Annotated in this window: 52 protein-coding genes and 1 pseudogene (1 of these 53 running past the window's edge); 29 read left to right on the forward strand and 24 right to left on the reverse strand. The window is 60.9% G+C overall.

Translation table 11 applies throughout. The features are described 5' to 3' along the window. Both M5B43_RS21900 and M5B43_RS21905 read right to left on the reverse strand, forming a co-directional pair. Window positions 1-1,086, reverse strand: a pseudogene (locus tag M5B43_RS21900) (type IV secretion protein Rhs); the annotation flags it as partial. Window positions 1,087-1,285: 199 nt separating this feature from the next. Beyond that, complete coding sequence (locus M5B43_RS21905; protein WP_248752035.1) at window positions 1,286-1,900, reverse strand: LysE family translocator; 615 nt, start codon at window positions 1,898-1,900, stop codon at window positions 1,286-1,288. Between the two features lie 141 nt (window positions 1,901-2,041). Between M5B43_RS21905 and M5B43_RS21910 the strand changes: the two genes are divergently transcribed. Beyond that, window positions 2,042-3,127, forward strand: a complete 1,086-nt coding sequence (locus M5B43_RS21910) for a DUF1615 domain-containing protein (RefSeq protein ID WP_248752036.1) — start codon at window positions 2,042-2,044, stop codon at window positions 3,125-3,127. Here the strand turns inward: M5B43_RS21910 and M5B43_RS21915 are convergent, their stop codons facing one another. Next, on the reverse strand, window positions 3,128-3,922 hold the full coding sequence (locus M5B43_RS21915) for a DUF4349 domain-containing protein (protein WP_248752037.1): 795 nt from the start codon (window positions 3,920-3,922) through the stop codon (window positions 3,128-3,130). Between the two features lie 157 nt (window positions 3,923-4,079). Here M5B43_RS21915 and M5B43_RS21920 point away from each other — a divergent pair, with 157 nt between their 5' ends. Beyond that, window positions 4,080-4,496, forward strand: coding sequence for a PaaI family thioesterase (locus M5B43_RS21920; protein ID WP_248752038.1), 417 nt, complete (start codon window positions 4,080-4,082; stop codon window positions 4,494-4,496). A 62-nt stretch (window positions 4,497-4,558) separates the two neighbouring features. On the opposite strand, the gene M5B43_RS21925 is transcribed toward M5B43_RS21920, so the two are convergent. The 3 genes from M5B43_RS21925 to M5B43_RS21935 are packed head-to-tail and all read right to left on the reverse strand — an operon-like array spanning window position 4,559 to window position 7,144. Then, a complete protein-coding gene (locus M5B43_RS21925; RefSeq protein ID WP_248752039.1) occupies window positions 4,559-5,740 on the reverse strand; it encodes an acetyl-CoA C-acetyltransferase in 1,182 nt (393 codons plus the stop codon). A gap of 11 nt (window positions 5,741-5,751) precedes the next feature. Then, complete coding sequence (locus M5B43_RS21930) at window positions 5,752-6,411, reverse strand: CoA transferase subunit B (protein WP_248752040.1); 660 nt, start codon at window positions 6,409-6,411, stop codon at window positions 5,752-5,754. Window positions 6,412-6,445: 34 nt separating this feature from the next. Further along, window positions 6,446-7,144 carry a CoA transferase subunit A gene (locus M5B43_RS21935; protein ID WP_010211319.1) on the reverse strand — a complete coding sequence of 233 codons (699 nt, stop codon included), beginning with the start codon at window positions 7,142-7,144 and terminating at the stop codon, window positions 6,446-6,448. 133 nt (window positions 7,145-7,277) lie between these two features. On the opposite strand from M5B43_RS21935, the gene M5B43_RS21940 reads away from it, so the two are divergent. Then, on the forward strand, window positions 7,278-8,183 hold the full coding sequence (locus tag M5B43_RS21940) for a LysR family transcriptional regulator (RefSeq protein ID WP_248752041.1): 906 nt from the start codon (window positions 7,278-7,280) through the stop codon (window positions 8,181-8,183). 62 nt (window positions 8,184-8,245) lie between these two features. On the opposite strand, the gene M5B43_RS21945 is transcribed toward M5B43_RS21940, so the two are convergent. The 6 genes from M5B43_RS21945 to M5B43_RS21970 all read right to left on the reverse strand — a co-directional run bounded on the left by M5B43_RS21945 (window position 8,246) and on the right by M5B43_RS21970 (window position 15,946). Further along, window positions 8,246-8,575 (reverse strand): hypothetical protein, encoded by a 330-nt coding sequence (locus M5B43_RS21945; protein ID WP_248752042.1) that lies wholly within the window; start codon window positions 8,573-8,575, stop codon window positions 8,246-8,248. 499 nt (window positions 8,576-9,074) lie between these two features. Further along, window positions 9,075-9,920: an NAD-dependent protein deacetylase gene (locus M5B43_RS21950; protein WP_248752043.1), complete on the reverse strand. Its 846-nt coding sequence runs from the start codon at window positions 9,918-9,920 to the stop codon at window positions 9,075-9,077. Between the two features lie 8 nt (window positions 9,921-9,928). Then, entirely contained in the window at window positions 9,929-10,369 is a 441-nt protein-coding gene (locus M5B43_RS21955; RefSeq protein WP_248752044.1) for a CBS domain-containing protein, read from the reverse strand. Window positions 10,370-10,499: 130 nt separating this feature from the next. After that, a complete protein-coding gene (locus M5B43_RS21960; protein ID WP_248752045.1) occupies window positions 10,500-12,449 on the reverse strand; it encodes a DNA topoisomerase III in 1,950 nt (649 codons plus the stop codon). A gap of 162 nt (window positions 12,450-12,611) precedes the next feature. Further along, window positions 12,612-14,234, reverse strand: a complete 1,623-nt coding sequence (locus M5B43_RS21965; protein WP_248752046.1) for an MFS transporter — start codon at window positions 14,232-14,234, stop codon at window positions 12,612-12,614. Between the two features lie 65 nt (window positions 14,235-14,299). Next, window positions 14,300-15,946 carry a GMC family oxidoreductase N-terminal domain-containing protein gene (locus M5B43_RS21970; RefSeq protein WP_248752047.1) on the reverse strand — a complete coding sequence of 549 codons (1,647 nt, stop codon included), beginning with the start codon at window positions 15,944-15,946 and terminating at the stop codon, window positions 14,300-14,302. Between the two features lie 129 nt (window positions 15,947-16,075). On the opposite strand from M5B43_RS21970, the gene M5B43_RS21975 reads away from it, so the two are divergent. Next, window positions 16,076-16,966, forward strand: coding sequence for a LysR family transcriptional regulator (locus M5B43_RS21975; protein WP_248752048.1), 891 nt, complete (start codon window positions 16,076-16,078; stop codon window positions 16,964-16,966). Window positions 16,967-17,575: 609 nt separating this feature from the next. On the opposite strand, the gene M5B43_RS21980 is transcribed toward M5B43_RS21975, so the two are convergent. The 4 genes from M5B43_RS21980 to M5B43_RS21995 form a co-directional block, all read right to left on the reverse strand. Beyond that, entirely contained in the window at window positions 17,576-19,435 is a 1,860-nt protein-coding gene (locus M5B43_RS21980) for a DUF3857 domain-containing transglutaminase family protein (protein WP_248752049.1), read from the reverse strand. Between the two features lie 147 nt (window positions 19,436-19,582). Next, on the reverse strand, window positions 19,583-20,683 hold the full coding sequence (locus tag M5B43_RS21985; RefSeq protein ID WP_248752050.1) for a DNA alkylation repair protein: 1,101 nt from the start codon (window positions 20,681-20,683) through the stop codon (window positions 19,583-19,585). Window positions 20,684-20,704: 21 nt separating this feature from the next. After that, entirely contained in the window at window positions 20,705-22,051 is a 1,347-nt protein-coding gene (locus tag M5B43_RS21990) for a glutamine synthetase family protein (RefSeq protein WP_248752051.1), read from the reverse strand. 11 nt (window positions 22,052-22,062) lie between these two features. Further along, on the reverse strand, window positions 22,063-22,620 hold the full coding sequence (locus tag M5B43_RS21995; protein ID WP_248752052.1) for an XRE family transcriptional regulator: 558 nt from the start codon (window positions 22,618-22,620) through the stop codon (window positions 22,063-22,065). 243 nt (window positions 22,621-22,863) lie between these two features. On the opposite strand from M5B43_RS21995, the gene M5B43_RS22000 reads away from it, so the two are divergent. After that, a complete protein-coding gene (locus M5B43_RS22000; protein ID WP_248752053.1) occupies window positions 22,864-23,172 on the forward strand; it encodes an RcnB family protein in 309 nt (102 codons plus the stop codon). A gap of 87 nt (window positions 23,173-23,259) precedes the next feature. Beyond that, a complete protein-coding gene (locus tag M5B43_RS22005) occupies window positions 23,260-24,453 on the forward strand; it encodes an MFS transporter (RefSeq protein WP_248752054.1) in 1,194 nt (397 codons plus the stop codon). A gap of 11 nt (window positions 24,454-24,464) precedes the next feature. Here M5B43_RS22005 and M5B43_RS22010 read toward each other — a convergent pair whose 3' ends face one another. From M5B43_RS22010 to M5B43_RS22020, 3 genes are all read right to left on the reverse strand, one after another. Further along, a complete protein-coding gene (locus M5B43_RS22010) occupies window positions 24,465-24,740 on the reverse strand; it encodes a DUF1652 domain-containing protein (RefSeq protein WP_248752055.1) in 276 nt (91 codons plus the stop codon). Window positions 24,741-24,754: 14 nt separating this feature from the next. Further along, a complete protein-coding gene (locus M5B43_RS22015; protein WP_248752056.1) occupies window positions 24,755-25,006 on the reverse strand; it encodes a CsbD family protein in 252 nt (83 codons plus the stop codon). A gap of 131 nt (window positions 25,007-25,137) precedes the next feature. Continuing rightward, window positions 25,138-26,634, reverse strand: a complete 1,497-nt coding sequence (locus tag M5B43_RS22020; protein WP_248752057.1) for a helix-turn-helix transcriptional regulator — start codon at window positions 26,632-26,634, stop codon at window positions 25,138-25,140. A gap of 266 nt (window positions 26,635-26,900) precedes the next feature. Here M5B43_RS22020 and M5B43_RS22025 point away from each other — a divergent pair, with 266 nt between their 5' ends. From M5B43_RS22025 to M5B43_RS22055, 7 genes are all read left to right on the forward strand, one after another. Then, window positions 26,901-27,521: a transglycosylase SLT domain-containing protein gene (locus M5B43_RS22025; RefSeq protein WP_248752058.1), complete on the forward strand. Its 621-nt coding sequence runs from the start codon at window positions 26,901-26,903 to the stop codon at window positions 27,519-27,521. Between the two features lie 100 nt (window positions 27,522-27,621). Next, a complete protein-coding gene (locus tag M5B43_RS22030; RefSeq protein WP_248752059.1) occupies window positions 27,622-27,966 on the forward strand; it encodes an FKBP-type peptidyl-prolyl cis-trans isomerase in 345 nt (114 codons plus the stop codon). Between the two features lie 11 nt (window positions 27,967-27,977). Further along, on the forward strand, window positions 27,978-28,577 hold the full coding sequence (locus tag M5B43_RS22035; protein WP_248752060.1) for a GNAT family N-acetyltransferase: 600 nt from the start codon (window positions 27,978-27,980) through the stop codon (window positions 28,575-28,577). 488 nt (window positions 28,578-29,065) lie between these two features. Next, window positions 29,066-29,782, forward strand: coding sequence for an MgtC/SapB family protein (locus tag M5B43_RS22040; RefSeq protein WP_056858056.1), 717 nt, complete (start codon window positions 29,066-29,068; stop codon window positions 29,780-29,782). Window positions 29,783-30,074: 292 nt separating this feature from the next. Then, window positions 30,075-30,701, forward strand: coding sequence for a response regulator transcription factor (locus tag M5B43_RS22045; RefSeq protein ID WP_248752061.1), 627 nt, complete (start codon window positions 30,075-30,077; stop codon window positions 30,699-30,701). Window position 30,702: 1 nt separating this feature from the next. After that, entirely contained in the window at window positions 30,703-34,317 is a 3,615-nt protein-coding gene (locus M5B43_RS22050) for a transporter substrate-binding domain-containing protein (RefSeq protein ID WP_248752062.1), read from the forward strand. 133 nt (window positions 34,318-34,450) lie between these two features. Beyond that, window positions 34,451-34,870 (forward strand): chemotaxis protein CheY, encoded by a 420-nt coding sequence (locus tag M5B43_RS22055; protein WP_248752063.1) that lies wholly within the window; start codon window positions 34,451-34,453, stop codon window positions 34,868-34,870. Here the strand turns inward: M5B43_RS22055 and dkgB are convergent. From dkgB to M5B43_RS22070, 3 genes are all read right to left on the reverse strand, one after another. Beyond that, entirely contained in the window at window positions 34,867-35,685 is an 819-nt protein-coding gene (gene dkgB / locus M5B43_RS22060; protein ID WP_248752064.1) for a 2,5-didehydrogluconate reductase DkgB, read from the reverse strand. The two genes, M5B43_RS22055 and dkgB, sit on opposite strands and share 4 nt — an antisense overlap. 168 nt (window positions 35,686-35,853) lie before the next feature. Beyond that, complete coding sequence (locus M5B43_RS22065; protein ID WP_248752065.1) at window positions 35,854-36,432, reverse strand: cupin domain-containing protein; 579 nt, start codon at window positions 36,430-36,432, stop codon at window positions 35,854-35,856. Then, window positions 36,420-38,375, reverse strand: coding sequence for an FAD-dependent oxidoreductase (locus M5B43_RS22070; protein WP_248752066.1), 1,956 nt, complete (start codon window positions 38,373-38,375; stop codon window positions 36,420-36,422). The genes M5B43_RS22065 and M5B43_RS22070 overlap by 13 nt, the downstream gene beginning before the upstream one ends. 130 nt (window positions 38,376-38,505) lie before the next feature. Between M5B43_RS22070 and M5B43_RS22075 the strand changes: the two genes are divergently transcribed. The 11 genes from M5B43_RS22075 to M5B43_RS22125 all read left to right on the forward strand — a co-directional run bounded on the left by M5B43_RS22075 (window position 38,506) and on the right by M5B43_RS22125 (window position 51,532). After that, on the forward strand, window positions 38,506-39,264 hold the full coding sequence (locus M5B43_RS22075) for a class II aldolase/adducin family protein (protein WP_248752067.1): 759 nt from the start codon (window positions 38,506-38,508) through the stop codon (window positions 39,262-39,264). 41 nt (window positions 39,265-39,305) lie between these two features. Then, window positions 39,306-39,944: a TetR family transcriptional regulator C-terminal domain-containing protein gene (locus M5B43_RS22080; RefSeq protein ID WP_248752068.1), complete on the forward strand. Its 639-nt coding sequence runs from the start codon at window positions 39,306-39,308 to the stop codon at window positions 39,942-39,944. A gap of 149 nt (window positions 39,945-40,093) precedes the next feature. Then, window positions 40,094-40,885: an enoyl-CoA hydratase-related protein gene (locus M5B43_RS22085; protein ID WP_248752069.1), complete on the forward strand. Its 792-nt coding sequence runs from the start codon at window positions 40,094-40,096 to the stop codon at window positions 40,883-40,885. Between the two features lie 21 nt (window positions 40,886-40,906). After that, window positions 40,907-42,067, forward strand: coding sequence for an acyl-CoA dehydrogenase family protein (locus M5B43_RS22090; protein WP_248752070.1), 1,161 nt, complete (start codon window positions 40,907-40,909; stop codon window positions 42,065-42,067). 18 nt (window positions 42,068-42,085) lie between these two features. Then, entirely contained in the window at window positions 42,086-44,194 is a 2,109-nt protein-coding gene (locus M5B43_RS22095; RefSeq protein WP_248752071.1) for an acetate--CoA ligase family protein, read from the forward strand. Next, complete coding sequence (locus M5B43_RS22100; protein ID WP_248752072.1) at window positions 44,184-45,791, forward strand: 5-guanidino-2-oxopentanoate decarboxylase; 1,608 nt, start codon at window positions 44,184-44,186, stop codon at window positions 45,789-45,791. Before M5B43_RS22095 ends, M5B43_RS22100 begins: the two co-directional genes overlap by 11 nt. Window positions 45,792-45,810: 19 nt before the next feature. Next, window positions 45,811-47,397, forward strand: a complete 1,587-nt coding sequence (locus tag M5B43_RS22105) for an ABC transporter substrate-binding protein (protein ID WP_248752073.1) — start codon at window positions 45,811-45,813, stop codon at window positions 47,395-47,397. A gap of 11 nt (window positions 47,398-47,408) precedes the next feature. Beyond that, entirely contained in the window at window positions 47,409-48,368 is a 960-nt protein-coding gene (locus M5B43_RS22110) for an ABC transporter permease (RefSeq protein ID WP_248752074.1), read from the forward strand. A 3-nt stretch (window positions 48,369-48,371) separates the two neighbouring features. Further along, the gene (locus M5B43_RS22115) at window positions 48,372-49,199 is read left to right on the forward strand and encodes an ABC transporter permease (protein WP_248752075.1); all 828 of its coding nucleotides are present in this window, start codon (window positions 48,372-48,374) and stop codon (window positions 49,197-49,199) included. Between the two features lie 2 nt (window positions 49,200-49,201). Then, window positions 49,202-50,821 carry an ABC transporter ATP-binding protein gene (locus M5B43_RS22120; protein WP_248752076.1) on the forward strand — a complete coding sequence of 540 codons (1,620 nt, stop codon included), beginning with the start codon at window positions 49,202-49,204 and terminating at the stop codon, window positions 50,819-50,821. 9 nt (window positions 50,822-50,830) lie between these two features. Next, window positions 50,831-51,532 carry an NAD(P)H-dependent oxidoreductase gene (locus M5B43_RS22125; RefSeq protein WP_248752077.1) on the forward strand — a complete coding sequence of 234 codons (702 nt, stop codon included), beginning with the start codon at window positions 50,831-50,833 and terminating at the stop codon, window positions 51,530-51,532. Window positions 51,533-51,593: 61 nt separating this feature from the next. Here M5B43_RS22125 and M5B43_RS22130 read toward each other — a convergent pair whose 3' ends face one another. Next, complete coding sequence (locus M5B43_RS22130; RefSeq protein WP_248752078.1) at window positions 51,594-52,673, reverse strand: 3-deoxy-7-phosphoheptulonate synthase; 1,080 nt, start codon at window positions 52,671-52,673, stop codon at window positions 51,594-51,596. 619 nt (window positions 52,674-53,292) lie between these two features. On the opposite strand from M5B43_RS22130, the gene M5B43_RS22135 reads away from it, so the two are divergent. Continuing rightward, window positions 53,293-54,042: a carbon-nitrogen hydrolase family protein gene (locus M5B43_RS22135; protein ID WP_248752079.1), complete on the forward strand. Its 750-nt coding sequence runs from the start codon at window positions 53,293-53,295 to the stop codon at window positions 54,040-54,042. Between the two features lie 19 nt (window positions 54,043-54,061). After that, entirely contained in the window at window positions 54,062-54,493 is a 432-nt protein-coding gene (locus M5B43_RS22140) for a GNAT family N-acetyltransferase (protein ID WP_248752080.1), read from the forward strand. A 34-nt stretch (window positions 54,494-54,527) separates the two neighbouring features. Here the strand turns inward: M5B43_RS22140 and M5B43_RS22145 are convergent, their stop codons facing one another. Continuing rightward, window positions 54,528-54,767, reverse strand: coding sequence for a DNA-binding protein (locus M5B43_RS22145; RefSeq protein ID WP_248752081.1), 240 nt, complete (start codon window positions 54,765-54,767; stop codon window positions 54,528-54,530). 82 nt (window positions 54,768-54,849) lie between these two features. On the opposite strand from M5B43_RS22145, the gene M5B43_RS22150 reads away from it, so the two are divergent. The 3 genes from M5B43_RS22150 to uvrC all read left to right on the forward strand — a co-directional run. Further along, on the forward strand, window positions 54,850-55,215 hold the full coding sequence (locus tag M5B43_RS22150) for a helix-turn-helix transcriptional regulator (protein ID WP_248752082.1): 366 nt from the start codon (window positions 54,850-54,852) through the stop codon (window positions 55,213-55,215). A gap of 151 nt (window positions 55,216-55,366) precedes the next feature. Continuing rightward, window positions 55,367-56,008: a UvrY/SirA/GacA family response regulator transcription factor gene (gene uvrY, locus M5B43_RS22155; protein ID WP_017530522.1), complete on the forward strand. Its 642-nt coding sequence runs from the start codon at window positions 55,367-55,369 to the stop codon at window positions 56,006-56,008. Between the two features lies 1 nt (window position 56,009). Then, window positions 56,010-56,780, forward strand: partial view of an excinuclease ABC subunit UvrC gene (gene uvrC, locus M5B43_RS22160; protein ID WP_248752083.1) — the 5' end (the start) only. 1,053 nt of this gene lie beyond the right edge of the window; the window shows 771 of its 1,824 coding nt (coding positions 1-771); the start codon lies at window positions 56,010-56,012; its stop codon lies off the right edge, out of view.

Consider the following 56,780-nt stretch of genomic DNA (forward strand, 5'->3'; position numbering starts at 1 on the left):
GGCTTTCAACGGCACGTCCGGCACCGTTCGGATCGGTGTCGCCTGGCTGCTGAGCAACATCGGTTTGGCGGCTTCGGCGTGCTCATTCAAGCGGGCTTTACCGAATTGCGTGGCAAGCCGCTCCAGCCAGTCGCGGGCGCGATGAGACTTGATGCCGCCCAGCACGTTCGTGCTCATGCGCACCACAACACCCATACCGCCGGTCGCCAGCCCCAACAGCAGGTTGATCAGCACCTCAGCGCTGATTTCACCCACGAGTTCGATCATGTACGGCGGGGGTAACAGGCGCATCCAACTGACGACGGTCGCCAGATAGATGAACAGCAAGGGTTCATCGCTGAGCACCAGCAAACCCTTGGCGAGGGTCTCGGCGCTTAACGCCAGTAACTTTTCAAGCTCGTCCTGGGAGAGGTAATGCAGGAGCTGTTCAGCGTTGGCCAGTGGATCTGCAAGCCACTGGAACAGCTGCTGGATGTTGTCCCATAGTGAGTACAACGCCTCGCCAAACCCCTGTGCGTAGGCTTGGTGCAGCGAGCGATAGCGTTTGAGTAAGCTGGCCTCGGCGTAGTCCTTCCACAGGGGTTCACAGACCTCGCGCCACTCACTGCGCAGCCAGCCTTCCAGTGGCGCGATGACCGCCTGATAGGACGCGTACAGCGCCTTGAAATGCGCTTTGGAAACGTTGGGGTAAAAACTGACCCGGTACTTGTGGTTACGGTCGCACTCGGTGACTTCCAGTATGCCGCTGGGGCCGATCGTTCTATGGATGGGCTCACCCAGCGGGCCACCGTCTGGGTCGATGCGCTGCACCATCACTGGCGTATTGCCAATGGGCACGAACCGTGAACTCTGGAACATATGCACCAGCGTCAACGTGCCATTGGCCTGGCACGTGGCGACAGTGCTGCTGGGCAGGATCGAACGGTTGATCGGCGCGACGAGTGCCACTTCATCCCCGACCTTGAATACCTGTTCGATATCCAGTGCCGAAAAGCTGAAAAAGCTTTCTGCCCAGGCATCGTAGGGGTTGAGGCAACGGCGGAAATCGCTGAGTACAGACTCGACGTCTCGCGTCTTTGAGTCCATGGCGGCCAGCACCAGAAAGCCAATGCTTTGGCTGATCGATGCAGTCACGAGACAGCCCCCTCAATCAGGGGCCTTACTAAAAAAACCATCTGCAATCCCTCGCACTGTTTGATCAGGCGAGGGACTTTGCAGCGGTTTTCAGGGGCGGGGAGTAGAGCTTATCTGGCCGTTACGTGGGAAGTTTCAACAGCTTTGGTCTTCAGCGCTGCGCAAGCGCCAGGTTCAACCCCAGCCCTGCAAACGCCGCTGCAAAACTGCGGCGCAACCAGTTCTGCACCCGTGGCGACTCGATCACTGCGCGGCGAAACACATTGGCCAGCAGGCCATACAACACAAATACCGCAAATGTCATCGCCATGAACACGCCGCTCAACACCAGCATTTGCACGGCGGGCGCCGTGCTGCCTGGCGTCACGAACTGGGGCAGGAAGGCCAGGAAGAAGATAGTCAGCTTGGGGTTGAGGATGTTCAGCAAGAAACCGCGAATGATCAGGCTACGGGCTGTGGTGACCGTCGGCGTGTCGTTCATGGCGAAGGCCGAGCGGTCCCGCCAGGTGGCGTACGCCAGGTACAGCAGGTAGGCGGCACCGGCGAATTTCAGCGCTTCGAACGCCAATGCACTGGTGTGCAGCAGGGCGGAAAGGCCGAGGATGGACGCCAGCAAATGTGGGATGATCCCGGCAGTACAGCCCAAGGCCGCGAACACGCTGGCGCGCTTGCCGGCGGTCAGGCCCGTGGAAAGGGTAAAGATCACCCCGGTGCCGGGAATCAGCACGACGATCAGGCAAGTAACGAGGAAGTTTACGCTGAGCATGGCAGTCAAACTCCTTGTGTGAACGGGAAAGCCAGATCCTGTCATGTTCGTCCCAGGCTGGCGAGGGGCATTTGGCGAACCCGCGTTAGACTTACCGGTCGTATCTGCTATGCCTGGCCTATCACCCTTCAAGGAAGCCCAATGTACCTACGCCGCCTGATCCTGTGTCTCACGCCCATGTTGGTGCTGGCTGGCTGCTCGACTTCCCGTGGCCCGCAGCAACCGCCGCGCAGTGAGTCTGAGGTGAAAGCGCAGATCGTGCGCCTGTTGCCTGCCAATGTCGCAGACGGTAAGGGGTGGGCCCAGGACATCTACACGGCGTTCGATACCCAGAAAATCTACCCCAGTACCGAAAACATCTGTGCCGTGCTGGCAGTGACCGAGCAGGAGTCTACCTTTCAGGTCGACCCACCGGTACCGAACATGGGCAAGATCGCCCAGGATGAGATCCTGCGCCGAGCGGCCAAGGTCTACGTGCCCGCAGTGGTCGTGCGTACCACCCTGCAATTGCGCTCACCCACCGGCAAGTCTTACGCCGAGCGCCTGAGTGCCGCGCGTACGGAGAAGGACCTGAGTGGTATCTTCGATGACTTCATCAGCATGGTGCCCCTGGGCAATTCGCTGTTCGGCGGTTTCAACCCGGTGCACACCGCAGGCCCCATGCAGGTCAGCATCGACTTTGCGCAACAGCACGCCCGAGGTTATCCCTACACCGTGGACGGTACGATCCGCCGCGAGGTCTTTACCCGTCGTGGTGGCATGTATTTCGGCATCACCCATCTGCTCGGCTACCCGGTCAATTATGACCAGCCGCTGTACCGCTTCGCCGACTTCAACGCGGGTTGGTACGCCAGTCGCAATGCCGCATTTCAGGCCGCTGTCAGCCGCATCACGGGGACCGAACTGGCGTTGGATGGCGACTTGATTCGGTATGGTTCGTTGCTGCCCGGCACCACCGAGCTGGCGGTGCGTTCACTGGGCGCCAAGTTGGGCATGCGCAACCCCAGCATCCGCAGTCAGTTGGAGCAGGGCGAGCAGTTGGACTTTGAGCAGACCACGCTCTACACGCGTGTCTTTGCCCTGGCCGACGCGGCTGCCGGCAAGCCGCTGCCGCGGGCTATCCTGCCGGGCATTGTGCTCAAGAGCCCGAAGATCACCCGCAATTTGACGACCGCCTGGTTTGCCAAGCGCGTGGATGAGCGGTACCAGCGCTGCATGAAGCGCTGATCACGTGCGGCGTTTGACGAACCGGCGCCACAGCCAAACCCACAACCACACCACCGGGAACGCCAGGATCACAAACGGCAGCACATAGCTGGCGCGCTCCAGGGCGTCCGCCGTTCCGTTCACAAGGTTGTCCCCCAGGTTGCTGAACATCCGGCTGAACCGTGACGGTTGGTTCGCGCCGTCGGAGGAGCGGAAATTCAGGGTGACCCGGTTGGTGTCGAGCCGGCGTTGCTGGCCGGCCGCGGCCTGGGCCAGTGCCTGCAGCTCGTTTTCGATACCGGCCTGTTCCTTGCTCAGGGCGATCAGGTCACTGACGGTGATGTCCTTGCGTTTGGCCAGTTCATCAAGGCGTTGTTGCTGGGCTTGCAGGCGCTCCTGGCGGCGGTGTACATCCGCAACGGCATCGGCCAGGTCCTCGGCGGTGGTGATGCGTTGGCCGAGTTTCCCGCCTTCGGCCGCCATGGCGACCATCGGTTCTACGCCGGAGGGGGCGATACGCAGGATGATCTCGCCGCTGCTGCCGTCTTGCGTAATGCCCAAAATATTGCAGGCGCCAAAACGCGCTGTTTCACACGCCTCTCGGGTGGCTTGCATGCGTGGCGCCAGCAAGGCTCCGGGCAGGGCCAGGGTCAATTCATGCTCATAGGCCAACTGCGCCCCGGCCTTACCCTGTTCGCCGTTAATCACGGTGGCGCGGGTGTGGTCCTTGGGTGAACAGCCGGCCAAGGCCAGGCCGGCGAGCAAGATCAGCAGCGAGGCGCGAAGCGGGTGGGGCTTGCCGTCCAGGTGGCGCATTGCGATTCCTTGAAGTGTGCAGGAGAAATTGACGGCGATTAAAGCGGGTCTGGCGCATTAACGCAAAACATCGCGCAGGATTTGCGCGGTGGATGGTGATGGCGGCCGCAGGACCGCTGGCGTACACCTCAAGGCTTATTCCAAGGGAGCACTCGCCATGATCGCTTACGCCGTGCCGGAAGGTTTTGTGCCATTGCCCCGCAGCAGTCCGCTGCTGGATCTGCTCGGCCCGGTGTATTGCCGAGGTGACGGTTTGCAGCTGGAGGTGGGCCTGCGCGCCGACAACCGCCATGCCAATGGGCGCGGTACGGTGCACGGTGGGGTGCTGGCAACCCTGGCGGATATCGGCATGGGCTATGCCATGGCGTTTTCCAGCGACCCGCCGTTGCCGTTGATTACCGCGAGCATGACCTTGGATTACCTGGGGGCGGTGCAGGTAGGCGAGTGGATGCGGGTGCGTTTGGACAGCCACAAGCGCGGGCGGCAGATGGCGTTTGCCACGCTGAGTGTGTACGTCGAGGAGAGGGTTGTACTACGCGCGAGTGCGGTGTTTGCCGTGCCTCAAGCTCATTGAGGCGGGTAGAGAAAAGGCCCGGCTTTTCGTGGAGCTGGGCCTTTTCTGTGTTGCTCGTTGAATCAGCGGCGTTCGAGCGCCAGTGCGACGCCTTGGCCACCACCGATGCAGAGTGTCGCCAGACCTTTCTTGGCGTCACGCTTGATCATTTCATGCAGCAGGGTCACCAATACGCGGCAACCTGAGGCGCCAATCGGATGGCCGATGGCGATGGCGCCACCGTTGACGTTGACCTTATCAGCGTCCCATTCCAGCTCTTTGCCCACTGCCAGGGACTGCGCAGCGAAGGCTTCGTTGGCTTCGATCAGGTCCAGGTCACTGAGTTTCCAGCCGGCCTTGTCCAGGCAACGGCGTGTGGCCGACACGGGGCCGATGCCCATGATTGCCGGGTCGACGCCGGCGTTGGCGTAGCTGGCGATGTGCGCCAGTACCGGCAGGCCGAGGGCCTTGGCTTTATCAGCGCTCATCAGCAGCACCGCAGCGGCGCCGTCATTGAGGCTGGAGGCGTTGCCGGCGGTGACACTCCCGTCTTTCTTGAACGCAGGCTTGAGCTTGGCCAGGGATTCGGCGGTGGTGCCGGCGCGCGGCTGCTCGTCCACTGCAAAGGCCACTGGGTCACCCTTGCGTTGGGGAATCAGGATCGGTGTGATCTCCTCGGCAAAGCGGCCGGCCTCGATAGCCGCTGCGGCTTTCTGCTGGGAGGCGGCGGCGAAGGCATCCTGGGCTTCACGGCTGATACCGTACTTGTCCACCAGGTTCTCCGCGGTGATGCCCATGTGGTAGTCGTTGAACGCATCCCACAAGCCATCAGTGATCATGCTGTCGATCATCTTGGCGTGGCCCATGCGCAGCCCGGTGCGTGCAGCGGGCAACACGTAGGGGGCCAGGCTCATGTTCTCCATGCCGCCGGCGATGATCACCTGCGCATCACCGCAACGGATGGCTTGTGCGCCCAGGTGCAGGGCTTTGAGGCCCGAACCGCAGACCTTGTTCAGGGTCAAGGCCGGTACGGCGTGGGGCAGGCCGGCGAGAATCGAGGCCTGGCGGGCCGGGTTCTGGCCCGAGCCGGCGGTGAGTACTTGGCCGAGGATCACTTCATCCACCTGGGCCGGGTCCAGGCCGGTCTGCTCCAGCAGCCGACGGATTACGGCCGCGCCCAGCTCCGGTGCCGGGATGCTGGCCAGCGAACCTTGAAAGCTGCCCACGGCGGTGCGGGTGGCAGCAACAATCACGACGTCTTGCATGGAATCTGTCCTCACTGGAAGTGCATTTCTGGAACGTGGTCCGGGACGATCAGTTTACCGGCGGTCTTGCTCACAATCTCTTCCACACTGACGCCAGGTGCGCGTTCCTTGAGGACAAAAGCGCCATTTTCGATTTCCAGGTACGCCAGGTCCGTCAGCACACGCTTGATGCAGTGGGCGCCGGTCAACGGCAGGCTGCATTGGTTGAGCAGCTTGGATTCACCGTCCTTGGAGGCGTGGGTCATGATCACGATGATGTTTTCTGCACCGGCCACCAGGTCCATGGCGCCGCCCATGCCCTTTACCAGCTTGCCGGGGATCATCCATGAGGCGATGTTGCCTTGGACGTCGACTTCAAATGCGCCGAGTACGGTGAGGTCGACGTGACCGCCGCGGATCATCGCGAAAGACTCGGCGGAGGAGAAGATCGAGGCGCCGATGCGTGCGGTCACGGTCTGTTTGCCGGCGTTGATCATGTCGGCGTCAATCGTTTCTTCGGTAGGAAACGGTCCCATGCCCAATAGGCCGTTTTCCGATTGCAGCATCACTTCCATGCCTTCGGGAATGTAGTTGGCCACCAGTGTCGGAATGCCGATACCGAGGTTGACGTAGAAACCGTCCTGCATTTCGCGGGCGACGCGTTGAGCCATTTGTTCGCGGGTAAGAGCCATTTTATGAGTCCTTATTGTTCGGGCTGGGGGCAGATTATTTGCGGACAGTGCGCTGTTCGATGCGCTTCTCGAAAGTGCCGCAGATGATCCGGTCGACGTAGATGCCAGGGGTGTGGATCTGCGCCGGGTCCAGCTCGCCCGGTTCGACGATTTCCTCGACCTCGACCACCGTGATCTTGCCGGCGGTGGCGGCCAGCGGGTTGAAGTTCTGGGCGGTGTGGCGGTAGATGACGTTGCCGAAGTGGTCGGCTTTCCAGCCTTTGACGATGGCAAAGTCACCGGTGATGGATTCTTCCATCAAGTACGGACGGCCGTTGAATTCGCGGGTTTCCTTACCTTCGGCGACAGGTGTGCCCACCCCGGTGGCGGTGAAGAAAGCCGGGATACCGGCGCCGCCTGCGCGCATTTTTTCCGCCAGGGTGCCTTGGGGGGTGAGGACCACTTCGATTTCGCCGCTGAGCAGTTGCTTCTCGAACAGGGCGTTTTCACCCACGTAGGAGGCAATGACTTTGCTGATCTGCTTTTCTTCCAGCAGCACACCCAGGCCGAAACCGTCGACGCCGCAGTTATTGGAAACCACGGTCAGGTCGCGGGTGCCTTTGCGCTTGATCTCGGCGATGAGGTTCTCCGGAATGCCACACAGGCCAAAGCCACCGGAGAGTACGGTCATGCCGTCTTCCAGGCCCGCCAGCGCTTCTTCATAGGACGCCACGCGTTTATCGAAACCTGCCATATGCACCTCTTTTATTGTTTGTGGGCCAGCCAATGAACCGAGTGTTGCGCTGACGGATTGATTTGTTAAGTTGTTTTTTAAGGTTGATTGATTTAGAAAACAGCATAGTTGAACTGCCGTCCGGAGTAGCGCCATGACCGTTAAACAGATGCGGGCCTTTTTGGCCGTGGCCCAGACCCTGAGTTTCGCCGCTGCCTGCGAGCGCTTGCACCTTTCCCAGTCGGCCTTGAGCCTGACCATCAAGGGTTTGGAAGAAGGCTTGGGCGGGCGCTTGTTCAGCCGCAATACGCGCAATGTGGCCCTCACGCCCGAAGGCGAATCCCTGTTGCCCCTGGCTCGGCGACTGATTGCCGACTGGGACAATGCCGAGGATGAACTGCGTCAGCGTTTTACCCTGCAGCGCGGGCGGGTGACGGTAGCGGCGATGCCTTCGTTTGCAGGCAACCTGCTGCCCCCGATCCTGAAGATATTCCGCGCGCGTTACCCCCAGGTGAACGTGACGGTGCATGACCTGATCAATGAGCAAGTGCTGGAAATGGTGCGCGACCGGCAGGTGGAGCTGGGCGTAGCGTTCGAGCCGTCCGAAGGTTCGTCACTGGCGTTCACGCCGTTGTATCTGGACCGGTTTATTGCCGTGGTGCCCGCAGATTCGCCTTTGGCACAACGGGCTGAAATCGACTGGCAAACCCTGCTGGAGCAACCGTTCATTACCTTGCAGCGGCCGTCGACGGTACGGGTGATGCTGGAAGAACACCTCGGCGCCTTGCAGATGAAGCTGCCGGTGGCGTTGGAAAGCCATCAATTGGCAACGGTGGGCAAGATGGTCGCCAGTGGTTTGGGCGTCAGTGCCGTGCCCGCGTTGTGCGCACGGCAGATGGAGGAGGCGGGGGCGCGTTGCATCACCTTGAGCGGTCCGGTGATCGAGCGGCCGATTGGCGTATTGACCAAACCGGGGCATGAACTGTCGGCGGCGGCGCAGGTGTTGTTTGATATTTTTCGCGATGAAGCGGGGAAGGGGCGGTTTCCGGCGTTGTTATAAAACCGGTATTAAAAAACCCGCTCGAATAAACGAGCGGGTTTAAATTTAAAGTCGTGAAGTTATCAGCAGTATCTATCAATCACTTTAACCTGCGATTGGCCTTTGAGGTGCTGCCATTCGGTATTAAGTGTATGGAATACCTGCTCGATAAAGTTTCGATCGGCCGCCGCTTTCTTGCCGACATAACCCTGGCCACGGCGGTATCTCTTCAGGCGCGCCGCCAGCTCACGGTTATTGCGATCAAACTCGGCTTCTTCGGTGTGGGGCGCCAGGCAGTCAATTTGGACTTCGCCCGATTTGCCAATCCACAGGATATGGTCGTCGAGTGTGTCTTTCTGCGCTGCGAACATCTCAGCCAATTCATCGATAGTGGGTTGGTTGTTCAGATTCATGTGTAAGCCCCTTGACCAGTTGGCGATCTATCAGTTGGTTCGTTAAAACTGCATGAGTTGTCTCCGGTTCCGAAAACCGGGCGTCAGTGACGGTCTGCCGAATACGGGCAGGGTCTTGAACCTGATGCAGGTAGTCTTGCTGATGAACTGCTACGCAATGGTTTCTTAACGAAGACAAGCAGCGTTTGAGCTCCTTGTACCGATCCTTCCGGGCCGGTCAGCTTCATCAATCTGCCTTGTGGGCAGTGCACATCCGGAAAAAACAGCTCGGCGGTCAGACGAGGCTGTTCAAAACGCTTGTTACCAACGCTCCCGATCCGGGAGACGTCTAGATCATGCAAGGACAAAAAGGTTACGTCAACGATTATGTAGTGATTTTTTTAAAGCACTACATAAATCCTTGCAAGGACTGGAGAATGCGCAAAACCGTGACTTGGGCGTCATTTTCTGGTGCGTGAGGTCTGGCCATAATCTTGTCGGCGCCAGCGCCTACGGAGCGTTACGCCAGGAGGTCAGCCAGCAAGGGTAACAAACGTTCGCATGACGCCTGGATTTTCACCTGCAGCAGCTCATCCCCTCGGGTCTTGCCCAGGTTGATGGCAATCACTGGCTTGCCTTGCTCGACCATCGCCTTGCACAGGCGGAACGCCGAATAAGCCATCAGCGACGACCCCACCACCAACAGCCCTTCGGCATGCTCCACTGCGGCCATCGCCCTGGCAGCCGTTGCCGGCGCGACGTTTTCGCCAAAAAACACCACGTCGGGTTTGAGCCGCTCGCCATTGCAATGGGGGCAGCGGGGCACGTGGAAGTGCTCCTCAAAGGCGGGGTCGAGCAAGGTGTCACCATCCGGTGCCTGTACGGCATGGACTTGCGCCAGGTGTGGGTTGTCGATTTCCATCTGCCGCTGGATCACATCCCGTGCACTACGCAGGTGGCAATCCAGGCAGAGCACCCGATGCAGGCTGCCGTGCAGTTCGATCACGCCATGGCTACCGGCTTGGTCATGTAGCGTATCGACGTTTTGCGTGATCAACCCGCTGATACGCTCGCGCTGCTGCAAGGTCGCCAGGGCCAGGTGAGCCTTGTTCGGCTGTGCAAGGCGCACCCGTGGCCAACCCAGCATCGCCCGCGCCCAGTAACGTCGCCGTGCCTGTGCCGTGGCGAGGAATTCCTGATACATCATTGGCGCCTTGCCCCGACGCACACCTTCGCTGTCACGATAATCCGGGATGCCTGACGAGGTGCTGATCCCCGCACCGGTCAATACCAGAAAGTGTCGCTCGGTCATGGCCCGGTGCAGGGTGTCGAGGTGATCCTCTTGATGTTCCAGCGTATCGAGCATGGGTTCCCCTATTCGCCGCGGATGTACTGCTCCAGTTGTTTGATCAGGTCAGCCTGTTCGGCAATGGCTTCCTTGACCAGGTCACCGATGGACAACAAGCCCAGCAGTTGACCATTTTCGACCACGGGCAGGTGACGCAGATGACTGTCGGTCATGATGTTCATGCATTTCTCGACACTTTGGTGGGTGTCGACCGTAATCACCGGCGAACTCATGATTTCACTCACGGCGGTGGTCGCCGAGGAGCGCCCCTTGAGGATCAACTTGCGTGCATAGTCACGCTCGCTGATCACGCCCACCACCTGGCCGTTATCGACCACCGGCAGGGCGCCGACGTTTTTGGCCGCCATCTGGATCAATGCCTCCATCACCGTCTGGTGCGACTTGATGGTATGGACGTCCTGGTTTTTCTGGTCCTTGGCTTTGAGCACTTGTGCGACGGTTTTCATGGCGGCCACTCCGGTGTTGTTGTTAGGTAGTCAAGGTCTCCTACAGAATCCTAGACGGCCTGCGGCAGGGCAAGGTCGAAAGCGGCGTTAAACCCGTCGAAAAACGTCATTCACCGGATTTTTCCGTGTTTTACCCCGCACTCGTCGGCTTTTTCGTCCGCTTTGGGCGGGGCGCCGACTTGCGTGGAGCCGCCTTGCGTTTGTTTTTCCAGGGCGGGCCACCTCGGCCTGCGGGGCTGGCGGGGGCGGTGATGGTCATGCGCATGCCATTACAGCGAGCCACCTGCTTGCTCATCCACGCGGCTTGTTTGGCGACGAACTCTTCCAGGCTCATTTCGCCGCTTTGCACCATGTCCAGCGCCTGTTCCCAGATGGCCGTGGTGCCTGGGTCGGCAATGGCTCGAGGCACCGCGTCGATCAGGCTGAACGCGGCCGGGGTTGCGCAGAGTGCCTTGCCGTTTTTCACCAGATAGCCACGGTCCAGCAAGCCCTGGATGATCCCGGCGCGTGTGGCTTCGGTGCCGATACCGGTGGTGTCCTTGAGCTTCTGCTTGAGCAACGGGTCTTCCACCAACTTGGCAACGTTTTTCATCGCCTTGATCAGGTCGCCTTCGGTAAACGGCTTGGGTGGCTGGGTCCACAGGTCCTTGAGGTTGACCTTGGCCACGCGGTAGTCCTGGCCCTGCACCAGCGTTGGCAAGGCTTGGGGCGCGGGGGCTTCACGGCCTTTGGCGGGCGCCAGAGCTTCGGGCAATGCGCGTTTCCAGCCCGCTTCGATGATGACTTTGCCCACCGCGCGCAAGGCGTGGCCCGCGCAGTCGAAATCTGCCTGGGTGCGGTCATATTCATGGTTGGGCAGGAACTGCGCCAGGTAGCGAGCACGTATCAGGGTATAGACCGCACGGTGCTTGCCGGTCAGTTGGCTGACATCCTTGCCCGCGCCGGTCGGGATGATGCCGTGGTGCGCGCTGACCTTGGCGTCGTTCCAGGCCCGTGAACGGCGTTGTGGGTCGATATGCGGCAGCAGCTCGTTCACGCTCGCGTCCGCGCGGCCCAGCGCGGCCAGAATTTTCGGCGCGTCACCGTGCTGGCTCAACGGCAGGTAGCCGCAATCACTGCGTGGGTAGGTGATGGCCTTGTGGGTTTCGTAAAGGGATTGTGCGATATCCAGGGTTTCCTGGGCGCCGAGGCCGAGCTTCTTGGAACAGATTTCCTGCAGCGTGCCGAGGTCGAAGGGCAGGGGGGCGACCTCGCGCATACGTTCGGTACGCAGCTTCACCAGCCTTGCGCTGGCGGCCTGGGTCATTGCATCGGCAGCGTCCCGAGCCAACTGCGGGTTGAGGCAGCGCCCCTGGTCGTCACACGCGTCCTCGGCTGCGCGCCATTGAGCAGTGAAGGTCATGTGTTCGTGGCCCAGGTCGACATCGATGGCCCAGTAAGCCACCGGCACAAAGTCGGCGATGCTGCGATCGCGGTCTACCACCAGGCGCAGGGTCGGGGTTTGTACACGGCCCACCGGCAGCACCCCTTGATACCCGGATTGGCGCCCGAGCAAGGTAAACAAGCGGCTCATGTTCATGCCGATCAACCAGTCGGCGCGGGAGCGGCCCAAGGCGGAGTGATACAGGCTGAACGTTTCGGCACCGGGCTTGAGCGCAGCCAGGGCCTTGCGAATGGAGGCGTCGTCGAGTGCCGACAACCACAGCCGTTGGATCGGCCCGCGATAGCGGCAATGTTCCACCAATTCTCGGGCGATCATTTCGCCCTCACGGTCGGCGTCGGTCGCGATGACCAGCTCCTGGGCTTCTCCCAGCAAGCGCTTGACGGCCTTGTATTGGCTGGCGGTCTTGGGCTTGACCAGCATTTTCCATTTGTCCGGGACGATCGGCAGGTCGGCCAGCACCCAGCGCTTGTATTTGGCGTCGTAGGCGTCGGGCGGCGCGGTTTCCAGCAGGTGGCCGATGCACCAGGTGACAGTGACTCCGTTGCCCAGCCAGCAACCGTCGCCCCGGCGACTGGCGCCGAGCACGGCCGCGATATCCTTGGCCTGGGAGGGTTTTTCACAGAGGTACAGCCGCATGGTCATCACATCAGATCGGGTTGATGCCTTGCAGGATGCTGAGTCAGAGGGATTTGAGCAACTATTATCTGTATGGATGTACAGCAAATTGTGTGGGCACCCTAAACCGGATGCGGGAGGTGACAAGCCCCTCCCACAGGAATCTCCAGTGTTCAAACAAACTCAGTTGTTATCGATATCCACATGTCGCGTTTCTTTGAGGCAGAACAATCCGACGATCAGGCTCACCCCCGTCACCACCACGGGGTACCACAAACCGTAGAAAATATCGCCGGTGTACACCACCAGGGCAAACGACACGGTCGGCAGGAACCCACCAAACCAGCCGTTGCCGATGTGGTAGGGCAGGGACATCGAGGTGTAGCGGATGCGCGTCGGGAACAGCTCCACCATCAGCGCCGCCAGGGGGCCGTAGCACATGGCCGCGATCAGGATCAGTGCCACGATCAGCACCACCACCATCACCTTGTTGACCTGGGCCACATCCGCCGAAGTCGGGTAGCCGGCCAAGGTCACGGCGCCGCGCAGTGCCGCTTCATCAAAGCCATCGATACGCACATCACCTACGCTCACCTGGACCGGGCTGCCCATGGGGGCGGCGGCGCTGCTGTATGGCAGGCCCTGTTTGACCAGGAACGTCTTGACCTTGTCGCAAGGGCTGTCAAAGCGTGCCTTGCCCACCGGGTCGAACTGGAAGGTACAGGTGGCCGGGTCGGCCAGCACGGTGATGGGCGCCTGGTGGCTGGCCTGGTCCATGGCCGGGTTGGTGTAGTGCGCCAGGCCCTTGAAGATCGGGAAGTACAGCACGGTCGCCAGCAGCAGGCCGAGCATCAGCACGGGCTTGCGGCCGAGCTTGTCCGACAGCCAGCCAAACAGGATGAAGAACGGCGCGCCAATCACCACGCTGATGATCAGCAGCATATTGGCCAGGGCCGGGTCCATCTTCAGGAACTGCGTCAGGAAGAACAGTACATAGAACTGAGCCGCATAGAAGGTCACGGCCTGCCCGCCATTGATGCTGAACAGGGCGATCAGCACGACCTTGAGGTTTTCCCACTTGCCGAAGGACTCACGGATGGGGGACTTGCTGGCCTTACCTTCCTCTTTCATCTTCAAGAAGGCCGGCGACTCGTGCAGGCTCATCCGGATCCAGGTGGAGATGCCCAGCAGCACGATGGAAAACAGGAACGGAATGCGCCAGCCCCAGACTTCAAATTGGTCGCCGGTGAAGTAACGGCAGGCCAGCACCACCAGCAACGACAACAGCAGGCCGAGGGTTGCAGTGGATTGAATCCAGCTGGTATGCAGCCCACGTTTACCTGGCGGTGCATGCTCGGCCACATAGGTGGCCGCGCCACCGTACTCGCCGCCGAGTGCCAGGCCCTGCAGCATGCGCAGCACGATCAGGATGATCGGTGCGGCAATGCCGATGCTGGCATAGGTCGGCAACAGCCCGACGCAGAAGGTCGCCACGCCCATCAGGATGATGGTGACGAGGAAGGTGTATTTGCGCCCGATCATATCGCCCAGGCGGCCGAACACCAGTGCACCGAAGGGCCGCACCACAAAGCCGGCGGCAAAGGCCATCAAGGCGAAGATAAACGCGGTGGTGTCATTGACCCCGGCAAAGAACTGCTTGCTGATCACCGCCGCCAGTGCGCCGTAGAGGAAGAAGTCATACCACTCGAACACCGTCCCCAGGGACGAGGCGAAGATGACCTTCTTTGAGTCGTTACCGGTGCTCGCATCAATTGCCGAGCCCAGGGGTTGAGCATGTTCTGACATCGGGTAGCCCTCACAGTGATTATTTATTGTTGTCCCACTGTCGGCGCCAGGGTTGGCGCCGCTATTCAGATTGCATGAACCAGTTCTTTCTCCGGGGCGAGGCTCCTTGTATTCGGCGAAAGGATCAGCTGCGCGGCTTTCTCAGCGATCATCAGTGTAGGCGAGCAGGTATTGCCGGAGGTGATACGCGGCATGATCGAGGCATCGGCGATGCGCAGGCCGGGCACGCCGTGCACGCGCAGTTGCGCGTCGACGACGGCGTCTTGGTCATCGCCCATGCGGCAGGTGCCCACCGGGTGGAAGATGGTCGTGCCGATACGTGCCGCAGCTTCGTGCAGTTCTTCTTCGGTTTGCAGTGAGTCGCCAGGCAGGTATTCCACTGGCTTGAACGGGCACAGGGCCGGTGCGGCCACAATGCGCCGTGTCAGGCGGATGGCGTCGGCGGCTACCCGCAGGTCTTCTGGATGACTGAGGTAGTTGGGTTGTATCAGCGGCGCATCTGCCGGGTTGGCCGAGCGAATATCGACACGACCCCGGCTTTGGGGGCGCAGGTCGCAGACCGACGCGGTAAATGCCGCAAACGCGTGCAGCGGTTCGCCAAAGCGCTCCAGGGACAGCGGCTGCACATGGTATTCGAGGTTGGCCGAGGTCTGCTCCGGCCCGGAGCGTGCAAACGCCCCAAGCTGGCTGGGCGCCATCGACAGTGGGCCACTGCGGTCATACAAGTAGCGCAGGCCCATGCCCATCTTGCCCCATACGGTGCCGGCGATCTGGTTCAGGGTGCGGGCGTTTTCCAGTTTGTAGATCAGCCGCAATTGCAGGTGGTCCTGCAAGTTGCCACCGACGCCTGGCAGTTCGTGCACCACGTCGATGCCCAACGGCTTGAGCACGTTGGCCGGGCCGATACCCGAGCGTTGCAGGATGCCTGGCGAACCGACGGAGCCCGCGCACAGCACGATCTCCTTGCGCGCCTTCCAGCTCAGTGGCTGGCCGTGTTGACGCCCAAGCACCGTGGATGCGCGGCCGTTTTCCAGCATGACACGCTCGACCTCCACCTCGGTCAGCACGGTCAGGTTGGGCCGCTGACGCACAGGTTTGAGAAACGCCTTGGCCGCATTCCAGCGCACCCCGGCCTTCTGGTTGACCTGGAAGTAGCCGCAGCCTTCGTTATCGCCCTGGTTGAAGTCGTTGATGTTGGCGATGCCGCTTTGCGCTGCGGCCTCACGAAACGCATCCAGGATCGGCCACGACAGCCGTTGCTGCTCCACGCGCCATTCGCCGCCGTCGCTGTGAAATTCCGAGCCGCCGGCAAAATGGTTTTCGCTCTGTTTGAACAGCGGCAGTACGTCTTTCCAGGCCCAGCCCGGGTTGCCTGCCGCCGCCCAGCCGTCGTAGTCCTGGGCCTGGCCACGCATGTAGATCATGCCATTGATGGACGAGCAACCGCCGAGCACCTTGCCCCGTGGGTAGCTCAGCGCACGGCCTTGCAGCCCGGCCTGGGCTTCGGTCTTGAAGCACCAGTCGGTGCGGGGGTTGCCGATGCAGAACAGGTAGCCGACGGGGATATGGATCCAGGGGTAGTTGTCGCGGCCCCCGGCTTCCAGCAGCAGTACGCGATGGGCCGGGTTGGCGGACAGACGATTGGCCAGCAAGCAGCCGGCGGGGCCGGCGCCGACGATCACGTAATCGTATTCAGCAGTTGCAATGGGCATCTGAGGTCTCGCTTGTTTTTCTTATTGGTTCCATCCTAGTTGTTAGTTTTCGTCTTAAAAATGTTAGTTTTTACCCAGCTGCTGTGCGTTTTTAAACAGCGCGGGCCGGGTTCATGCAATGGAGGCGACATGTTCGACTGGAATGACCTGCGGTATTTTCTGGAGTTGCAACGCAGTGGCCGCCTGCTCACCGCCGCGCAACGCTTGAAAACTACGCACGCCACCGTGGCCCGGCATATCGAGGCCATCGAAAAGAGCCTCGGCACCGCGCTGTTTGTACAGCACGCCCAGGGCTACGAGTTGACGCCTGCCGGTGAAGCCTTGCTCAAACATGCCGAAGCCATGGAAAACGTAGCGCTGTTGGCCGAAGACGAACTCACTCACTGCGCCGCGCCCTTGGGCAAGATTCGCCTGGGTGTGGCCGAGGGCCTTGGGGTGATGTTCCTCGCCAGCCGCATGGGCGGGCTGTTCGAGCGTTATCCGGGATTGGAAGTGGAGTTGGTCGCCGTGCCACGGTTTGTCAGCATCCTCAACCGCGAAGCGGAAATCAGCATTCACCTGGAACGCCCCAGCGTTGATCAACTGGTGACCCGCAAACTCACGGACTACCGCCTGGCGCTTTATGCCAGCCGCGCTTATCTGGATCGTCACCCTGCCATTGAAAAGCGCGAAGATCTCGCTGCCCATTCATGGATCGATTACGTCGACGACCTGCTGTTCAGCCAGGAGCTGAAATTCCTCAGCAGCTTCTGCCGCAACCCCAAGGTGGTGTTCCACAGCACCAGCGTGATTGCCCAGCATCAGGCGGCACGTTCTGGTTTGGGGATTGCTGTATTGCCTTGCTTCATGGCTGCCGGTGACCCGGATTTGGTGGCGCTGTTGCCAGGGGAGAGCATCCAGCGCAGCTATTGGATCAGCTCGCGCCGGGAGCTGCACAAGTCAGTGCGGCTGCGGGTGCTGTGGGATTACGTGGTGGAATTGTGCGCACGGGAGCAAAAACTATTGCTCGGCGAAAGTTGACTGACGAAGCCGGATTAACACTGTGGGGGGCTTGCCCCCGATGGCGGTGGTTCAGACACCTCTGCATTGGCTGATCTACCGCCATCGGGAGCAAGCCCCCTCCCACAGTTTGATTGTGGTGTGTCCATCTGTTGTGTGCGGGAGCAAAAACTATTGCCCGGCGAAAGTTGACTGACGAAACCGGATTAACACTGTGGGAGCTCCCTCCCACAGTGTGATTGTGGTGTGTCCATCTGTTGTGTGCGGGAGCAAAAACTATTGCCCGGCGAAAGCTGACTGACGAAACCGGATTAACACTGTGGGAGCTCCCTCCCACAGTGTGATTGTGGTGTGTCCATCTGTTGTGTGCGGGAGCAAAAACTATTGCTCGGCGAAAGTTGACTGACGAAGCCGGATTAACACTGTGGGAGCTCCCTCCCACAGTGTGATTGTGGTGTGTCCATCTGTTGTGTGCGGGAGCAAAAACTATTGCCCGGCGAAAGCTGACTGACGAAACCGGATTAACACTGTGGGAGGGGGCTTGCTCCCGATGGCGGTGGTTCAGACACCTTTGCATTGGTTGATCTACAGCCCCCTCCCACCGTTTGATTGTGGTGTGTCAGGGAGACCTTAGAGCTTCACCACCTGATGCACCTGTTCGGCACAGGCGCGTGCCTGTTCAATCATTTTGCCAAACGCCGGGCTGACGATTTCATCGTGGGTCAGCCAGCGCGTCTTCTGGCTCAGGCGGTAGTGATAACGCAGCGAGTCGTCCTCGCGTTTCCCGTCCAGGTCCATGTCGTACCAGGGCGAGCGCACTTGGCAGCCGGGGATGGCTTTTTCCATCTGCCCGCCGCTGAGGGTGATGGTGTAGTCGTTGGTTTCCGGATTGCCCAGGTACAGGTCGGCCTGTTGCCCGTGGCGACGGTAGTTGATAAAGCCATCCCAGCGGTCTTTCAAGGATTGGTCGGTGTAGACATAGTGATTCGCCAGTTTCTCCAAGGCGCGCTGGTCGTTCATCTGGGCGGTGACGCTGTAGCCGTCATGCACGACAAACTCGGTGGGTTGGCGCGTGATCTTGCAGTCGCTGATTTCGTTGCCGAAGTTCGCGCAGATGTTCTGGTCGGTGGCGGTGGTGCCTTGCTGGCGGTCGGCGACGCTCAGTTGCATCAGCGGCAGGCGGCTGAAGACGATAGTGGCCTGGGTCGCGCCGTTGCCCTGTTTGTCGTAGTGCACCTGTTTGTCCAGGCGCAGGGTGGTTTCGGGGCGTTCCAGTGGGATGTGCTCTTCACGCACTTGGCCCTGGGCGTCGTTGACCAGTACCCAGCGGTCCTGAATGTCGGGCATGGTCTGGCCGGGGGCGAAGACCGGGTTGGTCGGGTCGAGCCACCAGACTTCGCCATTCACTTCGGCGCGCACGATGGCGTGGTTTGGTGCCTGGGTGCCCGGGATCAGCAAGGCGTCTGCCACATCGCCACGGCTGACCCACGCCGTCTCGGCCTTGATGCCACTGGCCTTGAGCATGGCAGTCAACAGGACCGCCAGGTCCTTGCAGTCACCGTAGCCATGTTGCTCGATTTCCACCAGGCTGAACGGCACATAACCCCGCTCGCTGGCGCGCCAGTCACCCAGGTAGCGGTAATGATCATTGATGTGCTGCATCATCGCGGCGACTTGCTCGGCTGGCTCCAAGCCACGTGCGGCGGCCACAGCGGCGGCGGCTTGTGCTGGCAGGTTGGCGCCGAGGATCTGGTTGTAACGCTGGGCGAAATCGCCGAAATATGCCTGGCGCTCCAGGGCGCTGCCCACTTCCAGGCGTGCGGTGTGCAGCAGTGTGGCAGCGGAGGATTCGTTGATGTAGTTGAGGTAGGTCGGGGTTTTTTGCACCACGTCCAGGGTCTTGCCGTTGGCCGAAGGGGTGACCTTGAAGCCGTCGAACCATTCACTGCGCCACTGGATCGGCCGTTCGGCGGTGAAGCGCGCCTTGAAGCGGTCGCGGCGGGCCGCGCTGGGGCCAAACTTGAGCACGTAGTGGAACTGGGTCATCAGCGGCTTGGCCGGGTAGTGCTGGCGCACGGTGTAGCGAATCTGCGTGCCCACGCGCAGGTTGGGGAAGGCGAGGGAGGTTTGTTTGTCGCGGCTGAAGCCCTGGTCCGGGTTGGGCGCGGTGCGCGTGTCGATCTGCGCGGCGTCCAGGGCGACCGGCTTGGCGCCAGGCTGGGTGGATTGCGCGCTGATCACTTCAAACGTGTCGCCTTCGGAGTAATCGAAGTCGATGCGCGAGAGCATTTCGCGGCCATTGGGCTTGAGGATGGTGTAGCGGTAGGTGGTGGTGCAGTCGGTACTGGCGTCGCGGTTGAAGTGGCAGTGCAACTCGGTGTCGCTGGCCAGCGGAGCTTCGGCCATCGGTTGCAGTGCAGCGGACACGGACTGGGTAACGAACCCCAGACTAAGGGCAATCAAAGGGCGGTGAAACAAGAAACGGTACATGGGCGCCTCGGGTGACACATTGAAACAGCTACCCAACGGGTAGCGAGAAGGCGCTGGATGATAATCGATCTCAACGGCAAAGGCCAGGATTGTTCGACAATGTATTCGTTTGAAAGGCCCGTGCTAGAGCCTTTTCTTTGATTTTTGTCAGGGTTTTAGCAGTTCAAACTCAGCGCTGCCGAGCTTCTCGCCGTTGATCAGCACGTGTACCGCATGCTTGCCGGGATAGTGCTTGCGCGTGGTCAGTTCGCGAATGTGCTGCCCGCGGCTGAGGTGCTGCCGTTCACCTGCACCCAGGGTAAATGCCTTGAGCTTGAAGACTTTTGACGCACTGTGCCCGGCACTCTTTACGTAGTCGATGGCGTAGTCCACCACCAGTTTTTGCGCGTGGGTGGCGGTGGACTCCAGGTTGAACGACAGGTTGATCCGCTCGCCCAGCGTGATCACCGCCGGCGTGATGGTCAACTGATCAATCGTCACCTCGGCCTTGGCTCCCGCCCCCATGATTGTCAGCGCACGGCTATTGCCTTGTTTGATCAGGCTGCGCAGGGCATGGCGGGCGATCCAGGCGGTGTGCGGGTTCCCCAGGTCCCAGCTTTCGATCAGGCTGAGCACCCAGTCCGGGTGGTCCTTGGTGATGTCGTTGAGGTGGTTGGCCACGGATTTGCGTACGTAGAGGCTGCTGTCGGCCTTGAGGTTGTCGAGTATCGAGGCACACAACCGCGGGTTGGCCTGCACATCGGCCAGGCGAAACGACCAGGGCAGGCGTGGCCGCGAACCCTCGCTGGCCAGGCGGCGCACGTGTTCGTTGTCATCGTGCGCCCACTGCTGCATCACCGTGAGGGTGCGGTGCAAGTCCTGTTGCAAGAAGGCGCGGATGGCGAATTCGGAGGAGCCAAAAGAGGTGAAGTATTTGAGCGCGGCCATGGAGCGCTTGAAGTCATCCAGGCCGTAGCTCGCCACGAAATGCGGCAGGAACAGGCTGACAAATGCACTGTTCAGGCGCGGCGCCAGGGCGTAAAGCCGCTTGAGCGTTTGCGGGTAATCCAGTGGGATGACCGCATGCAGGCTTTCGCTGACCCGTGCCATGCGCTGCATCACCGATAACTCGGCCAACCCGGCCTGCGCGTGCTGGAGAAAGCCCTTGGCGTCGAATGCCGGGTACACCGCCGTCATCTCGGTGGCGATGTGTTGCAGGCGTTCGACGTTGAAGATTTCCTTGAGGGCCGGGGCGCTTTGGTCGGTCATCGGTGCTTCCGTGGGGTTGAGTCAGAGAAACCAGCGGTATTCGCGCGCGTGAATTTCTTGTTGAAAGGCCAGGTGATCCTGGCGTTTGTTTTCGCAATAGACATCGACAAATTCCGCGCCGAGCTTATCGCGTAATACCGGTTGATGCTGCATGGCGCGCACGGCGTCTAGCATTTCCAGCGCAAAGGCGGTGCCGCTGGCGCGGTCCTCGTTCAGCGGCGTGATGGGTTCGCGCTTGGCCTCAAGCCCATGCTCCAACCCCACCAGGATCGCCGCCAGTACCAGGTACGGGTTGGCATCGGCACTGGCCAGGCGGTGTTCGATCCGCAGGTTGCGCGGGTCGGAGTCGGGGATGCGCACGCAGGCGTCACGGTCTTCAAAGCCCCAGCTGGCGCGGGTGGCGGCGTTGACCGTGCCGCCCAGGCGGCGGAAGGCATTGTGGTTGGGGGAGAAGATCGGCATGCAGTGCGGCAGCAACTCCAGGCACCCGGCCACGGCGTGTCGCAGCGGCTGCTGCTGATGGGCCGCGAGCAGGTTATTGCCTGCGGCGTCATAGAGGCTGACATGCACATGCATGCCGCTGCCAGGGAATTGCAGGTACGGCTTGGCCATGAAGCTGGCGCGGTAACCGTGCTTGAGTGCCACGCCCCGGGTGCTGCGGCAGAACAGGGCAGCCCAGTCGGCGGCGCGCAGCCCGTCGTCGCAGTGGCCGAAGTTGATCTCGAACTGGCCGGGGCCGATTTCGGCAGTGACGACCGTGATGTCGATGCCCTGGGCCTTGGCGGTTTGCGCCATGTCGTCCAACACTTCGCTGAAACGTGACAGCCGCTCGATATGCAGGTTGGGCTGGTCGTCGGGGTCATCGCTCAGTGGGTCGCGGGCGAATTGCGGCAGGCCGTTGTCGAGCTTTTTATCGAACAGGTAGAACTCCAGCTCAAACGCCACCACGGGGTGAATGCCCTTGTGTTGCAAGCGCTCCAGCACCTTGGCCAAGACTTCGCGGGGTTCGAATTCAATAGGCGCATCGGTCCCGTCGGAGGTGATGAGCATTTGCCCCAGCGGCTGCGATTCCCAGCTCACCGGCTTGAGCGTACCGGGCACCAGTCGACGATTCGCATCCGGGTCACCGTCGTTGAAGCAGTAGTCACCAATCTTGAACAACCCACCCTGGACCCCAAGCAGCACGGCGTTCTGCGGCAATTTCAACGGGCTGCCGGCGGCGACTTTTTCGAGCATCTCCACCGGGTAGCGCTTGCCGTAGAAATGCCCGGGAATATCCAGGGCGATCAGGTCGACATAACGCACGTCGGGGTGGTTCTGGCGAAAGGTCCGTACTTCGGCCAGTAACGTGGAGGAATGGCTTTTCACGGGTGCAGCTCCTAGTTGTAAACCCACAGGACGCGGGCGGGCAGGTCGGTCAGATTGGCGTAGCGGCAGTGGGCAAAACTGGCCAGGTGAAAACTGTCGCCGGGGCCGAGAGTGACCGAATCGGCCTCGCCTTCCACCCACAGCGTCAACTCGCCCTCCAGCACAAAACCGGCCTGTTCAGCGCGGTCGCTCATGGTTTGCTCACCGCTGTTGGCGCCGGGGGCGAGCAGGCTGTCGAGCATCGAGAACGCACCATTCATGCTTGGCGATACCAGGATGTCGGTGATGCCATTGGCGTAATACACCGTGCGCCGTTCGTTGGGGCGGGTGACCCAGTCCACCGCCTTGGGCTTGGGCAGGCTGTAGAAATAGGTGGTGGGCACGTCGAGGGCGTGGCTGATGGCGGTCAGGTCCGCCACCGTCGGGCGCGACAGGCCGCGTTCGACCTGGGACAGGAAACCCACCGAGCGCTCGATTTTTTGCGCCAGTTGCGCCAGCGTGAGTTTCTTGTGCTTGCGCAGGTCATGGATCAGCGCGGCGAGGGTGGCGAGTTCTTCTTGTGGGGTCATGAAATTTATGTCGAATAATTTCATGAAAAATTACAGGAATATTTTCATCGGGGCAATGGCGATGTGTGGGTAGTCGCTGTGGCGCGAAGAGAAACGAACACCGGTTCAGTAACTGACTCTTTGTGGGGTAGGAGCAAGCGCCCTCGCCACAGGGGATCTGGGTGGGCGAGGCGTTGCGGCTTGAATGATTCGGCGCCGCCGCGGTCGGAATCTGGGTACGCACCATTCATTGAAGGAGCCCCCATGAAGTCGAAAACCTTAGCCGCATGCCTGCTGGTCGCCGCCAGTTTCTCCACCGCCAGTTTTGTCGTACAGGCCGGTGATACACCCCAGGAAACCGTGCAGCCTTCAAGCATTAACACCCGCGACCTGAAAGAGGGCGACCGCGCCCCGGATATCCTGATGCGCAAGGAGTCGGCGGTCAGCGATTGGAAAAAACACGGTTTGAAACAGCCGGAAGAAGACAGCCAGTGGGCGCGGGTGGGTGACAAGTTTGTGCTGCTCAAAACCACCAACGGCACCATTCTCGAGATTACCCCCGTCAAGAAATAAGCCATCGGCAACATCTGCTTTTTTCCAGAAGCCTGGGTTAAGGTAACCGACTGCAATGGTCGCGTTACCTTACACAAAGAGAGCAGGATGCTTGCCACCATAAGAAACTACCCCCGCACCGTGAACCTGTTGCTGTGCGCCACGTTGCTGCTGACGTTGGCCAAGGCGATCACCTTTCCGTACCTTGTGATTTACCTCACCAGCCACTTCGCCTTGGGCATCTCCCAAGTCGGCCTGGTGATCGGCAGTTCATTGATCGTCGGTTCGCTGCTCAGTGTGTACGGCGGTTTCCTGGTCGACCGCATCAGCAGCTACCGGTTATTGCTCGGCTTGAGCGTGCTATTCGTGCTGGGGTTTATCGGCACGGTACTGGCACACGATATCTGGCTGTTTTATAGCAGCCTGATCCTGATCAACCTGGCCTATGCCGTCATCGATATTGCCGTCAAGGCGGGGTTTGCCAGCCTGTTGCCGGATGATGCACGCAGTGAAGTGTTCTCCATCAAGTACACCCTGACCAACATCGGCTATGCCGTGGGGCCGTTTTTTGGCGCGATGGTGGCCAAGTTCGACATCAGCCTGCCGTTCATTTTATCGGCGTTGTTGGGCCTGGGGTTTTTCCTGCTGTATTGGCGCTGGGGCGATCGCACGCTCGCCACCGCGGATGCCACACAGAAGCCCGTTTCGTTTCTCGCCGTCGGCCGCGTGCTGCTGCGCGACCATCGGCTGGTGTGTTTCACCCTCGGCGGGTTGCTCAGCGCTGTGGTGTTTGGTCAGTTCGTGGCATACCTGTCGCAATACCTGGTGATCACGACCAGCGCTGAATACACCTACACCGTGATCAGTGCGGTGCTCACCACCAACGCTATGCTGGTGATCGCCTTGCAGTACGTGATTGGCCGGCGCATCTCGCACCGTTACCTGAGCCAGTGGCTGATCGCAGGCTTGAGCATGTTCATGCTGGGGTTGATCGGCTTTGCACTGTCCACCAGTGTGTCGGGGTGGGTGCTGGCGATGGCGGTGTTTACCGTGGGGGAAATCATCGTGTTTCCGGCCGAGTACATGTTCATCGACCGGATTGCCCCGGACCACCTGAGGGGTATGTATTACGGCGCACAAAACCTGTCCAATCTTGGCGCCGCCCTGGGGCCGGTGTTGTGCGGGCTGGTACTGGCCAGCCTGCCGGCCCACACCATGTTTTACATGCTGGCGGCGTTTATCGTGGGCGGCGGGGTGTTTTACTTTATTGGCGCGTCGTTGAAACCACGCCCGATTCAGTAGGGCGCGGCGGGTTATTGCGCCGACGGCGAGAGCGGCAGATCGTCCAGCGTCAGGTGGCCCATGGTGTTGCTCTGCAGCTCGTAGCGCAGTTCTTCAACCATTTTTTCCACGGCCTGGGCGGACTGCAATTTGTTGACGCTGATACCCGTGACCACCAGGTCAACGCGGCCACTCTCGGCATCGAACACTTTCAGGGTCAACGAGGCGTCCCGGCACAAGGTGAATTCGCAGGTCAGCGGCAGCAGGGCTTCTTCGATGCAGTTGCGTAATTGGGAGAGGGTAAACATGTTACTCAGCCTCCTCAACGACGACGCAGCAACAGGCCCACGAGCACGCCGATACCGGCGACAATGGCCACGCTAGCCAGTGGTTTGTGTTTGGCAAAGTCACTGACAGTGTCCAGTGCATCGCCATAGGTTTGCTGCAATTGGCCGGCGGCCTGGCGTGCCACGCCTTCGGCTTGCAAGTGCTCATCACCGGCCAGGTCGCCGATAACACCCTGGGCTTTGCCGGCGACTTTCTCTACGGCACCTTTGACTTGTTCGCTGTTCATCGTGCGTTCCTTAAAGAGATCAAACCATTACGGCACGGGCCCGAAAGCCCTGTACCCACTCTTCAAGGTTAAGCAACGCATCACCACCCAATAAGGCGAATTCGCACTAGCCGTACTAGTGCATTTGCACTCTATTTCTTGCTTTTGACCCGTAATTCGCCAGCAAACAAGCCGCGCTCCCTGGCCCAGACGATCGCTGCGCTGCGGCTGTGCACCCCCAGTTTGGAATACACCGTCGCCACGTGGTTACGCACGGTGTTGGGTGCCAGTTTCAAGCGCGAGGCGATCTCCTTGTCGGCCAGGCCTTCGCAGATCAAGCCCAGCACATCGCGCTCCCGGGCGGTCAGGTCGGTGAAGGCGACGTTCGGCAGGTTGGGGCTGTTGACGCTTTTGGCATTGGCCAGTTTCTCGATCAGGGTCTGGCTGAACCAGGAGGCGTCCTGCATCACTTCTTCGATGGCGGCCACCAGCTCCAGCTCCGAGCGTTTGCGCTCGGTGATGTTCATCATCACCAGCAGGTAGCAAGGTGCGTCCTGGATAAGCACGGTGTCGGCGGAGACCACGCAGTCGATCACCTCGCTGCCTTTCTTGCGGACCTTGAGGTCCAGGCCCTCGAGATTGCCGGCTTTTTCCAACGTGGCAAACAGCTGACTGCACGCAGCGGCGCTGTCGATGAAGTTGATGTCTTCGATGGATTTGCCGATCAACTCTTCGCTGGTATAGCCGGTGATGTTCATGAACGCTTCGTTGATATCCACCACCTGGCGATTGGCGGCGCTGCACACCAGGGTCGGCACCGGCGTCAGGCGGAAGGATTTGGCAAAACGCTCCTCACTTTGGCGCAAGGCAATTTCGGCTTTGCGCCGTGGTTCCAGGTCGGTGAAGGAAAACAGCATGCAGTCTTCCTCGTTCATGTCCAACGGCTGGCCGGCGACGACCACCAGCTTGCTGCCGCCTCCGGGCAGTTTGAGCTCGGCCTGCATTTGCGGGATGGTCGCCCCTTCGCCCAGGCGCTGGACGGCCAGGTCTTTACGCTCGGCGTGTTCCAGCACATCCAGCTCATACACCGAGCGGCCGATCACTTGGTCGCGGTTGTAGCCGGTCATCTCCAAGAAGCCCTGGTTGACCTTGATGTAGCGCAAGTCGCTCAGGCGGCAGATCACCGCGGGTGCCGGGTTGGCGTTGAAGGTCTTCTCAAAGCGTTGCTCGGCGCTGGCCCACTCGGTGGCATCGCTGAGGATCAGCACCAGCAGTTCGGGCTCACCCTGGGAGTCGCTGATCACCAGGCTGCGCAAACGGTGAACCCAGGTTTTGTCCTCGTCGGCAATGGGCGTGACTTCTATCACCACATCGCTGAATTCTTCACCTGCCGCCACGCGGGCCAGAGGGTAGCTCTCCCGTTGCACGGGATGGTTGTTGCGGTACCGCAAGGCAAAGCGTTCAGCGTATTCCTGGGTATTGGCACCGAGCGCCTCGATCGACTCCACACCGTGCATGGTCAGCGCCGCTTCATTGGCCCAGAGAATGGTCTGGTCGATTTCAGCGAGGATGATTCCATCGGACACCCCGGAGACGATCTGCTGCAACTGGCGGCGGTTGGTTTCTTTGGCAAGAACGTCCTGGGTCATAGGTTCTCCGGAGGTTGGGCGAATGGGAGTACGACACCCGGGCTTCAGGATAGTGCAGAGAAAGTGCTGCTGTAGGCGTGCGGATCGCGGCGCCTGGAGCACCTTGGCTATGTTGCTGCTGGGCGTTGCCTTGAGCTTCTTTGTGGGGCGTATCGCTCTGACGCCCCGTCGCGTGCCATTGGCTTAAAGGTGTCTGCGGCAAGGACGCCGCGGTGATGAACGCGTAAAATGCCGGCTTTTTACGCGTATCACGCAAAGGTGCCCCCTTGAGTGCAGGCAAAGCCGTCGGACTGTTATTACTCACTTCTCTACTGGCGGCGTGTGGTACCTCGCCGCCACGCACCCCCAACGATATCTGCGGCATCTTTCGCGAAAAAGATGACTGGTACGACGCCGCCAAGGTCACGCAAAAGCGCTGGGGCGTGCCGATTCAGGTGCCGTTCGCCATCATGTACCAGGAGTCTGGCTTCCGTCAGAACGCCAAGACCCCGCGCAAATACCTGCTATGGATCATCCCCTGGGGCCGCGTCTCCACCGCCGCCGGCTACGCCCAGGCCAAGGATGAGGTGTGGAACGACTACCGCAAAAGCACTGGCCGCAGCGGTGCCAGCCGCCAGGACTTCGACGACGCCATCGACTTTGTCGGCTGGTACATGGACAAGACCTACACCATCAACGGTGTCTACAAATACGACGCCTACGGGCAATACCTGAACTATCACGAAGGCTGGGGCGGCTACCGCCAGCGCACCTACGCCAGCAAAGCCTGGCTGCCGCCGGTGGCCAGCAAGGTGCAGGCGCGTTCGCAGCTGTATGCGCGGCAATATGCCGGGTGCAAGGATGAGCTGGGGCGGGGGTTTTGGAGTCGGTTCTGGCATTGGTTGTGATTGAGTGAAGGCATATGGGGATGATCGATCACGGGTGGGCTTGCCAAGCCCACCCGTTTCTGGGAAAAATCCCACCCTTTACCCCTGCGACGAGAACCCCATGAGCAACGATGAACTGCAGATTACCGACGTCCGCCTGGGCGACGGTAAAACCGTGGTCAAGGGTGCGCTGATCACCACCCAATATACCGGCACCCTGGAAGACGGCACGGTGTTCGACTCTTCATGGGAACGCGGCAAGCCGTTTCAATGCGTGATCGGTACCGGTCGTGTCATCAAGGGCTGGGACCAGGGGTTGATGGGCATGCAGGTCGGTGGCGTGCGCACACTGTTTGTGCCGGCACACCTGGCCTATGGCGAGCGTTCGATGGGCGCGCATATCAAGCCCAACAGCCATCTGCGTTTTGAGATTGAACTGTTGGAAGTGCTGACGCGGGATGATTGAAGGAAGGTGACATGGACGTTGATCCACAGGACCTGCCTGGCTGCTCCATCGAGGGTATTCGGGTGGTTGAACTGCAGGGGGCCGATGAGGCCGAGTTGCAGCATTTTTTCGAACAGGCGCCGGACTATTTCATGGCGGTCAACGGCGAACCGGCTACGCCGACCGAAGCACGCGAAGAGCTAGCGGGCCAGTTGCCGGCGGGCTGGAGTTGCAGCCGGATGTACTGGCTGGGTTACCGCGATGCTGACGCTCAGTTGGTGGCCGTTGTGAACATCGCGGCGGACTTGCTGGCAGCCGGAGTGTGGCACATCGGACTGCTGCTGGTGGATGCACGTTTGCATGGCAGCGGGTTGGCGCAGCGGCTGCATGCGGAGCTTGAGGCGTGGGCGGTAGAAAAAGGTGCGCAATGGCTGCGGTTGACCGTGGTTGTCGGCAACACCAAGGCCGAGCGCTTTTGGCCAAAACTGGGGTATGTACAGGTGCGTACTCGTGAAGGGATCAGGATGGGGCAGCAGGTGAACACGGTGTCTATTCAGGTCAAACCTGTAGCCGGCGGGCGGCTTGATGAGTACGCGGTGCGCGTCGCTCGGGATCGGCCGCAAGCCCCTTGAACATTGGCTGAACCCACCCTGAAGAATCGCTTTATTCCCAGCCGGTAGACTTTCCTACGGTTTACTCCCCGGTCAGCCGGGCGTAGACTTCGCGCGTTTTCATCCATAGCGGAGACCCTCAGTGGGTACTTGTTCGAGTGACAGTCGTCGGCCGGTTTCGGTAACCGGCACCAACTTGGCAAGATAACGCGCATTTTCCTGATGCCGTTGTCTCGCCAACAAAGCGAGAAGCGGCATCCCGGCGGCGGCCAGTCCTGGCACCTGCCCGAATCCCTCTCATCGACGCTGACCAGCACCTGAAATCACTCAGGATGCTACGGACGCGCCTGCCGTTCGCGGTGGGCCGGCCGAACTGACTGTGCCTTTTATCCGGCGCGGTGCAGCCGGTCGTACCTGCACGAAGGTTTCCTCACGCATGGCGCTGACCCACGCGGTACAGGGCTTCTATATCCGTAAGTTTGGCAGGCAATGAACAGGGAAGACTCCTTATGCAAGCAATCAACAACATCAACCTCAACTCCTTGGTTGATACCGTAGTCAGCCTCACCGCGGCGTTTATCCTCGGTGGCTTGATCGGCTTCGAGCGCCAGTACCGCCAGCGCACCGCAGGGCTGCGTACGAACGTGCTGGTGGCGGTCGGCGCGGCTATTTTTGTCGACATGGCCAACCGCCTGGGCGGCGCGGAAGGCGCGGTGCGAGTGGTCGCGTATGTGGTCTCGGGCATCGGCTTCCTGGGTGCCGGCGTGATCATGCGTGAAGAAGGCAATGTGCGGGGGCTCAATACGGCGGCCACGCTCTGGGCTTCGGCAGCGGTGGGGGCGTGTGCCGGCGCCGACCTGATCCTTGAAGCGTTGTTAGGCACGCTGTTTGTGCTGGCGGCCAACACGTTGCTGCGGCCGATCGTCAATAACATCAACCGCCAGCCTTTGGACGTGGTGTCGGCAGAAGTCACCAACATCCTCTATGTCATCGCACGGCGCAGCCAGCAGCAGGCGGTGATGGTGTTGCTGGAAGCCGAGTTGGCGCGTTGCAACTACCCGGCCAGTGACGTCGACGTGCGGCCGTTTGGCAGCGAAGAAGTGGAAATCGAGGCCACCCTGGCCGCGACCTCGGTCGATGGCGACGAACTGGACGCATTGGTGGCGCGTATTTCCACCTCATCCCTGGTGGTACAGGCTTTCTGGAGCCCGAGCACCACCGACTGACGCGCTTGTTCGACCCAAGGATGGGCTGGACTTTTTGTGGAAAATTCCTACATTCAGATAGGACTATCCCTTCAAACAAAACGTCATTGCGTTGCTAAGGTTGCGCACTTACGGCTGGCGTGCATTTCAGGCACGCCTCGTCGTACTCGTGGTGTTTTTCAGTTGAAAGGGGCCAGGCAACGCTTGGTTATTGTCCTGAGTGTGCGCAGTGCCGTTTGTCGGAACTGTCATTCTTCACAGGTAGCGAGGTCCCGTGTGATGTGTAAGGGTACTTTGTCCACCGAGGAGTTTTATGAGCAAAGCATTAATTGGGGATGACCATCCATTCATCCGTGCAACGGTCGAATATCTACTGCGCCAGGAAGGCTTCACCGATATTTACCATGCGGGCGACGGTGCGGATACCATGCAGTTGGCGAGGGAACAACGTCCTGACCTTATTATCCTTGACTTGGCGATGCCCAAGTTGGGTGGGTTGGAGGTCATCAGCCGGATCAAGTCCCTGGGCTTGCCGTGCAAAATCCTGGTGCTCACATCCTACCTGGCGGTATTTTTCTCCACCCGTTGCATGCGCGCCGGGGCCATGGGGTTTGTGGCCAAGACCGGCGAACTGGACGAACTGCAAAAAGCGATCAAGGCGATCATGTCGGGCTACAGCTGCTTCCCCAGCCTGCCGACCAGTTCGGTACGCCGTGACGATTTGCAGGACACGGAACTGCAGATGATCGAAGGGCTGTCGGACCGCGAGTTAACCGTATTGCAGATGCTGGCCTTGGGCCTGGGCAACAAGGAAATTTCCGAGCAGATGCTGCTGAGCCACAAGACGATCAGCACCTATAAGACTCGCCTCAAGGAGAAGCTACGTATGTCCTCGGTGGTGCATTTGTCCACGTTTGCCCAGCGCAACCATCTGATCTGAAATGACCTTCACTGCGTTGAAGCGGTGTGCCGCGATCCTTTGGATAAGCCTGTTGCCCATGATCGCGGCAGCCCTTGATGAGCCACAGGTTTTGCGGCTGTTGGGGCACTCTCATTTAACACTCCCCGAAGTCACCCTGGACGAGGCCGATTGGCGTTGGTTGCGCGAGCGGCGCACATTGGTGATGGGGGTGTCCGCTCCCGATTACGCGCCTTTTGACCTGACCAATAACCGGGGGGAGCTTGAAGGTATCACCGCCGATTTTGCAGCCCTGGTCGGTCAGGCCCTGAATATCAGCGTCCAGGTCCGGTGTTATGACACACGTGATGAAGTGATCGAAGCCGTTAAGCAGGGCGCTGTGGATTTTGTCGGCTCCGCCAATGGGTACGAGGCGGCCGACCCGGAGCTGCTGCTGTCTCGCGCCTATGTCAATGATCAACCGACCCTCGTAACTCGTACCAATGATCGCCAAGTGTTGAGTGACGACCTGGCCGGCAAACGCGTGGCGATGCTTTACCACTATTTGCCGCCTGATACCGTGCGGGCTTTTTACCCCCGTGCCCAGTTGGAGTTGTTTCCCTCGACCTTCGAGGCCATTGGCGCCGTGGCGTTTGGTGGTGCCGATGTCTACCTGGGCGATGCCATCAGCACTAATTACCTGATCAATCGCAACCACCTCAATAATGTGCGCATGGCGGATTTTTCCAGCCTGGAAGTCAACCCGTTTGCGTTTGCCGTGACCCGTGAAAATACGCGATTGCTGCCTATCCTCAATGCTGCACTGGAGGGGATTCCCGCCAGTGAACAGATGGAGATCCTGCGCCGCTGGAGCGGTGGCAACCTTGGTATCGTCGGCGTTGACCGCCTGCATTTGAGCGCCAGCGAACAGCGTTGGGTACAGAAGCACCCGCGAATCAAGGTTGCGGTGGTCGACAAATTCCTGCCCTTGTCATTTATCGATGAACAGGGGCAATTCGAAGGGTTGAGTGCCGAGGTGCTGTCGCGCATCAGCCTGCGCACCGGCTTGAAGTTCGATGCGATCGCCGGCAACTCATTGCCACGCGGGATCAATCAGCTCGGCACGGGCTCGGTGGATATGCTGGCGGTCGTGACCCCTAGCGTCGAGCGAGCCGAGAAGGTGCGTTTTACCCGGCCCTACCTGACCACGCCTTTTGTGCTGGTGACCCGTGACGGCGAGCGCAGCCCGCTCACGCTGGACGACCTGGTCGGCAAACGCTTGGCGCTGGTGGCCGGTAATGGCTTGCGCGATGAGATCGCCCAGAATTTCCCCGGTATCGTGTTCGTGGACGTTGAGAACCAGGAGCAAGCCTTGCTCCTGGTGGCCAATGGCGATGCCGAGGGGGCGGTCAACACGCTGATCAGCGCGCGCTATCTGATTGCGCGGCATTACCGCGACCATTTGCGGATCACCAGCACGGTGGGCTCTCAACCTGCGCGTATTACCTTCGGGGTGAACCGCAGCGAGTTGGAGTTGTACACGATCCTCGACAAAGCGCTGCTGAGTATCACACCGCAGGAAATGGATGAGTTGATTGGCCACTGGCGCAGTGAAGTCATCATCGACGACAGCTATTGGCTGCGCCACCGCAACGTGATCATTCAAGGCTTCGGGCTGGCGGCCCTGTTGTTGCTGATGACGTTGGGATGGGTCATTTATCTGCGCAGTCTGATTCGTAAGCGTGTCCAGGCCGAGCGGGCCTTGAGTGATCAGATGCGTTTCATGAGCGTTTTGATCGACGGCACCCCGCACCCGATCTACGTGCGTGACCGCCAGGGGCGGTTAATGGCGTGCAACAACGCTTACCTCGATGTGTTTGGTTTCAAGCTCGAAGACGTGATCGGTAGGACCGTGGTGGAAACCGACACCGGCAACCTGCCGCAGGCCCAGTCATTTCATGAGGACTACCTGCGCTTGATGACCAGGGGGGAACCGCAGATTCATGACCGGATACTCAAGGTGCCCACGGGTGAGGTGTTGACCATTTACCAATGGATGCTGCCCTACCGCGACGGCGACGATAAGGTGGTGGGCATGATTGCCGGCTGGGTGGATGTGAGCGAGCGCCAACGCCTGCTGGGCCAGTTGCAGGAAGCCAAGGATGACGCCGACGCCGCCAACCGGGCCAAGACGACCTTTCTGGCGACCATGAGCCATGAGATCCGTACACCGATGAATGCCGTGATCGGCATGATCGAACTGGCGCTCAAAAGCGCCGAACAGGGCCAGTCCGACCGCGATGCGTTGGAGGTGGCGTCGGTCGCTTCGCGCAGCATGCTGGAGTTGATCGGCGATATTCTCGATATTGCGCGGATCGAGTCCGGGCATTTGTCGCTGGCCCTGGAACCGGCCAACCTGTACGAACTGCTGGCGTCGGTGGCTCGCGTATTCGAGGGGCTGGCGCGGGCCAAGGGGCTGGCGCTGCAGGTTGAACTTGACCCGGTGATTGACCGGGTGGTGCGAGTCGACCCGTTGCGCTTCAAACAGGTGGTGTCGAACCTGTTGAGCAATGCCATCAAGTTCACCCTTGAAGGCCGGGTCATACTCGGTGCCCGGGCGGCGGTTGAAGGGGATCGATTGGCGTTGCAGTTATGGGTACAGGACAGCGGCATCGGCATCAGTGCCCAAGACCAGCAGCGCCTGTTCAGCCCCTTTATCCAGGGCGGCAATAACGAGCAGTCGGCACGCAGCGGTTCTGGCCTCGGATTGGTGATCAGTCGCAGCTTGTGCGAAATGATGGGCGGCCAACTGCACCTGAGCAGTGTGTTGGGGCAGGGGACTCGCGTGGATGTAACGATGGCGCTGACCACGACCACTGCGCAGCCCACCCAGGTTCCGTCCGCGAGTGAACCGGCACTCGCCGCCCGCGCATTGAACATTCTGGTGGTGGATGACTACCCGGCCAATCGTGTGCTGCTGACTCGACAGTTGAGTTTTCTGGGCCACCGTATCACCACGGCCGAGGACGGTAAGCAAGGGCTTGAGCGGTGGCAAAGAGGGCAGTTCGACGTCGTCATCAGCGATTGCAACATGCCGCTCAAGAACGGCTACCAATTGGCACAGGACATTCGTGCGCAAGAGCGTGAGCGGGGCTTGGCGCCGTGCCTGCTGCTGGGGTTCACGGCCAACGCCCAGCCGGAAGAGGCGCAACGCTGTCGGCAAGCGGGCATGGATGGCTGCCTGTTCAAACCTACCGGGCTTGACGACTTGCGGGCAGCGTTGGCGTCGCGTTCAGCCAACCTGTCGGCTCCGGATGCGGCGACGTTTGATTTGAGCACACTGATCGCGCTGACGGGGGACGATCACGATGCCCTTGCGCAGCTGTTGCTACCGCTGCTCGAAAGCCTGGAAGAGGATCTTGCCTTGTTACCGTCGCTACGGCGTCAGGCTGACTTTGCCAAGCTGTACGACCTCGCACATCGCGCCAAGGGCGGCGCACGGATGGTCAAGGCGCATGTGTTGACCCGCCGGTGTGAAACGCTGGAGGTCGCGTGTGAACGGCAGGACCTTGAAACATTGGGGCCTGCGGTCGAGGGCGTGGCAGAAGCGCTCGGGGCTTTGCAGCATGGTTTAAGCGTTTATTGCAATCGGACTTGATTGTGGTGGAGGGTATTCGGTGGATTTGGGAGAACTCCTACGCGAAGGGGGAACATGCCTGATTTTGTCGTCGGGATATGTCTGGAGAATGGGGGGCGCTCACTGACGAGCACCGCCTACCCGAGGGTTTGCCATGCCGAACAAAGCGCTGACTATCCTGATTGCCGATGAACAGCACCTGCAACGTCTGTACATTGAAAAAATGCTCAACCAATTGGGGTATCACCGGATTGTGCCGGTGCAAACTCTCGAAGAGGTCCAGATTCTCACCGCCATTCCGGCCGAACCGTTCGATGTACTGATCATCAACGCGGGGCTGGTGGTCCATGCCGGCGGGCCACAGCCCCAGGCACACCATGTGCTGGTTTATGACCACCTGGACATGGGGGCACCCACCGGCACAACGCCGGCAGTACTGGTACGCCTGCCGGGTGTGCCGGACAACATCAATCTCGAACATTTCATGGATATCATCGATCCGCCCGACGCGACCCAGGGCCTGCGGGTATTACCGTGGCTGCGAGAGTTATCGCGCAGGCCGGTGGCCGTCTAGTCCCACTTCGGCGCAATGCCCTTGGGGCTGGTCAAACGGTGGACACGCTCCAATCCGGCAATTTGCGCCATATCGGCAGCGCTCAACGTCAGTTGCAGGGACTTGAGGTTGCTTTCCAGGTTGGCGCGTTGGGTGGACGACGGAATGACCGCGTAGCCCAGTTGCATGGCCCAGGCCAGGGTCACTTGCGCTGGAGTAGCCTGATGGCGTTCGGCGATCTGCTGGATCACCGGGTCTTTCAGCACTTCACCGTAGGCCAGGGTCATGTACGACGTGATCTGGATCCCATTGGCCTTGGCGAAATCCACGACCTTGTGGTTCTGCAGGTAGGGGTGCAGCTCGATTTGCTGGGTGGCGATGTTCTCGGCACCGACAGCGGCAATCGCCTGCTTCATCAGGTCGACCGTGAAGTTGGAGAGGCCGATCTGGCGCGTGAGGCCCAGGCGTTTGGCCTCCAGCAACTGCCCCATGAATTGTGCAACAGGCACTTGGTTTTCCGGAGATGGCCAGTGGATCAGCGTCAGGTCCAGGTAGTCGGTCTTCAGTTTGCGCAGGCTTTCTCGCAGGCTTGGAATCAACTGGCCTTCGGCAAAATGAGCGATCCAGATCTTGCTGGTGATGAACAGCTCATCACGTGGCACACCGCTGTCGGCAATCGCCTGGCCGACATCGGCTTCATTTTCATAGATTTGTGCGGTATCGATGACGCGATAGCCCAACTCCAGGGCGGTGCTCACGGAGTCGATGACCACCTGGCCTTTGAGCCGAAAGGTGCCGAGGCCGAACGCGGGGACGGGGTGTGCAGGGATGGACATCAGTAGCTCCTGAAGGGGACGTGAACGATGGCGTCGAGTATCTGCCCGTCGTCCCTTCGGAAAAACCGTCGATTCTGAAAAGAAGTCTTTACCAAAAGTCACGAGTGACGGCGGCTGGCTGGCGTTGATCACGTTCCGCTAGGGAGCACCTCCATTTGCGCCAGCGGCCTAAAAAGTCGGCGGTGTGATCACCCAGATCACCACCGTCTCCACCTTGCCCGGGTTGCCATACCGATGGGGTTCACTGCTGGCAAAGCTGAAGCTGTCGCCTGCCGCCAACAGGAAATGGCGCTCACCGACCCATAGCTCAAACTGCCCACTCAAGACGTAGCCGGCTTCTTCGCCTTCGTGGCTGTAGCTCTGCTGGCTGTAGGTGCCGGGTGGAAAGCTCGATTGCAGCATCTCCAGTTGGTGATTGGGCAGGGGTGTCAGCAGTTGGTCGACGATGCCATCTTCATAACGGATGCTCTGGCGGTTGTCCTTGCGTACCACGTAGCCTTCGTCTGCCGGTGCGGGGATGGTTTCGCTGGCGAAGAACCACTGGAGGGTCACCCCCAGGCTGCGGGCGATATTGAACAACGCGGCAATGGATGGATAAGCGAGATTACGCTCCAACTGGCTGAGGTAGCCGGCGGTCAATGCGCTGCTCTGCGCCAGTTCAGTCAGCGTCATGCCGCGAGCCTTGCGCAGGCCGCGGATACGTGTGCCGAGAAACAGCTGTGGGGGGGCTTCGTTCACAGCGTCCATGCGATCTTGAGTCCTTCGTATATGGCTTCTTCCGCAGTGCGCGGCGCCAGGCAGTCGCCGATGCGGTCAAAGGGTACAAGCCCGTGCAGCTGTGCACCAAGCGTGTCCACCGGCTGATGCCCCTGGCATAACACCAGGGTGTCGATATTTTCCAGCAGCATCGGTTCGCCGCTGGCGGTGTGTTGCAGGTAGACGGTGGTGTCGTCGCAGCCATAGAGGCGCGCGTAGGGGATGATCGGGAGGCCCAGCCGGTGCAACTCGCCGGCCAGTTGGTCACGAACGTACAGCGGCAGGTTTTCCCCACAGTGGGTGCCATTGACCGCCAGTTGCACCGCGTGGCCGGCGCGCACCAGGCGTTCGGCAATGCCGGGGCCGATCCAGTCGCAACGCCAGTCGACCACCACCACCGAGCGGCCCAGCGTGACCTCATTGCGCAGCACTTGCCAGGCGTCCACCACTTGCAGTTCGCCGCCTTGCTCGAACGCTGGCCAATAGGGCTCGGCGCCGGTAGCGATGATGACGTGGTCGGGTTGTTCGCGTTCCACGAGGGTGCGGTCGACCCGGGTATTACGCACGATACGCACGCCGGCCAGTTCCATCTCGCGTTGCAAGTTGGTGCTGGCACCGCCGAACTCGCTGCGCCGTGGCAGCAACTGCGCCAACAGCACTTGCCCGCCCAATTGGCCGCTGGCCTCGTACAGCGTCACGTCATGCCCACGTTGCGCGGCGACGGCCGCCGCTTTCATGCCGGCCGGGCCACCGCCGACCACCATCAGCCGCTTGCGCCGCAAGGTCGGCGGTATGTGGCCAAACGTCAGCTCACGCCCGGTCTCGGGGTGTTGGATACAGGAGATCGGCAAGCCCTTGTGGAAGTGACCGATGCACGCCTGGTTACAGGCGATGCACGCGCGCACATCTTCCACGTGACCTTCCAGGGTTTTGGCCGGCATCAGCGGGTCGCAAATCAGCGCGCGGGTCATGCCGCACACATCGGCCTGGCCCCGTGCCAAGATCAACTCGGCCTCTTGGGGCTGGTTGATCCGGCCGGTGACGAACAGCGGAATCGACAGGCTGGCCTTGAACGTTGCCGCCGTATCGGCCAGGTATGCGGCGGCGATCGCCATGGGCGGCACGATGTGAATGGCGCCGCCTGGAGACGCCGATGTCCCTGCGACGATATGCACATAGTCCAGCTGTGTTTGCAGGTGTTGCACGGCCGAGCGTGACTCGTCTTCAGTCAGCCCTTCGGCGTCGCGCTCATCCGCAGATATACGCAGGCCGATGATGAAGTGTTCATCGGTTGCCGCGCGTACCGCCGCAATGATCTCGCGCAAAAATCGCAGGCGTTGTGCAAGGTCGCCGTTATAGCCGTCGGTGCGGCGGTTAACCCTTGGATTAAGAAACTGTGCCGGCAGATACCCATGGCTGGCAACGACCTCCACCCCGTCAATGCCCGCCTGATGCAAGCGCCGCGCGGCGGCTGCATAGCCGTCGACGATCTCGTCGATCATCGGCGGGTCCAGCGCCCGTGGCATCACCCGGAATCGCTCGTTGGGCACGCCTGACGCCGAATACGCCACGGCCAGCAAACCATCGGCCGACTCCATGATTTCACGCCCCGGATGGAAGAGCTGCGACAGCACCACGGTGCCTTGGGCATGGCAGGTTTCGGCCAGTTCGCGGTAGCCGTCGATGCATTCGTCGTCGGTGGCCATCAGCACATGGGACGTGTAGCGGGCACTGTCATGCACCCCAGCCACTTGCAACACAATCAGCCCCACACCTCCCTCGGCGCGGGCACGGTGATAGGCGACCAACTGCGCGTTGACCCGGTTGTCGGTGGGCATCGAGGTGTCGTGACCGCTGGACATGATGCGGTTTTTCAGGCGTTTGCCCCGCAGTACCAAGGGTTCGAACAGGTGGGGGAAAGCATGGGGCGACATGGTGCGAATACTCCAGGCGCTGTTATTGTTATTTTTCTATAGGAGGCCCGCGCCAGTAAAAAATCAACTTGTTTTTTTACTGGCGACTGAAATGAGTGTCGCCCCATCAACCTGTGCCGGGAGAATAAAAATGACTCACTCCACCGAACAGCAACTGCGCCAAGAGCTCGCTGCCTGCTACCGACTGATCGCGCACTTTCGCATGAGCGACCTGATTTTCACCCATATCTCGGTGCGTATTCCCGGGCCCGAGCATCACTTTCTGATCAACCCCTACGGGCTGATGTTCGATGAAATCACGGCGTCCAACCTGGTGAAGATCGGCCTGGATGGGCGCGCGGTGCAAGCCTCGCCACACCCGGTGAACCCGGCGGGTTTTGTCATCCACAGTGCGATTCACGCTGCACGTGAAGATGCCCAGTGCGTGCTGCACACCCATACGCGTGCGGGTTGTGCGGTGGCGGCGTTGGCGTGCGGGTTGTTGCCGGTGAACCAGATTTCGATGGAGTTCTACGGCAAGGTTGCCTACCACGCTTACGAGGGGGTGGCCCTGGACATGGACGAACAAGCGCGGCTGGTCCGTGACCTGGGTGACAAGCCGGTGCTGATGCTGCGCAACCACGGTTTGCTGACGGTGGGCGAGACTGTCAGCCAGGCGTTCTTGCGCATGTATTACCTGGAAAAAGCCTGCGATATCCAGATTGCCGCCCAAGCCTGCGGCCCGTTGGTGCTGCCACCGGCCGAGGTGTGTACCTACACCGAGCAGCAATTCAACAACCCCGGGCGAGCCTTGGAGGAGGGCGAGTTGACGGACCCGGATGCCATGCACCTGGCGTGGGCGGCGCTGCTGCGGATGCTGGATCGGGTGTCGCCGGGGTTTCGCGACTGATGTAGAGTCGTGCAGCCGACTCAACCGAAGGAAACCGCCGCATGTCCCAGGAATCCCGTTTCTCCCGGATGGACCCGGAATTGCGCAAGGCCAACCTGGTCCAGGCGACGCTGACATGCCTCAAGCGCGATGGTTTCCAGGGCGCCTCGATCCGCAAGATCAGTGCCGAAGCCGGGGTGTCGGTGGGGCTGATCAGCCACCATTACTCCGGCAAGGATGAGCTGGTGGCCGAGGCTTATCGCACGATCACCGGCCAGGTCATGAGCCTGTTGCGCGAAACCATGGCCAAGGCGCCGCCCAATCCCCGTGAACGGTTGTCGGCGTTGTTCCGTGGTTCGTTCTCCCCTGAATTGCTCGACCCGCATCTGCTTGACGCCTGGCTGGTGTTCTGGGGGGCGGTGAAGACCGCGCCGGCGATCAACCTGGCCCACGAACATTCCTATGGCGAGTACCGCACCATCATGCGCTCGGCCTTGACCGACATGGCCAAGGAGGAAGGTTGGAAGCACTTCGACGCCGACCTCGCCGCCATTGGCCTGAGTGCCTTGCTCGACGGGCTGTGGCTGGAGTCGGGGCTCAACCCGGGCACCTTCACCCCGGAGCAGGGCATCCAGATTTGCGAAGCCTGGGTCGATGGCCTGCAAAGCGGTGGTCGCCAGCGGTACCAGCTCAAGCCCTGAGCCTTTCCTCGCCGCCTGAACGCAATGTTCAGGTCGGCATTTACCCTCTGAAAATATTTTCAGGTTGCTGATTGCCTCCTTACTGAACACTCGTTTAGTATCTCGCCATGTCGCACCCCTCAAGCCAATTAAAATAATTCGAGGAAGCCATGACTACCGATTCGCCCGTGCTCACTCATGTGCAAACCGGCGTTGCCTGGATCACGCTCAACCGTGGCCCCCAGCGCAATGCACTGGATATCCCGACCCTCAAGCACCTGCATACCCTGCTCGATGGCTTTGACGCCGACCCGGCCGTGCGTGTGGTGGTGTTGACCGCTAACGGTCGCAGCTTTTGCGCGGGAGCCGACCTGGCTGAATGGGCCGAAGCCCAAGCGCGTGGCGCCCTGGAAACCTACGGCTGGACCGAAACCGCCCACGCCCTGATGACCCGCCTGCATACCCTCGACAAACCAACCATCGCCGCCATCAACGGCACTGCCGTCGGTGCCGGCATGGACTTGACCTTGTGCTGCGACCTGCGTATCGCCGCCCAGTCCGCACGTTTCAAGGCCGGCTACACCCGCATGGCCTACTCCCCGGATGCGGGCGCCAGTTGGCACTTGCCGCGCTTGATCGGCAGCGAACAAGCCAAGCGCCTGCTGTTCCTTGACGAGTTGTGGAGTGCCGAGCGCGCATTGGCGGCCGGCCTGGTGGGGGAAGTGGTCGCCGATGAGCAACTCCAGGCGCACACCGCCGAGCTGGCGGCCCGCCTGGCCGCCGGCCCGACCTTCGCCTTCGCCCGGACCAAGGCCCTGATCCGTGACGGCGCCGCGCGCAGCCTGCCCGAGCAACTGCACGCCGAACTCGCCGCCGGCCTGTTGTGCGGGCGCAGTGCAGACGGCGCCGAAGCGCTGCGCGCGTCCGTGGAAAAGCGCCTCCCGATTTTCTCCGGCCAATAAAAACGACACACAGGTAGCGCCATGAATTTCCAACTCAGCCAAGAACAAGACATGTTGGTGGATGCGGTACGCAGTTTTGTTGCCAAGGAATTGCTGCCCCACGAAGAGGCCGTGGACCGTGCGGATGAAGTCGCTCCCGAGCTTGCCGCGCAGATTCGTGACAAGGCGATCGCGGCCGGTTTTTATGCGTTCAACATGCCCGAAGAGGTGGGCGGCGGTGGCCTTGATTACCTGTCCCAGGCGCTGATCGAACGAGAGCTTTCCAAGGTCTCGTGGGCGTTGCATGTGTTTGTCGCACGGCCCTCGAAAATCCTCATGGCCTGCACCGGCGCGCAAATTGGCGATTACTTGCTGCCCTGTGTTCAGGGCAAGAAAATCGACTGTTTTGCCCTGACCGAGCCAGGTGCCGGTTCCGATGCCAACGCGATCAAGACCCGCGCCGTGCGCCGTGGCGATGACTTTGTGATCAACGGCAGCAAGCACTTCATCAGCCATGCCGGGCACGCCGATTTTGCCATCGTGTTTGCTGTCACCGACACCTATGAACACAACGGTCGACAACGCAACGCCGTGACCGCTTTGCTGGTGGACCGTGGCACCCCAGGCATGACCATTCGCCGGGGCCCCAAGTGCGTCAGCAACCGTGGCTACCACACCTACGAAATGTTCTTCGACGACTGCCGCGTGCCGGCTTCTCAGGTGCTGGGGGAAGTGGGCAAAGGCTGGGAAGTGGCCAACGCCTGGCTCACCGCCGGCCGCGTGATGGTGGCCGCCAACTGCGTCGGCCAGGCCCAGCGCGCGCTGGAGGTATCGCTGCAATGGGCGGCGGACCGCAAGCAGTTCGGCCAGCCCATCGGTACTTATCAAGGCGTGAGTTTCAAGCTCGCCGACATGGCCACGCAGATTCGCGCCGCCGAACTGTTGACCCTGCACACCGCCTGGAAGATGGACCAGGGCAGCATGACCGACGGCGAGGCCGGCATGGCCAAGCTGTTTGCCAGTGAAACCCTGGGCAAGGTCGCCGATGAAGCCGTACAGATTTTTGGTGGCATGGGCTTGATGGATGAAGGGCCGGTGGAGCGCATCTGGCGCAACGCACGGATCGAGCGGATCTGGGAAGGCACCTCGGAGATCCAGCGCCATATCATCGCCCGTGAGCTGTTGCGGCCGTTGTTGCGCTGACCCGCGCGGAGAACGCTTATGTCCCAGGCTATTCGCGACAACCTCAAGCGCCTGCTGGCGCCGCGTCACTTGGCTTTCGTCGGCGGGCGCAGCATGGCGCGCGCCCTCAAGCGTTGCGCCGATGGTGGCTTTACCGGGCCGATGTGGCTGGTCAACCCGCAGCACGACTACCTCGATGGCATTCCTTGTGTACGCCGTATCGCTGATCTGCCGTGCGGCCCGGACGCGGTGTTTATCGCCACCAACCGCGAGCTCACACTGACCTGCGTCGCCGAACTCGCCGCCATCGGCTGCGGTGGCGCGATCTGTTACGCCTCGGGCTTTGCCGAAACCGGTGCCGCCGGTGCTGCGTTGCAGCAGCAACTGGTGCAAGCGGCGGGGGACATGGCCCTGCTCGGCCCCAACTGCTATGGCCTGTTGGACTACCTGCACAGCTCGGCATTGTGGCCGGTGGCCCATGGCGGCAAAGCGGTCGAGAAGGGCGTGGCAGTCCTGACCCAAAGCGGCAACTTTGCCTATAACCTGTCGATGAGCGACCGCTCGTTGCCGGTGGCTTATATGGCCTCGGTGGGTAATCAGGCGCAGTTGGGCATTGCCGAGTTGATGGAGGTGTTGCTCGATGAGCCGCGTGTCACCGCCATCGGCTTGCACCTGGAAGGCTTGAAGAATGTGCCCGGTTTTGCCCGCGCCGCACACAAGGCGCTGGAGAAGGGCATTCCGATTATTGCGTTGAAAACCGGTGTGTCGCAGATCGGCGCCGAGCTGGCGTTGAGTCATACCAGTTCGTTGTCCGGCTCGGATGCGCTGTACGACAGCCTGTTTGCCCGCCTGGGGGTGATCCGAGTCAGTGGGCCGGTGAGTTTTGTCGAGACCCTGAAAGCCGCGGCGTGCGGCAACCTGCCAGTGGGCAACCACCTGATAGCGCTGGCCTGCTCCGGTGGCGATGCAGGGCTGATTGCCGATTACGCTGAACGCAACCATCTGGCCTTGCCAAAACTGGACGAAGGCCAGCGCGGTGAGCTGGCGCAAGTGCTGCCCAGCTACGCCAACCTGGTCAACCCGCTGGACTTCACCACCGCCATCTGGGGCGACCGTGATGCGCTCACCCGCATGCTCGACACCGCCCTGCGCACCGATGCCGATGCGGCCATGCTGGTGCTTGATTATCCGGCGCAGTTTACCGGCGAACGCAAGGAGTGCGACCTGCTGCTGGAGCTGTTTTGCGCGGCGCTCCGCCGCCATGGCAAGACGGGTTTCGTCACCTCGGCGTTCCCCGAATTGCTGCCGGCTCACGCCCGAGAACACCTGCATGCGCAAGGCATTGCCGCGTTGCAAGGGGTGGAGGATGCACTCGCTGCCTGGGGGCGCATTGCCGATTACCAGAGCCATCGCCGTGTGTTGTTGGAGCGCGGCGAGTCGATCCTCGAACCCTTGTGCCCGCAAGCACTGGAAGGCCAAGGTCCGGTTCTGGATGAGTGGGCTTCAAAGCAGCGGTTACGCGCCTTCGGCTTGACCACGCCAACGGGTGTATTAACGACGCCGGAGCGGGCGATGGCGGATGCAGAGCGGTTGGGTTACCCACTGGTACTCAAGGCGGTCAGCGCTGATCTGCCGCATAAAACCGAAGCCGGTGCCGTGGTGCTGAATCTGCAAAACGGCGTCGCCCTGACGCACGCGTTGCAGCGGATGCGTGAACAAATCGCCGCGTATGCACCGGGCGTTATCGTCGATCAACTGCTCCTGGAGTCGATGGCCACACCGCCCCTGGCTGAGCTGATTGTCGGGATCAAGCGTGAGAACGGCTTCGGCCTGGCCTTGGTGATTGGCGCCGGCGGTATTTGGGTGGAGCTGCTCAAGGACAGCCGCAGCCTGCTGCTACCGACCACCGATGCTGCCATCCGCAATGCCGTGCTCAGCCTGCGCAGCGCTGCGCTGTTGCAAGGGTTTCGCGGGCGCGAAATGGCGGATATGGACGCCTTGGTGGCGGCCATTCGCGCGGTGGCCGACTACGCGTGTGCCAACGCCGAACAGTTGCTGGAACTGGATGTAAACCCATTGTTGGTCAATGCCCAGGGCGCTACGGCGGTCGATGCATTGATTCGTCTAGGAGATGAACATGCACGATAATACTCTGACCGGTGGCCAGGCCCTGGTGCGGTTGCTGGCCAACTATGGCGTCGACACGGTATTCGGCATTCCGGGCGTGCATACCCTGGAGCTGTATCGCGGCTTGCCCGGCAGCGGCATTCGCCACGTGCTGACCCGTCATGAACAGGGCGCCGGTTTTATGGCCGACGGTTATGCACGGGTCAGTGGCAAACCGGGCGTGTGCTTTGTGATCACCGGCCCCGGCGTCACCAATGCCGCAACCGCCATCGGCCAAGCCTATGCCGACTCGATCCCGATGCTGGTGATTTCCAGCGTCAACCACACCGCCAGTCTCGGCAAAGGCTGGGGCAGCCTGCATGAAACCCAGGACCAACGCGCGATCACGGCGCCCATCACGGCGTTTTCTGCGGTGGCGCTCAGCGCCGAAGATTTGCCGGAGCTGGTCGCGCGGGCTTACGCAGTGTTCGACAGCGAACGGCCACGCCCGGTGCATATCTCGGTGCCGCTGGATGTGTTGGCCGCGCCGATCAAGCGCGACTGGAGCAACGACGTCGTCCGCCGCCCGGGGCGCGGCCTGCCATCGGCCGAGGTGCTCGATCAGGCCGTGGCCAAACTGGTGGCGGCCAAACGGCCGATGATCATTGCCGGTGGGGGCGCGCTGGCGGCGGGCGCGGCATTGCAGCGCTTGAGCACGCGTTTGGCCGCGCCGTTTTTCACCAGTGTCGCAGGTAAGGGCTTGCTGCCGATCGATGCCCCGCTGAATGCCGGTGCCAGTCTGTGTGTCGAGCACGGCTGGCAACTGATCAGCGAGGCGGACGTGGTGTTGGCGGTCGGTACGGAAATGGCCGACACCGACTATTGGCGCGAGCGTTTACCGATCAAGGGCGAGCTGCTGCGAGTGGATATCGACCCGCGTAAATTCAATGATGTTTACCCCTGTGCCGTGGCGCTGCGGGGGGATGCGCAGCAGACGTTGCTGGCGTTGCTGGAGCGCCTGCCACCGGTGCCACGCGACGATGAGCGCGCCATGCAGGCAGTGGCGACCTTGCACCGGGCGATCGCGCAGGGGCATGGTCCATTGCAGAGCCTCCACCAAGCCATTCTTGCGCGCATCGCGGCCGAACTGCCTGCCAACGCCTTCATCAGCAGCGACATGACCCAACTGGCCTATACCGGCAACTACGCCTTCCCCAGCCGAGCGCCCCGGAGCTGGTTGCATCCCACGGGCTACGGCACCTTGGGCTACGGCCTGCCGGCGGGCATCGGCGCCAAGTTCGGCGCGCCGCAACGGCCGGGCCTGGTGCTGGTGGGCGACGGTGGCTTTCTTTATACCGCCCAGGAACTGGCGACCGCCGTCGAAGAACTGGACAGCCCGCTGGTGGTGTTGCTGTGGAACAACGATGCCCTGGGGCAGATCCGTGACGACATGCTGGAGCTGCACATCGAGCCCATTGGCGTGCTGCCGCGTAACCCGGATTTTGCACTGTTCGCCCAGGCGTTCGGCTGCACGGTGAACCAGCCGCAAAACCTGGATGAATTGCAGACGGACTTGCGCAATGCCTTCACACGCAATGGCGTGACGTTGATCGAGTTGAAACATGCCTGTGCCTGTTGACCTTTAGAGGAGCAAGACCATGAGCGAAAACAACAACAACATGACTCAAGCGATGCACCGACGGGACTTTCTCAAACACAGCGCCGTGGCCGGCGCGGTGGCGGCGGCGTTGTCCATGGGCCTGCCATTGCACGCCTTTGCCGAAGACGCCACGCCTAAACCTGGCGGCGTGCTGCGCCTGGGCCTGGCCGGAGGCAGCACCACCGATTCACGCGACCCGGGCTCCTGGGTCGACACCTTCACCTTCGTCGGCTTCTCGGCGGTGTACAACACGCTGACCGAAATTGCCGTGGATGGCAGCGCGATTCCCGAACTGGCCGAGCGTTTTGAGTCCACCCCGGATGCGCGAGTGTGGACCTTCCACCTGCGCCCCGGCGTGACCTTCCATAACGGCAAAAGCCTCACCGCCGAAGACGTGGTGGTGTCGATCAATCACCACCTGAGCAAGGACTCCACCTCGGCGGCCAAGACTGTACTCGGCGATGTGGCCAGTGTCAGCGCCAACGGCCGCGATGCGGTGGTGTTCGAGCTGCACTCGGGGAATGCGGATTTTGCCTATGTGGTTGCCGACTACCACTTGGTCATCATGCCCGCCAAGGACGGCGCGGCCGACTGGCAGGCCGGCGTGGGCACCAGCGGTTATCGCCTCAAAAGCTTCGAGCCCGGTGTGCGCATGGACCTGGAACGTAACCCCGACTACTGGAAACCGGGGCGCGCGCATTTCGCCAGCGCCGAACTGCTCGCCATCGCCGACGGGGCTGCACGGGTCAATGCGCTGGTGACCGGGCAGGTGGACGTGATCAATAAGGTCGACTTGAAAACCGTGGCCTTGCTCAAGCGCAATGCCAACCTGGTCATCGAAGAAACCAAGGGCGCCCAGCATTACACCTTCCCGATGCTGTGCGACAGCAACGAATTCAAGAACAACGACATCCGCATGGCCATGAAGCATGCAATCAACCGCGAAACCTTGCTCGCCTCGGTGCTGTACGGCTACGGCCTGGTGGGCAACGACCACCCGATCCAGCCCGGTAGCCGTTTTATCAATGCGGCGCTTACGCAACGCACCTACGATCCGGACAAATCACGCTTCTACCTGCGCAAGGCCGGTGTGGAATCGCTCAAGGTGCGGCTGCAAGCGTCTGACGCCGCCTACACCGGTGCGGTGGATGCCTCGGTGTTGTTCAAGGAACAGGCGCGCCAGGCCGGTATCGACATAGACGTGGTGCGCGAACCGGCCGATGGGTACTTCTCCAACGTGTGGATGAAGCAACCGTTCACCACCTCGTTCTGGTACAGCAGCCTGACCGCCGACCGTATGTTCAGTATCGGCTACGCCAAGGGCGCGGCCTGGAACGAAACCCACTGGGACAATGCCCGTTTCAACCAACTGCTGACCGCTGCCCGTGGCGAGATGAACACGCCGTTGCGCCAGGAGATGTACAACGAAATGCAGGCCCTGTGCCGGGACGATGGCGGGGCGATTGTGCCGCTGTTTGCCAGCTCTGTGGCGGCGCGTTCGAAGCGGGTCAATCATGGGCCCTTGACCGCACCTTATGGCGAGTTGGATGGGTTGCGCTTGATCGAACGGTGGTGGCAAGCCTGAGGAGCAGCGTTATGAATAGCTTGTTCAAGCTGATCCTTCAGCGCCTGGCCCTCGGCGTGCTGTCGTTGCTCGCCGTGTCGGTGATCATCTTCCTCGCCGTGGGCCTGTTGCCGGGCGATATCGCCCAGGCCATGCTTGGCCAGTCCGCCACGCCGGAGACGGTGGCGGCCTTTCGGGCGCAATTGGGGTTGGATTTGCCGCCGCTGACGCGCTTCGTGCACTGGCTGATGCGCCTGCTGCACGGCGACCTGGGCGCGTCGCTGGCCAATCAACGGCCCATCGCCGAGTTGATCGGTGCACGGTTGGGCAACACCCTGAGCCTGGCCGCCTTGGCGGCATGGGTCTCGGTGCCCACTGCATTGGTGCTGGGGATGCTGGCGGCGTTGTACCGCAACAGCTGGTTCGACCGCCTGCTCAATACCTCGGCATTGAGCGCGGTGTCGTTCCCCGAGTTCTTTGTCGCCTACCTGCTGATCCTGGTGTTCTCGGTGAAACTGGGCTGGTTTCCCAGCCTGTCCAACCTGGCCCCGGATGCGTCGTTCGCTACGATCCTGGAACGTTCGGTATTGCCGGTGGCCACGCTGAGCCTGGTGGTGGTGGCGCAGATGATGCGCATGACCCGTGCCTCGCTGATCAACCTGCTGGCCAGCCCTTATATCGAGATGGCGCGACTCAAGGGTATCAGCCCATCGCGGATTATCTGGCGGCACGCCTTGCCCAACGCCTTGGCGCCGATTATCAACGTGGTGGCGCTGAACCTGGCGTACCTGGTGGTGGGCGTGGTGGTGGTCGAAGTGGTGTTTGTGTACCCGGGGCTTGGCCAACTGCTGGTGGATTCGGTGTCCAAGCGCGACATCCCGGTGGTGCAGGCTTGCAGCCTGATCTTTGCCGCCACTTACATCCTGCTCAATACCGGGGCGGACGTGTTGTCCATCGCCAGTAACCCACGCCTGATGCATCCGAAGGGGTAGACCATGCGCCTGTTGACCCAATTGGCCCGGGCGCCGTTGAGCGCCCAGTTCGGCCTGCTGATCATTGTGTTGTACATCGGGGTGGCGGTATTTGCGCCGTTGCTGGCGCCCTATGGCGAAACCCAAGTGGTGGGCGAGGGCTTCGCGCCCTGGAGCGGCCAGTTCCTGCTGGGTACCGATAACCTGGGGCGCGACCTGTTCAGCCGCCTGGTGTACGGCGCGCGCAATACCCTGGGCATTGCGTTCCTGACCACCACACTGGCGTTTGTGCTGGGCGGTTTGAGCGGGCTGGTCGCGGCGATCAGAGGTGGCTGGATCGATCAGGGCTTGTCGCGGGTGGTGGATATTCTCATGGCCATCCCGCAGTTGATCTTCGCCCTGTTGATCCTCAGCGTGGTGGGCACCAACGCTACATCGCTGGTGCTGGTGATCGCGCTGCTGGATTCGACGCGGGTGTTTCGCCTGGCCCGTGCGGTGGCGATGACCGTGGTGGTGCAGGACTTTGTCGAAGCGGCACGGCTGCGTGGGGAAGGGCTTTGGTGGCTGGTGACGCGCGAAGTGCTGCCCAATGCCGCCGCGCCGCTGATTGCCGAGTTCGGCTTGCGCTTCTGCTTTGTGTTCCTGTTTATCAGCGCGCTGTCGTTCCTTGGCCTGGGCATTCAACCGCCGACCGCCGATTGGGGCAGCATGGTGCGTGACAACGCGGTGTTGATCACCTTCGGTGATATCAGCCCACTGCTGCCGGCCTTGGCGGTGGCGTTGATTACCGTCAGCGTGAATTTTGTCGTTGACTGGGTGCTGCATCAATCCAGCGGCCTGAAGGAGTGTTGAGGATGGACAAGCCCTTGCTGGAAATCCGCAACCTGCAGGTCGAGGGGCATTACGAAGGCGCCTGGCATTCGCTGATCAACGGCATCGACCTGACCTTGCAGCGTGGGGAAGTGCTGGGGTTGATTGGCGAGTCGGGGGCGGGCAAGTCGACGTTGGGCTTGGCCGCGATGGGGTATGCACGGGACGGTTGCCGGATTGTCGGCGGCTCGGTGAAGTTTGACGGCATTGAGTTGTTGCAGGCCAAGCCCGAGGCGCTGCGCAAATTGCGTGGCCTGCGCATCGCCTATGTCGCACAGAGTGCGGCAGCGTCGTTCAACCCGGCGCATCGCCTGATCGACCAACATGTGGAAAGCGCCGTGATCAATGGCGGCATCAGCCGTGCCCGCGCCGAGCGTGAAGCGGTGGCGCTGTACCGTGTGCTGCGCCTGCCCAACCCGCAGAGCATTGGCCAGCGCTATCCGCATCAAGTCTCCGGCGGGCAGTTGCAGCGGGTGATGACGGCGATGGCCATGGCGTGTCACCCGGACCTGATCATCTTCGACGAACCGACCACGGCCCTCGACGTGACCACACAGATCGAAGTGCTGGCGGCGATTCGTGACGCCGTGAAAACCTTCGGCAGCGCTGCGCTCTACATCAGCCATGACTTGGCGGTGGTGGCGCAGATGGCGGACCGCATCATGGTGCTGCGCCACGGCAAACGGGTGGAAGAAGCCGACACCCGCAGCATGCTCAGCCAGCCGCAACAGGACTACACCAAGTCCCTGTGGGCGGTACGCAGTTTTCGCACCGAGCCCAAGGCGTGCCCGGCCCAGGAAGTGCCGCTGCTGGAGCTGCGCCAAGTGTGCGCCAGTTATGGTCACCAACCCGTACTGCATGACGTGTCGATGACGCTGTATCGCGGCCAGACCTTGGCGGTCATCGGCGAGTCCGGCAGCGGCAAGAGTTCAACCGCGCGCTTGATCACCGGGCTGCTGCCGGCCACGGCGGGGCGGGTGCTGTATGACGGTGCGGCGCTGCCGGTGGATTTTCGCCGGCGCAGCAAGGAGCAATTGCGGCGCATCCAGATGATCTACCAGATCCCCGACACAGCGTTGAACCCGCGCCAACGTATCGTCGATATCATCGGCCGGCCGCTGACGTTTTACCTGGGCCTCAAGGGGAAAGCGATGCGCGCGCGGGTGGCGCAGTTGCTGGAGATGATCGAACTGGACCCCGCCACCTTCATGGAGCGCCAACCCCGCGAGTTGTCTGGTGGGCAGAAGCAACGTATCTGCATCGCTCGCGCCCTGGCGGCCGACCCGCAATTGATTATCTGCGACGAAGTCACTTCGGCCCTCGATCAACTGGTGGCCGAGGGCGTGCTGAAACTGCTCAACCGCATCCAGCAGCAACTCGGTGTGGCGTATCTGTTTATCACCCACGATGTCGCGACCGTACGTGCGATTGCCGATGAGGTGGTGGTGATGCAGCGCGGTCGCGTAGTCGACCAGGGTAGTCGCGGCGCGATCTTCACTGCGCCATACCAGGACTACACCGGCCTGCTGTTTTCATCGGAGCCGGAGATGGACCCGGACTGGCTCGACCATCTGCTGGCCCAACGGGCGGCGCACACCGTTTGAGGAACTCATATGAAGGTTTTGATTGTTCACGCCCATCCTGAGCCACAGTCGTTTACCGCCGCGTTGCGCGACCAGGCGGTGGCCACCTTGGAGGGCCAGGGGCATGAAGTGGCGGTCAGCGATTTGTATGCCATGCAGTGGAACCCGGTGGCGTCGGCCGCGGACTTCTCCACACGGGAGAATCCCGATTACCTGGTGTATGCCCTGGAGCAGCGCCTGGGGGTGAAAAAGCACTCGATCGCCGCGGATATCCAAGGCGAGCTGGATAAAGTGTTGTGGGCCGATCTGCTGATCCTCAACTTCCCGATTTTCTGGTTTTCGGCGCCTGCGATGCTCAAGGGCTGGATCGACCGGGTGCTGGTGTCGGGTGTGTGTTACGGCGGCAAGCGTTTCTACGATCAGGGCGGGCTGGCGGGCAAGCGTGCCTTGGTCACCGTGACCTTGGGCGGGCGCGAGCACATGTTCGGCGAGGGCGCGATTCACGGGCCATTGGAGGACATGCTACGGCCTATATTGCGGGGGACATTGGCGTATGTCGGGTATGACGTAGTGGCGCCGTTTGTGGCGTGGCATGTGCCGTACATCAGCACCGAGGCACGGCAGGAGTTCTTGACGGAATATCAGCAGCGGCTGCAAGGGCTGGCGGATGAGCAGCCTTTGGTGTTTCCGAAACTTGAGCAATTCGATGAGGCGCTGTACCCCTTAACTTGACCCCAATAACGATCAACTGTGGGAGGGAGCAAGCGCCTTCCCACATGTTGATCTTTACCCGTCAGTCGCCTTTGCGGTGTTCCCGCAACCGCTCGGCGGCACCGCGCAACAGGTGCTCTGTGCCTTCCCAGCCCAGGCAACCATCGGTCACCGACACGCCGTACTTCATCGACGCGCTTAACGGCTGGCAACCTTCGAACAGGTGGCTTTCGAGCATCATGCCGACCAGCGAGGTATCGCCCTGCAGGCGCTGTTCCAGCACATCGTTGAACACCGCCGGTTGGCGCAGCGGGTCCTTGCCGCTATTGGCATGGCTGCAATCGACCAGGATCCGCGCCGCGACCTTGGACTTGGCCAGGTCCTGCTTCACCTGCGCCACGCTTTGCACATCGTAGTTCGGCCCACGGTGGCCACCGCGCAGGACCAGGTGGGTGTCCGGGTTGCCCGAGGTCTGGATGATTGCCGGATGGCCCTGGCTGTCAACGCCGAAGTGGCGGTGCGGGTGTGATGCGGAGCGCATCGCATCGCAGGCAATTGCGACGTCGCCGTCGGTGCCGTTCTTGAAGCCCACGGGCATGCCCAGGCCGCTGGCCATTTCGCGGTGGATTTGCGATTCGGTGGTGCGCGCACCAATCGCGACCCAACTGAGCAGGTCGTCGAAGTAGCCAGCGGCCATGGGTTGCAGCAGCTCGGTGGCGATTGGCAGGCCCAGGCGCAGCATTTCACGCATGAGTTCGCGCGACAGCGTCAGGCCGGCGGCCATGTCATCGCTGCCATCCAGGTGCGGGTCGTAGGCCAGGCCTTTCCAGCCGATGGTGGTGCGGGGTTTTTCGACGTAGGCGCGGATCACCAGCAGCATCTGGTCGCTGACTTCAAGGGCCAGCTTCTTCAGGTTGCGCGCGTATTCCATGGCCGATTCCGGATCGTGGATCGAGCACGGGCCGACAATCACCAGCAGGCGTGAATCTTCACCCTTGAGGATGGCGCGCACAGCTTGGCGGTGGGCGTGGATTTGCTCGTTGAGGAACGGGCTGAGGGGCAATTGGTGCTTGAGCTCAAGGGCGCTGGGCAGGCGCTGGGTCAGGGCTTCGTTGGCACTGGTCAGGGCAGAGACGGGCAGAGCGGCGACGGAGGAGTTCATATTCAGGGCTTCCTGGGCAAGCGGCGGGTGATTCCCGCACGCTTGGCCTACTGGGGTGTTCGACAATTGGCCGTACTGGCTACGTGTGTTGGCTTGCCACCAATAGGTGACCGGTCGGAGGCGGCAGGCTGTCCCGAACGGAGCTTGCTAAATCGCCATGCAGTGCAAGTGTCGTAACGGTAATAGGTGGCGTAGTTCATGTCGTGAGTCCTTTTAGTGTTCGGTGTGAAGCAAAATGATTAGGGCCTGAAAAAACAAAACCCCCGGTCGGGGAGCCGACCGGGGGTTAGATTTCTCTGGTAGGCGACCCCTTGAGTAGTGGGCGCCGATTTCAGGTATCAGGCGCGCCAGTGGCTAAACCAATACCCAAAATAAAAGCTGACCGGTGCGCTCGAACCCTTTACACGGGTAGCCGATACCGAGCGCGGGGCGCTGGCAGCAGGGCAAACCTGAGTGTGGGTGAGTTGCAACATGGTAGCTCTCCAAATGATGGGGGGAGCTTACTCGAGGCACGCGGGTGGATTCAATCAGTAATTTCTATTGAGTGGGGGGACTTACGGCTATGGGGTGAGTGCCGATATGCTGATGACACTTTGACAATGAGTGCCTGGACGCGACCATGACTGCCTTGACGTTTGCTGTGGCTCAAACCTTTTCCATCGCAGGCGATGTGCCGGCCAATATCGAACGGCACCTGGCATTTATGCGGGTTGCGGCTGGGCACGGTGTGCAATTGCTGGTGTTTCCCGAGCTGTCATTAACTGGTTATGAGCCAGCGCTGGCAGCCGACCTGGCGGTTGCCCCTGAGGACAAGCTGCTGGCGCCCCTGCGTGACATGGCGCGCGAGCTACGCTTGACTGCGGTGGTCGGGATGCCGATCCGACGGTCGCCAGAAGCGGGCGTGTTGATTGGCGCGCTGGTGCTGGGAGGCGACGGCTCCCTGGCGGTCTACACCAAACAGCATCTGCACCCTGGCGAAGACGCTGTATTTACTGCGGGGCAGGGCGGGGCCCTGCTCGAATGGGGGGGTGATCGTATTGCGCTGGCGGTCTGCGCGGACTTCTGCCACCCCAGCCATCCGCGCCAGGCAGCGCAAGCGGGTGCCAATGTGTATGCCGCCGGTGTGTTGATCAGTGAAGGCGGCTATGCAACGGACAGCGCGTTACTCCAAGGCTATGCCGCCGAGCATGGCATGCTGGTGATGATGGCTAACCATGGTGGCCCCTCGGGAGGCTGGGCATGTGCCGGTCGCAGCGCTATCTGGGGGGCCGATGGCCGGGTGCTCGCCGCTGTGCCGGGTGACGGCGAGGCATTGGTTATCGCCCATCGCACTGACGGCGACTGGACTGCTGAAGCACTAGCCCTTTGAGTTAAAGGAGCGCGACGCCATGGCGTTTCATCTGCGCGCGGCAACCGATCAAGACCGTGCGTTCGCCCGAAGCCTGACCTACCAAGCGATGAACCGCTATTACCTGCAATATGGTTTGGTGTGGTCAAACGAGGGCTTCGACAGGGCCTGGGCCGGGCGCGAAAGCTGGCTGGTGTATCGCGACGAAACCCTGCTGGGTTTCATTAGCCTGAGCCGGGATAACCAGGCGCTTTATATCCGCGAGCTGCATATGCTTGAAGGGTGTCGCGGGCAAGGCGCGGGCAGTTGGGTGCTGGAGCAAATGGCACTCAAGGCGCAAGCCTTGGGCGTGTTGCGCTTGACGGTGTTCAAGAACAACCCCGCCAGAAGGCTCTATCAACGCATGGGGCTGAGCATCGTCGGTGAAGAAGACTGCTTCTGGCGCATGGAGCGTGTCTGTCCGTCCAGCTAAAAGATGCGCGGCGGGCCAATAAGCGCATACTGCCTTAGGAGATGACTTCCTGATCGCTGTTTTGGCCATCGGCTTCAGAAAGGATGATCCCTTCTTTCATGCCCAGAAGGACCGCTACCTTATGGGCTTCCCCACGCCGTCCCTTTTTGCGCCCAGCGAGCACTTGATAGGTGGTTGCCGGATCTACGCCATGTTCACGGGCGAACGCTTGGACCGACTTTCCCTGGTGTTCCAGCCATGCCTTGGCTTGTGCGGCAGTACGGATTCCGTGCATAGTTCAAAACCGTTCAAGTTTGTTTAACAAAGAGATGAGTGTGTCACCTCTTGGGGTGTGCCAAACAGGATCATACATCCAAATGAGTGGAATCGGTTTACGTTTGCGGCAAGAAAGAGAGCGACTGGGCCTGTCGCAAAAAGTGTTTGGTGAAATAGGAGGCGTCGAAGCTAACGCACAAGGCAAATACGAAAACGGAGGTCGAGCGCCCAAGGCCGACTATTTGTCTCGTGTGGCCGAGAAGGGAGTGGATATCCTGTATGTGTTGACTGGAAATGCCATGCCAATTCAGCTTGAGCATCTGAGCCAGATTGAAGAGAAAGTGCTGGGTGATTACCGGGCTATGTTCAAGGAAGACCAGGATGCAATCCGCCGCCTGACGTCGACGCTGGCCGAGCATTCCACTTCGCTCAATGGAAAAGCTAAGCCTCAACCGCAAGAATCCTGACCTTTGGCCCAGTAAATTGGGCCATCCGCAGCTTGGCGGACGAACGCTGTGTACCCAAACTCTATATATATGACGCTTGTCGCTAGGTCTGCACGTTGGTTTTTTGCTAAGGTGTTCAGCAACCTATAAGACCATATCGCGAGGTGTCTGCTTGATTAGGGTGCTAGTAGTCGATGACCATGATCTCGTTCGTACAGGCATTACACGAATGCTGGCTGACATCGACGGCCTGCAAGTAGTCGGCCAGGCTGAGTCGGGGGAGGAATCCCTGATCAAAGCCCGGGAGTTGAAACCCGATGTGGTTTTGATGGACGTCAAGATGCCTGGGATCGGCGGTCTTGGCGCCACTACCAAATTGTTGCGTAGCCACCCGGACATCAAAGTCGTGGTGGTGACGGTGTGCGAGGAGGACCCGTTTCCGACTCGCCTTTTGCAGGCCGGTGCCGCCGGCTATCTCACCAAAGGCGCGGGCCTGGCAGAGATGGTGCAAGCCATTCGCCTGGTGTTTGCCGGCCAGCGGTATATCAGCCCGCAGATTGCCCAGCAGTTGGCTATCAAGTCTTTCCAGCCCACCAGCGACTCACCGTTTGATGCGCTGTCGGAGCGGGAAATCCAGATCGCCTTGATGATTGTCGGCTGCCAGAAAGTGCAGTCGATCTCTGACAAGCTGTGCCTGTCGCCCAAAACCGTCAATACCTACCGCTATCGCATCTTCGAGAAGCTCGCCATCAGCAGTGATGTTGAATTGACCCTGCTCGCGGTGCGCCACGGCATGGTGGACGCCAGCGCCTGACATGACCACACCGTTTGATCCGAGTGCCTTTCTTTCAACCTGCAGTGGCCGCCCTGGCGTGTACCGCATGTTCGACAGCGAGGCACGCCTGCTTTATGTGGGCAAAGCCAAGAACCTTAAGAGCCGCTTGGCGAGCTACTTTCGCAAGACCGGCCTGGCACCGAAGACCGCCGCCCTGGTGGGGCGCATTGCCCAGGTCGAAACCACCATTACCGCCAATGAGACTGAAGCGCTGCTGCTTGAGCAGACGCTGATCAAGGAATGGCGGCCGCCCTACAACATCCTGCTGCGTGATGATAAATCCTACCCTTACGTGTATTTATCCGACGGTGATTTCCCACGGTTGAGCATTCACCGTGGAGCGAAGAAGCAGAAGGGCAAGTATTTCGGGCCTTACCCCAGTGCCGGTGCTATCCGTGAGAGCCTGAGCCTGCTGCAAAAGACCTTCTTCGTGCGCCAGTGCGAAGACAGCTTCTACAAGAACCGTACGCGGCCCTGCCTGCAATATCAGATCAAACGCTGCAAGGCGCCCTGTGTGGGGTTGGTTGAGCCGGCCGAGTATGCCGAGGACGTGCGGCATTCGGTGATGTTCCTTGAGGGGCGCAGCAACGCCCTGACCGATGAGCTGTCCGGCGCCATGGAGCAGGCCGCCAGCACCCTGGATTTCGAGCGTGCGGCCGAGTTGCGCGACCAGATCTCCTTGCTGCGCCGCGTCCAGGACCAGCAGAGCATGGAAGGGGGCACGGGCGACGTCGATGTAATCGCCGCTTTC

The sequence above is a fragment of the Pseudomonas sp. MWU15-20650 genome (assembly GCF_023242475.1).
GTDB lineage: Bacteria > Pseudomonadota > Gammaproteobacteria > Pseudomonadales > Pseudomonadaceae > Aquipseudomonas.

Coding starts and splice junctions, on each gene's coding strand:
- M5B43_RS22035 (WP_248752060.1), top strand. CDS start 27,978: ATGGACGTTGATCCACAGGACCTGCCTGGCTGCTCCATCGAGGGTATT.
- M5B43_RS22145 (WP_248752081.1), bottom strand. CDS start 54,767: ATGCACGGAATCCGTACTGCCGCACAAGCCAAGGCATGGCTGGAACAC.
- M5B43_RS21950 (WP_248752043.1), bottom strand. CDS start 9,920: ATGCTCGATACGCTGGAACATCAAGAGGATCACCTCGACACCCTGCAC.
- M5B43_RS21980 (WP_248752049.1), bottom strand. CDS start 19,435: ATGTACCGTTTCTTGTTTCACCGCCCTTTGATTGCCCTTAGTCTGGGG.
- M5B43_RS22090 (WP_248752070.1), top strand. CDS start 40,907: ATGAATTTCCAACTCAGCCAAGAACAAGACATGTTGGTGGATGCGGTA.
- M5B43_RS22050 (WP_248752062.1), top strand. CDS start 30,703: ATGACCTTCACTGCGTTGAAGCGGTGTGCCGCGATCCTTTGGATAAGC.
- M5B43_RS21945 (WP_248752042.1), bottom strand. CDS start 8,575: ATGAATCTGAACAACCAACCCACTATCGATGAATTGGCTGAGATGTTC.
- M5B43_RS22130 (WP_248752078.1), bottom strand. CDS start 52,673: ATGAACTCCTCCGTCGCCGCTCTGCCCGTCTCTGCCCTGACCAGTGCC.
- M5B43_RS21920 (WP_248752038.1), top strand. CDS start 4,080: ATGATCGCTTACGCCGTGCCGGAAGGTTTTGTGCCATTGCCCCGCAGC.
- M5B43_RS22070 (WP_248752066.1), bottom strand. CDS start 38,375: ATGTCGCCCCATGCTTTCCCCCACCTGTTCGAACCCTTGGTACTGCGG.
- M5B43_RS22120 (WP_248752076.1), top strand. CDS start 49,202: ATGGACAAGCCCTTGCTGGAAATCCGCAACCTGCAGGTCGAGGGGCAT.
- M5B43_RS22005 (WP_248752054.1), top strand. CDS start 23,260: ATGCTTGCCACCATAAGAAACTACCCCCGCACCGTGAACCTGTTGCTG.
- M5B43_RS22150 (WP_248752082.1), top strand. CDS start 54,850: ATGAGTGGAATCGGTTTACGTTTGCGGCAAGAAAGAGAGCGACTGGGC.
- M5B43_RS22100 (WP_248752072.1), top strand. CDS start 44,184: ATGCACGATAATACTCTGACCGGTGGCCAGGCCCTGGTGCGGTTGCTG.
- M5B43_RS22015 (WP_248752056.1), bottom strand. CDS start 25,006: ATGAACAGCGAACAAGTCAAAGGTGCCGTAGAGAAAGTCGCCGGCAAA.
- M5B43_RS22000 (WP_248752053.1), top strand. CDS start 22,864: ATGAAGTCGAAAACCTTAGCCGCATGCCTGCTGGTCGCCGCCAGTTTC.
- M5B43_RS21930 (WP_248752040.1), bottom strand. CDS start 6,411: ATGGCTCTTACCCGCGAACAAATGGCTCAACGCGTCGCCCGCGAAATG.
- M5B43_RS22030 (WP_248752059.1), top strand. CDS start 27,622: ATGAGCAACGATGAACTGCAGATTACCGACGTCCGCCTGGGCGACGGT.
- M5B43_RS21925 (WP_248752039.1), bottom strand. CDS start 5,740: ATGCAAGACGTCGTGATTGTTGCTGCCACCCGCACCGCCGTGGGCAGC.
- dkgB (WP_248752064.1), bottom strand. CDS start 35,685: ATGTCCATCCCTGCACACCCCGTCCCCGCGTTCGGCCTCGGCACCTTT.
- M5B43_RS22125 (WP_248752077.1), top strand. CDS start 50,831: ATGAAGGTTTTGATTGTTCACGCCCATCCTGAGCCACAGTCGTTTACC.
- M5B43_RS21975 (WP_248752048.1), top strand. CDS start 16,076: ATGTTCGACTGGAATGACCTGCGGTATTTTCTGGAGTTGCAACGCAGT.
- M5B43_RS21985 (WP_248752050.1), bottom strand. CDS start 20,683: ATGACCGACCAAAGCGCCCCGGCCCTCAAGGAAATCTTCAACGTCGAA.
- M5B43_RS22085 (WP_248752069.1), top strand. CDS start 40,094: ATGACTACCGATTCGCCCGTGCTCACTCATGTGCAAACCGGCGTTGCC.
- M5B43_RS21935 (WP_010211319.1), bottom strand. CDS start 7,144: ATGGCAGGTTTCGATAAACGCGTGGCGTCCTATGAAGAAGCGCTGGCG.
- M5B43_RS22040 (WP_056858056.1), top strand. CDS start 29,066: ATGCAAGCAATCAACAACATCAACCTCAACTCCTTGGTTGATACCGTA.
- M5B43_RS22055 (WP_248752063.1), top strand. CDS start 34,451: ATGCCGAACAAAGCGCTGACTATCCTGATTGCCGATGAACAGCACCTG.
- M5B43_RS22065 (WP_248752065.1), bottom strand. CDS start 36,432: ATGGACGCTGTGAACGAAGCCCCCCCACAGCTGTTTCTCGGCACACGT.
- M5B43_RS22080 (WP_248752068.1), top strand. CDS start 39,306: ATGTCCCAGGAATCCCGTTTCTCCCGGATGGACCCGGAATTGCGCAAG.
- M5B43_RS21940 (WP_248752041.1), top strand. CDS start 7,278: ATGACCGTTAAACAGATGCGGGCCTTTTTGGCCGTGGCCCAGACCCTG.
- M5B43_RS22135 (WP_248752079.1), top strand. CDS start 53,293: ATGACTGCCTTGACGTTTGCTGTGGCTCAAACCTTTTCCATCGCAGGC.
- M5B43_RS21910 (WP_248752036.1), top strand. CDS start 2,042: ATGTACCTACGCCGCCTGATCCTGTGTCTCACGCCCATGTTGGTGCTG.
- M5B43_RS22110 (WP_248752074.1), top strand. CDS start 47,409: ATGAATAGCTTGTTCAAGCTGATCCTTCAGCGCCTGGCCCTCGGCGTG.
- M5B43_RS22140 (WP_248752080.1), top strand. CDS start 54,062: ATGGCGTTTCATCTGCGCGCGGCAACCGATCAAGACCGTGCGTTCGCC.
- M5B43_RS22020 (WP_248752057.1), bottom strand. CDS start 26,634: ATGACCCAGGACGTTCTTGCCAAAGAAACCAACCGCCGCCAGTTGCAG.
- M5B43_RS22075 (WP_248752067.1), top strand. CDS start 38,506: ATGACTCACTCCACCGAACAGCAACTGCGCCAAGAGCTCGCTGCCTGC.
- M5B43_RS21960 (WP_248752045.1), bottom strand. CDS start 12,449: ATGCGGCTGTACCTCTGTGAAAAACCCTCCCAGGCCAAGGATATCGCG.
- M5B43_RS22115 (WP_248752075.1), top strand. CDS start 48,372: ATGCGCCTGTTGACCCAATTGGCCCGGGCGCCGTTGAGCGCCCAGTTC.
- M5B43_RS22045 (WP_248752061.1), top strand. CDS start 30,075: ATGAGCAAAGCATTAATTGGGGATGACCATCCATTCATCCGTGCAACG.
- M5B43_RS21995 (WP_248752052.1), bottom strand. CDS start 22,620: ATGACCCCACAAGAAGAACTCGCCACCCTCGCCGCGCTGATCCATGAC.
- M5B43_RS22095 (WP_248752071.1), top strand. CDS start 42,086: ATGTCCCAGGCTATTCGCGACAACCTCAAGCGCCTGCTGGCGCCGCGT.
- M5B43_RS22105 (WP_248752073.1), top strand. CDS start 45,811: ATGAGCGAAAACAACAACAACATGACTCAAGCGATGCACCGACGGGAC.
- M5B43_RS21955 (WP_248752044.1), bottom strand. CDS start 10,369: ATGAAAACCGTCGCACAAGTGCTCAAAGCCAAGGACCAGAAAAACCAG.
- M5B43_RS21965 (WP_248752046.1), bottom strand. CDS start 14,234: ATGTCAGAACATGCTCAACCCCTGGGCTCGGCAATTGATGCGAGCACC.
- M5B43_RS22010 (WP_248752055.1), bottom strand. CDS start 24,740: ATGTTTACCCTCTCCCAATTACGCAACTGCATCGAAGAAGCCCTGCTG.
- M5B43_RS21905 (WP_248752035.1), bottom strand. CDS start 1,900: ATGCTCAGCGTAAACTTCCTCGTTACTTGCCTGATCGTCGTGCTGATT.
- M5B43_RS21970 (WP_248752047.1), bottom strand. CDS start 15,946: ATGCCCATTGCAACTGCTGAATACGATTACGTGATCGTCGGCGCCGGC.
- M5B43_RS21915 (WP_248752037.1), bottom strand. CDS start 3,922: ATGCGCCACCTGGACGGCAAGCCCCACCCGCTTCGCGCCTCGCTGCTG.